The sequence below is a fragment of the Photorhabdus heterorhabditis genome, assembly GCF_001280945.1.
Taxonomy (GTDB): Bacteria; Pseudomonadota; Gammaproteobacteria; order Enterobacterales; family Enterobacteriaceae; genus Photorhabdus; species Photorhabdus heterorhabditis.
The window spans coordinates 1-54,323 of sequence record NZ_LJCS01000029.1 but is presented as its reverse complement, the minus strand read 5'-3'; the positions used below and the strand labels follow the sequence as shown (position 1 = coordinate 54,323).

Here is a 54,323-nt window from a genome sequence, read left to right as displayed (position 1 = left end):
AATAGAGGGATGTTAAATAATTATAAAAATAATAACATTCAATAACGCACAATCACCCCACAATTAAATAAAATATTCAATAATTTCAATCAAATAAAGCACAATTGAATATAAAATTATTTACTTTAAAATACATTCGCAATTCTATAGCAACTAAGGAATAAATATATTATCGAGAGTAAAATTGGAATATTTTTATTATTACCTTTAAAAGTATTATTATTCATTAAATGAGAATGACATGTAAATAAAAAACAATAAAAGAACAATCAACATTTCCACATAGTTATTTAATTCATAAATTTATATTTATTATATTCTCTCTTTAAAAAATTTTAACCAGATATATACAATTATTTTCTCTAATATGTATATATCTGTCTTTATAATTTAATCAACCAGCGATAACTGTTGCCGTAAATATGTGCCTGAGCCTAACAATCCAGGTTGTGGATGAGTAATCAAATAAACAGGAATCTGTTGTATTAATGTTTTAAAGCGCCCTTTATCTTCAAACCCATGCAAAAAATCTGACTGCTTAAAGAAATCAAGAAATCGTGGCACTATACCACCAGCGATGTACACACCCCCAAAAGTTCCCAGATTTAACGCCAAATTTCCGCCAAATCTCCCCATGATTTCACAAAATAACGAGAGAGCACGATGGCAATATTGGCAACTTTCATCTAATGCTCGCTGTGTCACTGTTTCTGGTTCCAAATCTTCCGGCTGATTATGGTTCAAAATAGTAATAGCCTGATAGAGATTCACCAGCCCACTACCAGACAAGATTCTTTCGACTGAAACATGGCCTAGCTTGCGACGTAAAACAGCCAATATTGCATCTTGCTCTTCACTATTCGCTGCAAAATCCACATGACCACCCTCACCTGGCAAACTTATCCATTGCTTGTCTACTTTTATCAGATGAGCGACTCCAAGGCCAGTTCCAGCTCCGTAAACAGCAACCGGTTTATCTTCAACTGCTTTTCCCCCACCCAACTGAACTTTGTATTCCTCTGTCAACATGGGAATAGCCATAGAAACGGCAGTAAAGTCATTAATAACATCTAATTTTTCTAGCCCAAGCGTCTGTTTTAGCTCACTAATAGAGAATGCCCATTGGTGATTAGTCATTTCTACCCAATCTCCACTTATCGGGCAAGCAATAGCGATACAAGCACAAGTTACTACTGTATTTTGCTCGGCCAAATAGTGGCTAATAATAGACTCTAATCCAGCGTATTGTCTTGCGCTATATGTTTCAATCTGCTCAATAGCCCCATTTTTCAAATTACAAAGTGCCAATCTGGCATTCGTGCCACCAATATCAGCCACCAGTCCGTAGAGGTTCATTTTTATATCCCAATAATTAACTAGTACAACAATATATGTAAAGCTTATCCCATCTGGAATTATTGGTATATAGATAGTTTGAGCGCGAATAACGCGCATAATCAAGGCATGCACGTAGTATATGAAGTTAGTTTGTTCCAACTCGAACATATGATCTACTGATTAAAAATCAACCGTTCTACCAACTGAGCTAACGGCCCATTTAAGATGGTATTTCGATTGAAATGCGCTTTTTTGAAGGTGGGTCGTGCAGGATGACTCGGGCTACGCCCTCGCCTTTCAGGCCAGCGCGAATGCGCTGTTGTCTCGCTTCGCTCGGCTCAAACCTGCGACCAATTGATTAAAAGTCAACTGCTCTACCGACTACGCTAATGACCTATTCAGGAAATTTGTTTTTGAATGAAACTTTAAGATGGTGGGTCGTGCAGGATTCGAACCTGCGACCAATTGATTAAAAGTCAACTGCTCTACCGACTGAGCTAACGACCCATCTAAGATGGTATTTCGATTGAAATGCGCTTTTTTGAATGGTGGGTCGTGCAGGATTCGAACCTGCGACCAATTGATTAAAAGTCAACTGCTCTACCGACTGAGCTAACGACCCATGCCAAAAATATGCAATATTGCTGGAACAATCTAATGAAGTGGTGGGCGATACCAGATTCGAACTGATGACCCCCTCCTTGTAAGGGAGATGCTCTACCAACTGAGCTAATCGCCCACTTCAAAGGACTATCACTGCATTTTATATCACTAAATTTATGATTGGTGGGCGATACCAGATTCGAACTGATGACCCCCTCCTTGTAAGGGAGATGCTCTACCAACTGAGCTAATCGCCCAATCATAAAATCATTTCTATCACAACGAGATGGTGGGCGATACCAGATTCGAACTGATGACCCCCTCCTTGTAAGGGAGATGCTCTACCAACTGAGCTAATCGCCCCGTCGTGATGGAGTCGCATTATAGGGATAGTTCAGGATGAGTCAACGCTTTTTCTAGGTAAAAATATCGTTCGTCTCAAAATTAAACAAATGTGAGATAATTATCATCACTTAGAGTCCAGTTTAAGCAGATATGCTGACTTTTCTCAACAACATCCCGCCAACAGCATTGAGGAATTAAAGTGCAGTGATAAAATAACTCCCCATTTTGTTACTTTAAATTACCAATAACGTTCATTGAAAAGTGAAACGTAGTTAAGGCAATCCTCAATGCGTAAAATTAAAACCCGTTTTGCACCAAGCCCAACTGGCTATCTCCATGTTGGTGGTGCACGTACCGCACTTTATTCCTGGTTATACAGCCGCCATAATGAGGGCGAATTTGTCTTACGTATCGAAGATACTGACCTTGAACGCTCAACTCAGGAAGCCATTGATGCCATTATGGATGGTATGAACTGGTTAAATCTGAATTGGGATGAAGGCCCTTTTTATCAGACAAAGCGTTTTGATCGTTATAACCAAGTCATTGATCAAATGCTAGAACAAGGAACGGCTTATCACTGCTACTGTTCTAAAGATCGTCTGGATGAATTACGTGAAACTCAGATGACCAATGGCGAGAAGCCTCGCTATGACGGTCGTTGTCGTGATAGTCAATGTCAGCATAACCCAGATCAACCCCATGTTGTTCGTTTCCGCAATCCACAGGAAGGCTCGGTTATTTTTAACGATAGTATCCGTGGTCCAATTGAATTCAGTAATCAGGAACTTGATGATCTGATTATCCGCCGTACCGATGGCTCACCAACTTATAATTTCTGTGTTGTTATTGATGATTGGGATATGGAAATTACCCATGTAATTCGCGGGGAAGACCATATCAATAATACCCCACGCCAAATTAATATTCTGAAAGCTCTGGATGCACCAGTTCCAGAATACGCGCATGTTTCGATGATCCTGGGGGATGATGGTAAAAAACTGTCCAAACGCCATGGCGCGGTGAGTGTTATGCAATACCGCGATGATGGCTATCTACCAGAAGCACTGCTGAATTATCTGGTTCGTCTAGGTTGGTCGCACGGTGATCAAGAGATTTTTAGTCTCGAAGAGATGACTGAATTTTTTAGCCTTGATGCTATCAATAAATCTGCTAGTGCATTCAATACAGAAAAACTGCAATGGCTGAACCATCATTATATTAATACTCTACCCCCAGAGGAAGTTGCTGTTCATCTGGCGTGGCATATTGAGCAGCAAGGCATTGATACCCGTAATGGCCCACAGTTGATTGATCTGATTAAATTATTAGGTGAACGCTGTAAAACTCTGAAAGAAATAGCTGAATCCTGCCGCTACTTTTATGAAGATTTTGCTGAGTTTGATGCAGATGCAGCGAAGAAACATTTGCGTCCAGTTGCCCGTCAACCTCTTGAAGTTGTTCACTCGAAGCTGGCTTCAATGACTGACTGGACAGCAGAAAATGTTCATCACGCCATTCAATCTACAGCTGATGAACTGGAAGTTGGTATGGGTAAAGTCGGTATGCCGCTGCGCGTGGCTGCCACTGGTGCCGGACAGTCTCCAGGTCTAGATGTGACTATTCATGCTATCGGACAAACTCGTACTCTGTCTCGTATTAATCAGGCTCTGGAGTTCATTGCTCAGCGTGAAACCCAACAGTAATTAATGCGACAAAGGCATCACTGGCTCTATGGTGATGCCTTCTGCTTTTAAAAAAGGTTTTCGTTTAGTTTGCTCACATTATTCACTCTCTAATCCGCCTTCCATATCACGGCAACCCATTGCTTAACCTTTATTTTGTCGATTTATCACAAAACTGATGGCTTTTTCAACGTTTGTTTTGAGAATGATAAGTTAGTCGTTGACAGTATTTGCTGGGTTTCATATTATGCGCCCCGTTCCATTAATTTTGATTGGGGCTATAGCTCAGCTGGGAGAGCGCTTGCATGGCATGCAAGAGGTCAGCGGTTCGATCCCGCTTAGCTCCACCAAATACTTTCACCAAAGTAAAGTATTTGGTACTAAAATTAGGAAAAGTTACAAGCGTGGGGCTATAGCTCAGCTGGGAGAGCGCTTGCATGGCATGCAAGAGGTCAGCGGTTCGATCCCGCTTAGCTCCACCAAAATTATCAGGCCCTGAAAGCTATGCTTTCAGGGCCTTTTGCTTATCACTGTTTATCACCTTCATATTAATAAACCCTTACTTTGGCTGGTTATTCTTCAACGGTTTTACCAGCGAATCTAACCCTTCTATTTTTATTGCCAAAGTCATCTCCATCAGTACACCTAATTTGCCTTGTGGAAATTCACCCTTACGGGAGAACCACAATAAGTATTCTTCTGGTAAATCAATGAGTACCCGACCTTTATATTTACCAAATGGCATAACGGTATTAGCAATCTCTATCAGGTTTTCTTTTTCCATAACTTGCATATATATCAATTAAAAAAGGTAGTATCAGTTTACGGAGTAAAGAAGAAATATGCGAAAGGAAATAAAGAAAAGCTGCATCATCCATGACGCAATATCCCACGATCAAACTTTACATTTTTACAGCACCAAACCTGCAATAGCTGCGGATAGAAAACTAACAAGAGTTGAACCAAACAGTAATTTCAGACCAAAGCGAGAAACTACGTTACCCTGTTTTTCATCCAAGCCCTTAATCGCACCTGCAACAATCCCAATTGACGAGAAGTTAGCAAAAGAAACCAAAAATACCGATAAAATACCCAGTGAACGCGGAGAAAGTTCTGTAGCAACTGACTGCAAGCTATGCATCGCAACAAATTCGTTAGAAACCAGTTTGGTTGCCATGATACTGCCAACCTTCAGCGCTTCATCCGCAGGGATACCAATCACCCAAGCGAATGGATAAAACACATAACCCAATGTTTCCTGGAAGTCCTTATCAAAAATCATGCTAAACAGCGCGTTAATAGCGGCAATCAGAGCAATGAAACCAATCAACATCGCAGCAACAATCAGTGCCACTTTAAAACCAGCCAAAATATATTCACCTAGCATTTCAAAGAAACTTTGACCTTCATGAAGATTGCTCATTTGAATATCTTCTTCACTGTCAACATCATACGGGTTAATTAGTGACAGAATGATAAAAGTACTGAACATATTAAGCACCAGTGCCGCCACAACATATTTAGGCTCCAGAATTGTCATGTAAGCACCAACTATCGACATAGAAACCGTTGACATCGCAGTCGCGGCCATTGTGTACATTCGGCGCTCAGACATTTTGCCCAGCACATCTTTATAGGCAATAAAATTTTCAGATTGACCAAGTACCAAAGAACTAACCGCATTGAATGATTCCAACTTACCCATGCCGTTAACTTTAGACAACAGAGTACCAATAACCCGGATGACGATTGGTAATACATTGATATGCTGTAAAATCCCAATCAGGGCGGAGATAAAGATAATCGGACACAATACATTCAGAAAGAAAAATGCCAGTTTTGCATCCATCATGCCGCCAAAAATAAATTCAGTTCCTTCACCCGCAAATTTCAGCAATTGCTCAAACAAGCCAGCAAATCCCATGACAAATTCCTGACCAACACCAGAATTCAGGAAAAACCACGCCAGAGCAAGCTCAATAACAAGCAGCTGAATAATATAGCGAGGACGAATCCCTTTACGGTTACTACTCGCCAGAATAGCAAGGCCACCAATAACAACCAGAGCTAAAAGGAAATGCAGGATCTGAGACATATCATACTCCAAACATGAGAAAACTAGTTTATACCTGTTATCTTTCAAGTTGCCTCTTTGTTGGCTGCACTCACTCACCCCGGTCACAGAGTTATCTATGCTCCCGGGGATTCGCTCCCTGGCCGTCGCGATCCATCTTGAAATCTATTGGGTATATAAATACATTCTATGTAATCATAGTTAACAAAATGGGATAAATATCACACTATGTTGAAATAATTTTTGTCCTAAATCTATATTTAGTAGGATTGATCACATTTTTAGCTGAATCGTATAAATCAGATTTAAAAATACCTCATTGCACATTACGGATTATTGAAAAAATCCCTCAATAATCCGCATGCAAACAAAAAATTATTCACCCAATAAACGGATCATTTCTTCTTCATCAATAACCGAAATATTTAGCTCATGAGCTTTAGCCAATTTTGAGCCAGCAGCTTCACCAGCGATCACCAAATCTGTCTTCTTAGAAACACTGCCGGTAACTTTTGCCCCAAGCGCAATAAGCTTATCTTTGGCTTCATCTCTGGATAACTGATGCAATGAACCAGTGAGCACAATTGTTTTACCCGCAAAGGGGCTGTCAATCTTCTCGGCCTTTGTCACGACAACGGGTTCCCAGTTAATTCCTATATTATCAATCAGCTCATCAATAACTTTTTGATTATGAGGTTCACTGAAGAAGTTAACCACATGTTTCGCCACCACTTCACCAACATCTTGAACTTCTTTCAGTGCTGCTTCATCAGCTGCACGTAATTTATCCAACTCGCCAAAGTGCACGGCCAAATTAGCGGCTGTCGTCTCCCCAACTTCACGGATACCCAAGGCATAAAGGAAACGGGCAAATGTGGTTCTTTTCGCTTTTTCCAGAGCTTCTACCACATTCTGAGCAGATTTCGGCCCCATACGATCAAGCCCGGTTAATTTACCCGCCGTAAGCCTGAAAAGATCTGCGGGGGTTTCGACATATTCCTTATCCACCAGTTGATCGATAATCTTCTCTCCCATACCGTCAACATCCATCGCCCGCCGGGAAACAAAGTGTCTAAGCGCTTCTTTACGCTGAGCACCACATACCAATCCCCCCGTACAACGTGCTACCGCTTCCCCTTCAATCTTCTCAATATCTGCTCCACATACTGGACAATGTTCAGGGAACATCACTTCATCACTGTCTTGCGGCCTTCTGTCCTCCACAACACCTACAACCTGTGGAATAACATCACCAGCACGACGAATAATAACAGTATCACCAATACGCAAACCTAAACGTTCAATCTCATCCGCATTATGCAATGTCGCATTACTCACCGTCACACCAGAAACCTGCACAGGTTCCAAACGCGCTACCGGTGTAATCGCACCAGTACGACCAACTTGAAACTCAATATCGCGAACAATCGTCATCTGTTCCTGAGCAGGGAATTTGAATGCCGTCGCCCAACGTGGCGCACGAGCGACAAAACCTAATGTTTCCTGTAACTCCAGCGAATTCACTTTGACAACAACACCATCGATATCAAATCCTAATGTTGAACGCTGATTCTCAATATCATGATAAAAATCAATAACCTGCTGACTGTTAGTGCAAATCTTAACTTTATTGCTGACTGGCAATCCCCATTTCTTAAACTGTATCAATCGTTCATAGTGACTAGCCGGTAACTCTCCCCCTTCCAGAACACCAACACCATAACAGAAAAAAGACAATGGACGTTTAGCGGTAATACGGGGATCAAGCTGACGCAGGGAGCCAGCTGCCGCATTACGCGGGTTAGCAAATACTTTTGCACCTGTGCGACGAGCCTCTTCATTCAGTTTCTCAAACCCTTTTTGTGGTATAAAAACCTCACCACGGACTTCAATACGGGCAGGAATATTTTCTCCAGTCAGGCGCAGCGGAATCGCGTTGATAGTCCGTACATTCGATGTAATGTTTTCCCCTGTTGTCCCATCACCACGAGTTGCCGCCTGTACCAGTTCACCATTTTCATATAACAGGCTAACTGCCAAACCATCCAGTTTCAGCTCACAGCAAACGACCAAATCCTGATCATCTTTCAGGCGGTCACGTACCCGCTTATCAAATGCCAGATAACTCTCTTCATCAAACACATTATCCAATGACAGCATAGGGATTTTATGGCGAACTTGTTCAAAAGCAGTCAAAGGAGCAGCCCCAACCCGCTGAGTTGGTGAATCAGATGTAATCAGTTCAGGGTATTGTTCCTCAAGAATTTTTAGTTCCTGCATTAACCGATCATACTCTGCATCCGGGATCTCTGGCGCATCCATAACGTGATACAGATATTCATGATGACGCAATGTTTTTCTGAGATGTTCTATTTGTTGAGCAGTTGATTTCATAACTTATAGCCAGCGATAAAAAGCCCCCGACTGGCGGAGGCTTGAATGTTCGATAAGTTGATTATACCTGAGCATCGAGTGTGCTGCGAATACGAGCCTTATATAATTCGATTTTTTGCGGTGTTAACATTTTGCGTTCATCATCAAGCACCACTCCTCCAACATCAGAAGCGATACGCTGAGCGGCCTGCAACATTAGCTTAAAATTCTGATTCGATTCTCCATAAGAGGGTACCATCATAAACATAGAAACCCCTGGAGTAGTAAAATCAACCATCGATTCAGGATTAAATGAACCTGGCTTTACCATATTAGCAAGACTGAATAACACCGGGCCGCTACCTGATGGATTTAGGTGACGGTGAAAAATCTGCATTTCTCCAAACTGGAAACCAGATTGCAGAATGCCTTGCAGCAGTAATTCACCATTCAATACCTGGCCCTGGTGTGCTGCCACATGAAGAACCAAAACAATTTCTTTCGCTTTGGCTCGCTCCTCTTCTGCAACAGTTTTCTCTTTTGCCCCTTCCTGCGATTTTTCTTCCGCCACAGGTGCATTTTTCTCAAACTCTTCCAGCTCTTCGGATTCAAATAATCCAAGCTGCGGTTCCTGCTCTTCTGGTACTGCTTTTCTGGCTGTCGCCTCAGGCTGACGACCAGCAAGCAACGGATCATTGTTCTCTTCAGGAATTGCAACATCAATTGACTGACGGCGCTCAATCACCGACTCAGCTTTATGCTCCTGATGGGGCTTCACCTGCTTATGGGCGTAAGACTTTTGCTGATTGTCGAACACTTCATCTTCACTGTCATCGACGAAACTATTCTGACGATCACGTTTATAACGTTTCACTGGGCGATCACGAAAAAGCGAAGAACGCTCTTTACGGCTGGTCCACAACCCATGTAACAGCAAAGCTATGATTGCTATCGCACCAACAATGATTAATATCAGACGCAAATCCTGCATCATTGCTATCTCTGTTGTTTAAATTAATATGCCACCACGGCAGAACATTTTCTGTATTAACTCTATTTGTCAAATAACACAAGTGCAAGCTTATACACACTTTTCTTCTCAGAAACATGCCTGACAAGCACTTTTTGTTCTTTTTTTGTACAGAACGAGGCTAGTCAGTCGAAAATCCTGCCTATATGATAGCGTTTCAATCATATAGAAGAGAATAGGAAGTATGCTTAATTTGACAAAACCGCCCAAAAATTTGAGCGGCTTTCAATATTTGATGCAAGGTTGCAGATTAATTACTCGACAGGGCATTAAAAGATTCGTTCTATTGCCTTTGCTGGCAAATATTTTGTTACTTGGTGGTTCATTTTGGTGGCTCTACCAGAAACTGGGAAGCTGGGGCGACTGGATATTGAGCAAAGTACCAGATTGGATGCAATGGCTGAGTTATATTTTATGGCCGCTGGCAGTGATTTCTATTCTGCTAATTTTTACTTATTTCTTCAGCACAATAGCAAATTTTATAGCTGCGCCATTTAATGGCTTGCTAGCGGAGAAACTGGAAGCGGATTTAACAGGAATCCCGGCACCAGATACCGGAGTTATAGAACTGGTGAAAGATGTTCCGCGTATCCTAAAACGGGAATTAGTAAAACTGCTCTATTATATTCCACGCGCTCTGCTATTGCTGCTTCTTTATTTCATTCCTGTTATTGGACAAACTGTCGCACCTGTTATCTGGTTTATTTTCAGTGCCTGGATGTTGTCGATTCAATATTGTGATTATCCATTCGATAACCATAAAGTCAGTTTTCCAACAATGCGTCATGCCCTTCGTCAAAATAAAATAGATAATCTGCAATTTGGCGCCACAGTGAGTATGTTAACAATGATCCCTATTGTCAACTTAGTGATTATGCCTATCGCAGTATGCGCTGCCACCGCAATGTGGGTAGATCGCTACCGTGATAAGCATGCAATTCATATTATGCAAAAATATTAATTCAAAGTTATTCTTTTAGACGATAAGAATATATTTAATCTATATTTCCATAAATTGATTGTTGACGTATTATTGACCGGATATCACTAAAGGGAGTTGAAAAACGAGTATGAGTAAAATTTATGAAGATAATTCTTTAACTATTGGTCGTACCCCGTTAGTTCGCTTAAAACACTTTGGTAATGGACGCATTCTGGCAAAAGTGGAATCCCGTAATCCCAGTTTTAGTGTGAAATGTCGCATCGGTTCTAACATGATTTGGGATGCTGAAAAGCGCGGTATTCTGCAACCAGGAAAAGAGCTGGTAGAACCAACGAGTGGCAATACAGGCATAGCACTTGCTTACGTTGCTGCAGCCCGCGGCTACAAATTAACTCTGACTATGCCTGAAACCATGAGTATCGAGCGGCGTAAGCTACTGAAAGCACTGGGAGCAAATCTGGTGCTGACTGAAGGCGTTAAAGGCATGAAAGGTGCCATTGAGAAAGCTAATGAAATTCAGGCCAGTGATCCTGATCGCTATATCATTCTGCAACAGTTCAGCAATCCAGCAAACCCAGAAATCCACGAAAAAACCACAGGGCCAGAAATCTGGGAAGATACAGATGGTGAAGTTGATGTATTCGTTGCTGGTGTAGGTACTGGTGGTACACTAACAGGCGTCACCCGTTATCTCAAAAATACCAAAGGCAAAAATATCACTGCGGTTGCAGTAGAACCCGAAGACTCTCCAGTAATCAGTCAGACTTTAGCCGGTGAAGAAATAAAACCGGGTCCACATAAGATTCAAGGTATTGGCGCTGGTTTTATTCCTGATAACCTTGATCTCAAACTCGTTGATCGGGTTTTCAAAATCAGTAATGAAGAAGCTATCAAAACTGCCCGTGAAATCACGATGAAAGAAGGCATTCTCGCGGGTATTTCCTCTGGTGCAACTGTTGCAGCTGCGGTGAAACTTTCCCAAGAACCAGACTTTAAAGATAAAAATATCGTTGTCATTCTGGCTTCATCAGGTGAACGTTATCTGAGCAGCGTGCTGTTTGCTGACTTATCCGATGAATAAAAGTATCTGAGTAAATTACTTAGTTTTATTGATAAAAAAGCACCTAAATGGTGCTTTTTCTGTGTAGTAGATCAAATTTTTACACTTTGCCAGATGATTTATTACAATGGGTTTAGTATTTAACCAATAATAATTATTTCGATGCTCGAAATTAATTAACAGAAGTAGTAGTTTCGGTTAAGGAGTTCTACGATCTATACCCTATAGATTTCAAGATGCATCGCGACGGCAAGGGAGTGAATCCCCAGGAGCATAGATAACTATGTGACCGGGGTGAGCGAGTGCAGCCAACAAAGAGGCAACTTGAAAGATGATGAGTATATCTTTACTTCAAACTATCAATCAGAAGCATCGGAAGAAACAATTTTTTAATAATGAATACTCAGGTTAAGATTTATCCACTATACATAGTCTTAGCTTAACAGCAGAAATCTAAGTTAATTGAGGAAACGTTATGTTCCAGCAAGAAGTCACTATTACCGCGCCAAATGGCCTACACACCCGCCCGGCTGCACAGTTCGTTAAAGAAGCAAAAAGTTTCGCCTCCGACATTACGCTAACTTCCAGCGGCAAAACTGCCAGTGCGAAAAGCCTGTTTAAACTGCAAACTTTAGGACTGACTCAAGGCACCGTTGTGACCATCTCTGCTGAAGGTGAGGATGAGCAAAAAGCAATCGAACACTTGGTTAAATTAATGGCAGAACTGGAATAACACCCTGTTAGCCACAAAGCCAGCCAAGATTCAGACGTTATGAATAAACCGATATTCACTTAGCCGTTCTCCATCCCCGGATAAACATTTATCTGGGGATGTCAGTTTAAATGCATATCCTAAAACAGCAAACCATTTGCAGGCTGGCTCTTTAAAAAATAATTATTAGTAGTTAGGTAACATTATGATTTCAGGCATCTTAGTATCACCAGGCATCGCTTTCGGTAAGGCTCTATTACTGAAAGAAGACCCCATCATCATTAATCAGAAAAAAATCAACCAAGAACAAGTCGAGCAGGAAATCTCCCATTTCAAGCAGGGTCGTGAAAAAGCCTCATCTCAATTAGAAATAATCAAGAATATAGCAGCAAAAAACCTCGGAGAAGAAAAAGCAGAAATCTTCGAAGGACACATTATGCTGCTGGAAGATGAAGAACTTGAACAAGAAATTATTTCGTTAATCAAAAATGATCTCAAAGCTGCGGATGCTGCGGTTTATTCCGTTATTGAAACTCAGGCCCATGCTCTTGAGGAATTGGATGATGAATACCTGAAAGAACGCGCCACAGACGTGCGTGATATCGGTAAACGCTTACTGAAAAACATTCTAGGTATGCCTATTGTCGATCTTGGTTCAATTTCAGAAGAAGTGGTTCTGGTTGCCAGCGACCTGACCCCCTCTGAAACTGCACAACTCAATCTGGAAAAAGTGCTTGGTTTCATTACTGATTTCGGTGGCCGCACTTCCCACACATCAATCATGGCTCGTTCCCTTGAGCTTCCAGCAATTGTGGGTACGACTAACTCGACAATAGAAATCCAGAATGGTGATTACCTAATCTTGGATGCGGTAAATAACCATATTTATGTCAACCCATCCGATACAGAAATTGAGCAGCTAAAAAAAACCAAAAACGAATATCTGGCAGAAAAAACTGAACTTGCGAAACTGAAAGATCTGCCAGCAATTACACTTGATGGCCATCAAGTTGAAGTCTGCGCCAATATCGGAACTGTTCGGGATGTTGCTGGCGCTGAACGCAACGGTGCCGAAGGTGTCGGTTTATACCGCACAGAATTTTTGTTTATGGATCGTGATTCATTGCCAACAGAGGAAGAACAATTCCTGGCTTATAAAGCTGTTGCTGAGGCAATGGGCAGCCAGGCGGTTATTATACGCACGATGGATATCGGCGGTGATAAAGATCTGCCCTATATGAATCTACCGAAAGAGGAGAATCCATTCCTCGGTTGGCGTGCAATTCGCATTTGCCTTGATCGAAAAGAGATCTTACATTCTCAGTTACGTGCTATTTTACGTGCATCTGCTTTCGGTAAATTACGTATTATGTTTCCAATGATTATTTCTGTAGAAGAAGTACGGGAGCTGAAAGCAGAACTTGAATTACTGAAAGGTCAATTACGTGAAGAAGGCAAAAAATTCGATGAAGCAATTGAAGTGGGTGTGATGGTTGAAACACCAGCTTCCGCGGTTATTGCTCGTCACCTGGCAAAAGAAGTTGACTTTTTCAGTATTGGGACAAACGATTTAACTCAGTATACTCTCGCTGTAGACCGTGGTAACGAGTTGATTTCTCATCTTTATAACCCAATGCTACCAGCAGTATTGAGCCTGATTAAGCAAACCATCGACGCTTCACACGCTGAAGGTAAATGGACGGGGATGTGTGGCGAGCTTGCGGGTGATGAACGTGCTACACTGTTGTTATTAGGTATGGGGCTAGATGAGTTTAGTATGAGTGCGATTTCTATTCCCGGCATCAAAAAAATTATTCGTAATACTCGTTACGAAGATGCAAAGGCACTGGCTGATCAAGCCCTTTCTCAGCCAACTGCCAAGGAATTGATGGAGTTAGTTGATACTTTCATCAAAGAAAAAACACTTTGCTAACAATATCGGTTAAAACGCGGTCCAGTATAAACAATTAGGAGAAGATTCATGGGTCTGTTTGATAAACTGAAATCTCTGGTTTCAGATGATAAAAAAAACAGCGGCACTATTGAAATAATCGCGCCTTTGTCTGGTGAGATTGTCAATATTGAAGATGTTCCAGATGTTGTTTTCGCCGAGAAAATTGTCGGTGACGGTATCGCTATAAAACCTGCTGGCAATAAGATAGTTGCACCTGTTGATGGGACTATTGGCAAAATCTTTGAAACCAACCATGCGTTTTCTATCGAATCGGACAGCGGTATTGAGCTATTTGTCCACTTTGGTATTGATACGGTTGAGCTTAAAGGTGAAGGCTTTAAGCGCATTGCTGAAGAAGGTCAACGTGTGCAGAAGGGAGATTTAGTTTTGGAGTTTGACCTTAAACTCCTCGAAGAAAGAGCGAAATCAACTCTGACACCTGTTGTTATTTCCAACATGGATGAAATTAAAGAGTTATCCAAACTGAGTGGCTCTGTCACTGTTGGCGAAACGCCCATTATGCGGATTAAAAAGTAACAATACTTTCATTTAATATCGAAATACCATTTTCATCTTAAAAAAAACAGCCGACAATTGCGGCTGTTTTTTCATCCCATTATTTAACTTATACCCAATAGATTTCAAGATGGATCGCGACGGCAAGGGAGCGAATCCCCGGGAGCAGAGATAACTATGTCATAGAGAACTCTGTGACCGGGGTGAGTGAGTGCCGCCAACAAAGAGGTAACTTGAAAGATAACAGGTATATCTAGCCTTCCAATTCAATCATCCGGTAATGTGGGCATCGTTTACCTTTATTGAGACTGTGACTTTTGCCTTTACTTGTTCCGAGTTTTTGATATCTGCCAGCATAACAACATTCGGGCTGCCTGCTGTGTTCCTCTTTTCAGCCTATGAAATAAACTCAGAACGATACTGACAGATATTTTAATCAGATTAATTAAATACTCCGGTAGAAAGATATCTGTCACCACGATCACAGATAATTGCAACAATTACAGCGTCCGGGTTTTGAACTGCCACTTTTAATGCGCCAGCAACAGCACCACCAGAACTAACCCCACAAAAAATCCCTTCTTTCCGGGCTAATAAGCGCATGGTGTCTTCAGCTTCCTTCTGAGTAATATCCAGTACCTTATCCACCAGCTCCTTTTGAAAAATACCCGGCAGATAGGCTGGCGACCAACGACGAATACCTGGGATATGACTATTTTCAGCTGGCTGTAATCCAATAACTTGAACACTATCAGACTGGCTTTTCAAATAGCGACTAACACCGGTAATTGTCCCCGTTGTTCCCATACTGGAAACAAAATGTGTAATACGCCCTTTTGTTTGTTGCCAAATTTCGGGTCCTGTAGTGGTAAAATGTGCCAATGGATTATCCGGGTTATTGAATTGATCAAGAACCTTGCCTTCACCATTACGCTCCATTTGTTGCGCTAAATCACGTGCACCTTCCATACCCACTTCTTTACTCACCAAAATAAGTTCTGCACCATAAGCACGCATAGAAGCCTGACGTTCAAGACTCATATTGTCAGGCATCAATAATTTAAGCTGATAACCTTTTACCGCAGCGATCATTGCCAACGCGATACCTGTATTTCCACTAGTTGCTTCAATTAATACGTCACCAGGAGAAATTTCACCTCGTAATTCAGCCTGCTGAATCATTGACAGCGCTGCCCTATCTTTTATTGAACCAGCTGGGTTATTTCCTTCAAGTTTTATCCATATTTCCACACCCAACTGATCAGTCATTCGTTGTAATTTTACCAGTGGGGTATTACCTATAAAGTGTTCCAAGCTTGCCACAGCTATTACCTAATTTTTATTTAATAGAAAAGCGAAATAACCATATTCAGAAATATATCACAAGACTTTAAATAAAAAATGCTCATCTCTTGGCGGTAAAGAGACGAGCAAATGGTACCAACCAAAATTTAAATTATTATCAAGCGGTCTGGGCTAAACTAAGGGCTTGCAGTTGTTTATCACCAGCATATAACCGGGCTTCAGTACCACCAATAAAATAACGGCTCCCTCTTGTCGGTACTGAAGTTTCATCAAACCAAACAATAGCAACCGACTCCTGATGCCACCCTAAAGGCTGAACAGAGAGCTGCCAAAAATGTCCACGAGGACTGACCTCCGTTACCTGTACTGGCAGTGGGCTAGATGGTGTAGGCTGCGGATTCATCATGACTTCCCACGGGCGCAGGAAGACATCAACACTCCCCTGATGGATTGGTGTTACATTGAGGGGCAAGTGCTGCCCGCCAATCAAAAGCTGAGAACCTTTAATCTCACCACAAAAATGGTTAACCTCACCCAAAAATTCCATGACAAAACGACTTGCCGGATAACGCCATACCTCTTGTGGCGTGCCGACTTGTTCAATATTACCCTGGCTCATGACGACAATCCGATCAGCCACTTCCATAGCTTCTTCCTGATCATGAGTTACAAAAACGCTGGTAAATTTCAATTCTTCATGAAGCCGACGCAACCACCGACGTAACTCCATTCTTACCTGAGCATCCAGTGCACCAAATGGCTCATCCAGTAACAAAATTTGGGGTTCAACAGCCAGTGCCCTCGCCAGTGCTACCCGTTGTTTTTGCCCACCAGAAAGCTGTGACGGATAACGTTCAGCGAGATGAGTCAGTTGCACCATCTCCAACAGTTCCATCACCTTACGGCGAATAGAAGCCGTATCCGGGCGCTTACGTCGTGGAAGTACTGTCAACCCGAAGGCAACGTTATCAAATACGGTCATATGCCGAAACAACGCATAATGCTGAAATACAAATCCAACCTGCCGGTCTTTGGCATGCATGCGACTAACATCCTGCCCATGGAAACTCAGCTTTCCCGAAGTCTGTTGTTCCAGACCAGCAATAATCCTCAACAAGGTTGTTTTACCGGAGCCTGACGGACCAAGCAGAGCGACCATTTCTCCGGAAAAAATATTCAGAGTGATATCGCTCAGAACCTGAGTCCGACCAAAATATTTACTGATGTTGTTAATTTCAATACTCATATTCGCTCCTACCTTAACTATGCTGGCGATTTAACCGCCATTGCAAAGCACTCTTAACAACCAATGTGATAATTGCCATCAACGCCAGCAACGCCGCCGCAGTAAATGCCCCTACGGTATTGTAATCTTGATGCAATAATTCAACCTGCAACGGCAATGTGTAAGTTTCACCACGAATAGCACCAGATACCACTGAAACAGCACCAAATTCACCAATCGCCCGGGCATTGGTCAAAACCACACCATATAACAACGCCCAACGGATATTTGGTAACGTCACCCGCCAAAACATTTTCCAACCAGATGCCCCCAGTAATATCGCGGCTTCATCTTCCTGGCTCCCTTGACTAAGCATCATTGGCACCAGTTCTCGAACAACAAACGGGCAAGTAACAAATACTGTTACCAACACCATTCCCAGCCAGGAAAACATCAATTGGATATCATAGGATTCCAGTACATTCCCTGCCCAACCATTCGAACCATAAAATAATAGGTAGAGCAAACCCGCGACTACTGGAGAAACAGCAAATGGGATATCAATTAACGTCAGCAAACATTGCCGCCCAGGAAACTGAAAACGCGTTACCAACCAAGCGATCATCACGCCAAAAATCAGGTTTACCGGAACTGTGATCAATGCAATCAATACCGTTAACCAAATGGCATGCAACATATCAGGATCTAAAAGATTCTGAGTGACTACGCCAATTCCTTTAGAAAAGGCGGTCATAAAAATCCACACAATTGGTATCACCAACAGTAAGACTGAAAACAGTACTCCTGTTGCGATAAGTGCCCATTTCCCCCAATTTACAGGAGTCCGTTGCGTTATATAAAATTCAGATAAATCAGCCATTAATGCCCCCCAATCCGCTTACCAAAGCGGCTTTGTAAGGTATTAATGCTAAATAGTAATATCAAGGATACAGCCAATATAACTGATGCAATGGCACTGGCAGCTGGATAATCAAATTCCTGCAATCGGATGAAAATCATCAACGATACCACTTCTGTCTGCCATGCGATGTTACCTGCAATAAAGATCACTGCACCAAATTCCCCCAAACTGCGGGTAAAAGAGAGTGCTGCTCCCGCAATTAAAGCTGGAGATAATTCCGGTAATACTACACGCCAAAAAGTCTGCCAACGGCTCGCACCCAACGTCTGAGCTGCTTCTTCATACTCTGGCCCCAACTCTTCAAGTACTGGTTGAATTGTTCGCACCACAAATGGCAAGCTTGTAAACGCCATCGCTACTGCAATACCCAGCCAAGTATTCACCACCTTCACATCAAAATGCCCAAGCAATGAACCATACCAACCGGTAGCAGAGAACAGGGTTGCTAGTGTCAAACCGGCTACCGCAGTAGGTAACGCAAAAGGGAGATCCATCAAACCATCCAGTAAGCTACGACCGGGGAAACGATAGCGAGTGAGTATCCATGCCATCAGCATACCAAATACCGCATTAAACAAACTGGCAACCGCCGCTGCTAATAATGTGACTTTATAAGCCGCCACTACTTGGGGATTAGCAATAACCTGCCAATACTGTTCCCAAGTCATACTGGAAAGCTGCACAACCAATGCACTCAAGGGCAATAATAAGATCAGACAGGTATAGAACAAACTGCTACCTAAACTCAGCCCGAAACCAGGTAATACCCGTTTACTGGAAACTGTAAACATTACTTATGCCCTTCCGCTAGCAATTGATCCAGCGTAGCGCCAGTATTAAAGTGAATTTTCATTACCTGTGACCAACCACCAAACTGATCTTCCAGCCGGAATAATTTGGTTTCTGGAAAACGAGCTTTCTGCTGCTCCATCACTTCCTTATCATTGACACGATAATTAAAGCTAGCAATGATCTGCTGCGCTTGCGGACTATAAAGGTAATGCAGATAAGCTTTAGCCGCTTTCTCAGTGCCGTTTTTCACAATATTCTTATCAACCCAAGCCACAGGGAATTCCGCCAGAATATCTACCGGCGGGACAATCACTTCATATTTGTTATCACCATACTGTTTGCGGATGTTATTCACTTCAGATTCGAAACTTATCAACACATCACCCAAACCACGCTCAATAAATGAAGTCGTTGCACCACGGCCTCCTATATCAAATACCGAGACATTTTTCAGGAAACGTTTCATCCACTCACGAGTCTTCTCCTGATCGCCGCAATTTTTCTGTTGCATTGCCCCCCAGGCAGCTAGATAGGAGTAACGTCCATTGCCGGAAGTTTTAGGATTTGGGAAGACTAATTTGACATCCTTACGTACTAAATCATCCCAGTTATGAATATTTTTGGGATTACCTTTACGCACCAAAAACGCCATCGTGGAATAGTAAGGTGAACTGCTATTTGGCAAACGGCTTTGCCAGTCAGCCGGGATCAAATTGCCACGATCATGCAAAATTTGTACATCTGTCACTTGATTGTAAGTGACCACATCAGCCCGCAGCCCCTGAAGAATTGCCAGTGCTTGTTTGGAAGAACCTGCGTGGGATTGTTTAATTAGTAATTTGTCTTGTGGATGCAGTTCATTCCACTGTTTTTCAAATTCAGGATTAAGTGCAGAAAATAGCTCACGCGCAACGTCATAAGAGCTGTTTAACAGCGCTACAGCAAAGGCATTACTGCTGCCCAATAAAGTTACTGCTACCAGTCCGTTTAGTATTTTATTTTTTATTGAATGCTTCTTCATTGCTCACCTTAGTACCTACCTCAATAGGGGTTATTGGTGCAGGAAAACAAAATAGCCTAATGAATAGGTTCTCAACCTGTGATTTCACTAAAAACACGCCAGTAACTAATGTATCCAGTTTATTTATAACAGGGTAGATAACTATTGCCGTTTAATATACCGAATTGCAATTAGAAAGTATGAAACGCAATAAGCTGACAAAGCAGTAAGTTTTTTAAATGAAAAATGCGGGCCTGCTATAGCACCGCATATGAGGAAAGAGCGATACTTCAATCAACAATGGCTTTTTATCGCTTCCAGACAATACGTTCCACTTTCCAATTTTTCAGCACATCATCAGAAGGAATCAAACCTTCAGGGCCATTCCAGTTGCCTGTAAACAAATAACTGACGTTTTTGCTCTGCGGAGATACGCAGATGATCGCTCTCTTTTCTGATTCACTAACCGTATTTCGACAAGCACCAAATGCTTTGTTATAAATCGCCGAGAACGGAGTACCAATCTTTGTTCCCCAGACGGTTTTAACATCTTTATCTAGCACTTCAATACGACTCACTTTTCCATCTGTCTGACCAAACAGCTCTATTTTCAGTTGATCTCCATCCAGTGCTTGAAATACTGTCACCAACTGACCATTCTTAGCCTCCATACCACCACGTAAATGGTACTTCTCATGCAACCCTTTATCTATCTCGTCCTTACTGATTGCTGTCAGACCATTTATTTCCCCAACTCCCTGATCTGAAATTTGTAGTGAGTGACCAAACCAACTAAAAGGCGATAAACCTGACCATGAAAAACTAGATGACCCCGCACAACCAGCTAGTAATAGCGAACTACCCATTATGACAAAACGTAATCCTGATAAAATGTTAGCTAAAGAAAACTCCTGCATAACTGACTCCTTTTGATTAGATACAGCGATGGCTACTGAGACATCACACCTGATTGTTAGTTTCAGAGAGCACAAAAAGTTTGCACACATTAATGACAATAAGTGAATATTATCTTGATTAAATATCACTTCGCGGTATTCTGCTTTCCCGATAAAAAACCATTTTTATTACAAGGTCAATATGATGAAAAAAACATTTTTAACCACCGCCTTAATTGCTCTATTCAGTGCGCCATTAATGGCTCAAACCACATATATGCAATCTGGTGGCTTTTCCGGCCCAGATGCTACACAGCCTCAAACTCAGACAGCCCCACAAGAAGGTGGTTTTGTCGATAACAATGTAAAAATTTCGACCACTGAGCAAGTTAAAAATATGTGGGATGACAGTTGGGTCGTGCTGGAAGGAAATATCGAATCCCGCATCCGTGGTGATCACTTCATATTCCGTGATAGTGCAGGAGTCATTGAAGTCGAAATTGATCATAAATATTGGAATGGTCAAACAATAACACCTCAGGATAAAGTCCGCCTCGAAGGCGAGGTCGATAAAGAGTGGAGTTCCACGACAGTTGATGTGAAGAAACTGATCAAATTGCACTAATGATTTGTGGCTGAATGGCACTCATTCAGCCGCATGACTCAACTTAATATTCCTGATCAATAATCAGACACTTGCTGAAAACAACACTCTCCTGATGACAATCTTCATATTCCAACTTTTCACACATATAGAGAGTGGCATCATTATCCTCGGGAACAATGAAAATTATTTTTGGGCAACCACGGGCTATCAGTTTCTTTTCCAACCGGGAAATCAATGCATTTGCAATTCCCCGCCCACGAAACTCAGGATGAACCCCCAGATAATAAGCCGAACCCCGGTGACCATCATACCCCCCCATAATAGTCCCAACCACTTCACCAGCCACTTCCGCGACTAAAAACAGGTCAGGATCATGAGTCAACTTACGCTCAATATCCATTTCAGGATCAACACCAGGATTAAGCAAATCGCAGCGTTCCCATAAGGTGATCACTGCTTCAAAATCATCTTGTCGAAATACCCGAATTTCCATCCCTAACCAACCTGTTCTTATTGAAATAACAATTTTCTCATTATCTCCGCTTTAATCCCGGAATCAATACGAAAATGCGTTCTCTATCACCAATAGGTATAATATGGTAATCATCCCATTACAATGAGAAAAGGGTAGTGAACATACCAAACGTTAATCAAATTAAATCTTTCTTCCTTTCATTACAGGATAAAATTTGCCAGCAACTGGAACAAGCAGATGGTACAGCGAAATTTACAGAACAAAGCTGGCAACGGGAAGAAGGTGGAGGAGGCCGTAGTCGAATCATGAGAGAAGGTACTGTATTCGAACAAGCAGGCGCTAATTTTTCCCACGTATCAGGAACCATGCTTCCTTTATCAGCAACAGCCCATCGCCCCGAATTAGCTGGTCGTAGTTATCAAGCAATGGGGGTCTCAGTGGTTATTCATCCTTTAAATCCATATATACCAACCAGCCATGCCAACATCCGGTTTTTTATTGCAGAAAAAGAAGGTGAATCTCCAGTATGGTGGTTCGGAGGCGGTTTTGATTTAACACCTTATTATGGTTTTGAGGAAGATGCTATTCACTGGCATACTACCGCCAGAAATATATGCCAGCTATATGGCGAAGATATTTACTCAAAATATAAAAAATGGTGTGATGATTATTTCTATATTAAACATCGTAATGAAGCTCGTGGGATTGGCGGCTTATTTTATGATGACTTAAATACCCCTAACTTTGAATATTGTTTTAACTTTACTCAAGATATAGGTAAGGGCTTTCTTGATGCTTATCTACCTATTGTGGAAAAAAGGAAAACTCTATTATGGGGTGAGCGTGAACGACAATTTCAACTATATCGCCGTGGTCGCTATGTAGAATTTAACTTAGTTTGGGATAGAGGAACTTTATTCGGACTACAAAGCGGTGGACGGACAGAGTCTATTTTAATGTCCATGCCACCCTTAGTACGCTGGGAATATGATTATCACCCTGAACCAGGATCTGCGGAAGCTTCTTTGTATATTGACTTTCTTCCAGTAAAAAGCTGGATATGATTTTTATTATGTTAGGAATATTACACTCAATTATTCCTAACTATTTATGTTTTTAATATAGCCAATACAAAAATCCCCTATACAACAAATACAACATCTTGTTAACAACCCCTTAACATAAAAGAAGCATGTTGGCCCTGATGACTATCTGCTGGAAACGTGTTTAATATGAAACCGTACTTAAAGAGTACCTCTTATTAAAAATCTAATAATTTATTCCAGGAGATATTTTATGCAAATACAAAACAATAACTACAAGGGTTTAATACCACCGTACATTCTTCAAAATATTTATAATAATGACAATGAAAAAAATAAAGTATTAATGACATTAAATCATACTAAGAGTTTAATGTTGGAAAGTGTTATTAAAACACCATCTTCTACCAATGAAGTTACCAGCTCGACTTTACATCGTTCTATTTACGATGCAGAAAATAAACGCAGGTTACCAGGAACTTTAGTACGAGATGAAGGAGATCCAGATAACGGTGATAAATCAGTTGATAACGCATATAAATATTTAGAAGCAACTTACAATTTCTATAAAGAAGTTCTTAATCGCAATTCATTAGATGACAAAGGAATGAAGTTGATTGCCACTGTGCATTATGGAGAAGAATATATGAATGCATTCTGGGGCAATGGACAAATGGTGTTTGGTGATGGTGACGGCAAGCTTTTCAATGACTTCACCACATCTATTGACGTAATCGGCCATGAATTATCTCATGGTGTTATCGAAAAAACAGCCGACTTGGTTTATTTCTTCCAGTCCGGCTCATTGAATGAATCAATAGCAGATGTCTTCGGCTCATTGGTGAAACAATATTATCTGAAACAAAAAGCTGATGAAGCAAATTGGGTTGTAGGGGAGGGTTTACTGGGCAAAGACGTTAAAGGTGTAGGGATTCGTTCATTGAAAGAACCCGGCAAAGCATATGATGATCCTATCCTTGGTAAAGATCCACAACCGGGCCATATGGATAATTATAAAGAAATGCCGATTTATAATGATAATGGTGGTGTTCATATTAACTCAGGTATTCCTAATAAAGCCTTCTATAATCTGGCAATAAAATTAGGTGGATATGCCTGGGAGAAAGCAGGAAAGATATGGTACAACACATTGTTGGATAAAAATCTTTCACGTGATGCTAACTTCTCATCCTTTGCTAAATTAACAATTAAACATGCTCGCGAGTTATTTGATGAGGATGTTGAAAAAGCAACTATTGAGAGCTGGAAAGAAGTAGGTGTTAAAGTAGAAGATAAAGTAGAAGATAAAGTTTAATCTATCAACATATCGCTGGTTTAATACCAGCGATATTTTATTATTTGTAATACCTGACCTAATAAAAAAGATATCTAATGAAAGATGTTAAAATTGTTAACGCCGAATTTCACGCTATACTGTAGAGATGTGAAAAATAACCGTGCAAAACTGGTATATCATGAATAATAAAACCTTCGAATTCACAGCTGCCAAACTCACAACTGATAGTAAAATCACGATTTCCCTGCAAGGAGGATTTGCGGTTACACCCGGTCTTAGCCAAGATAAAACAGTGAATTTAAAATCATTGTCTCCGCACCAAAAGCAATTATTTCTTCAAGCCATAGAACAAGATTTTTCTAATGCTATGCCATCATCACCTAATCCTGACCAACATTATTATCTGCTCCATATCGTCACTGGAAATGAAGAGCACTACCTGACCCTTCCAGAGTCAGATGCACCAGAAATAATTACTCAGATATGGGATGCTCATAAAAAGGGTGGTTAATACCACCCCTCCATTTTAGAATTAACGCTTTTTTAAGTGAGTCATCAAACGTTTACGTTTACGCATCTGGTTTGGTGTTAAAGTATTGCGTTTGTCTGCATACGGGTTTGCTCCTTCTTTAAACTGAATCCGAATTGGTGTCCCCATCACTTTCAGCGACCGGCGGAAATAGTTCATCAGATAACGCTTATAAGAATCAGACAAACCAGTGACCTGATTACCGTGGATCACAACGATTGGTGGATTATAACCACCAGCATGTGCGTATTTCATTTTTACCCGGCGACCACGGATCATTGGCGGCTGATGATCTTCTTCAGCCATACGCATAATGCGGGTTAATAATGAGGTACTTACACGGCGAGTCGCGCAGTCATAAGCCTCAAGAATCGAGTCAAACAAATTCCCCACACCACTACCATGCAAAGCAGAAATAAAATGTACTCTGGCGAAATCAACAAAACCAAGACGATAATCAAGCATCTCTTTCACTTGCTCTTTATCTTCCTGTGACATGCCATCCCATTTATTGACCGCAATCACTAACGAGCGCCCGCTGTTAAGTATAAAACCCAGCAACGACAAATCCTGATCAGAAATGCCTTCACGGGCATCAATCACCAGTAACACAACGTTTGCATCCTCAATCGCCTTAAGCGTTTTGATTACTGAGAATTTCTCAACTATTTCAGTAACCTTACCCCGCTTACGCACACCGGCGGTATCAATCAAGACATATTCGCGACCATCACGTTCCATTGGAATATAAATGCTGTCACGGGTGGTACCCGGCATGTCATAAACCACAACCCTCTCTTCACCTAAGATACGGTTAGTCAACGTAGATTTCCCTACGTTTGGCCTGCCGACAATTGCTAATTTCAATGGCAGAGTTGATGGATCAAAATCATCTTCCTCTTCTTCTACCATCTCAGACTCATTCTGTTCCTGTTCAGCCCAATATGCTGCGTTCGCTTCTTCTTCGGTCAGCTCAACCTCTTCTTCCCCATCCTTACCGGAGAAAGGTAGCAATACCCGTTCGATAAGCTGGGTTACACCACGGCCATGAGAAGCAGCAATGGAATATATATCACCTAATCCGAGTGAATAAAATTCAGCAATGGATGTATCGATATCAATCCCATCGGTTTTATTTGCAACCAAGAAAGTCGCTTTTTCACGGCTACGCAGATGTTTTGCTATAGCGTGGTCTGCTGGCATTAATCCAGCACGGGCATCTACCATAAACAGAACAATATCGGCTTCTTCAATCGCCATCAAAGATTGTGCTGCCATATGTGTTTCAACACCATCTTCGGTGCCATCGATACCGCCAGTATCAATGATGATAAATTCCTGCCCTTCGACCTCCGCTCGACCATATTTACGGTCGCGGGTCAGACCTGGAAAATCCGCTACCAGCGCATCTCTTGTACGGGTTAAACGGTTAAATAATGTGGACTTACCCACATTTGGGCGCCCTACCAGAGCGACGACAGGTATCATTTGTTGATGCCTCATGACTTAAATTTGAAATCAGTATTTTGCTGCTTATGGTTTTAGTCGCAACAAAACACTAAAAAGACGAAACGGCTCCTGGTCTTTTCAGGAGCCGTGGAACGATAACAACTCTTTATGCTACTTCAGATAAATAGATAGTAAAAAATACTCAACGGGTAAACAGATAAACTGTACCGTCTTTCGCCTGTACCATCAGTTTATCGCTGGCAACAACCGGACGACTCATTAAGCCAGAACTATCAACTTTATGCTGAGCAACAAACTTGCCGTCATCCATATTCAACCAATGAAGATAACCTTCACTGTCACCAACAACCAAATAACCATTATACATTTCAGGCGCAGTCAGATTACGGTGCTGTAATTTTGTCTGAGTCCACAGAGTCACACCATCACTTTGACGCAGGCTCATAACACGATCGTTTTGATCAACAATGTAAATATTATCACCAGAAACAACCATCTCGTTCACTGAACCCAAATCGCGTTTCCAGAGAAGCTGACCTGAGCGCATATCAAGCGCCACCAGATTACCATTATATGCTATTGCATATATCACACCCTCAGAAATAACCGGTGTCATATCAACATCATTAAGACGACCGATTTCCGTAGAACTGGTTACCTGGGAGATACGTTGTTGCCAAATCAGTTGCCCCTGAGAAATCAGTACTGCATTGACACGGCCATTATCACCACCTACGATCGCCGCACCATAAGCCACAGCTGGGGCCGACTCACCACGCAATGACAACGATGGCGTGTCCATATTAACGGACCACCGAATTTTACCATCCGACTCACCCAATGCTTGCAACATACCATTGCTGGTATGAATCAATACCAAGCCATCACTCACAACCGGACGCGACAACGCTTCACCAGCAACTTCAGATTCCCAGACAACCTGACCATCCGCCGTATTTAGCGCAATCACTTTCGCACGTTCAGTACCTACATATAAATGATCCCCGGAAACCGTCAGACCACCAGAAAGCAACGCAGGTATACGGGAAGAGAGCAAACCCGCTTTTTCAGCCAGATTTACCGACCATATCTCTTTGCCGCTATCAATTTCCAGCGCCTTAACGATGCCATTACGATCAGCAACATAGACAACAGAGCCCTGCCAGGTTGGTGTCAAATGAGAGTAATAACGACCAACACCATCACCTACAGATTTATCCCAGATAACGCTTGGGTTAAATTGATTTTCAACCTGTGGTAACGGTGACATAGTTACCGTATCCTGCTCACTTGAACAACCAGCTAACAGAACGGAAGTAACCAGACCAACCAAGAGTGTTTTACGCAGTTGCATTGAAAAAAATCCCCTTAGCTGGATAAGTTATTCAATTTAAGATTTAACATCGATTTGATCGCCTGAGGTGAATCTGATCCCAAACCTTTGGTATAGGCTGCACGAGCACCAGCAAGATCACCTTTTTTCAATAGTGCATCACCACGGATATCTTCTGCTACTGCAACCCAACCAGAACCTTTCACTAGCTCCAGTGTTTTCAGTGCAACATCCGCTTTACCTTCTGCCAATTGAACTCTGGCTAAACGAATATTAACCAGAGCCTGCAAATCTTCATTTTTTGTCTGCTTTACCGCTGTAGACAAAAACTGCTCCGCTTTAGCTAACTCATTCTTTTCAACAGCAAGTTTAGCCAGTTGCATATGAGCCATCACGCCATAACTGTTATTCGCTTCACTGGCAAATTTCTCAGCAGCAGCATGACTCTCTTTTACACCGGAAATTAAGCCCCGATTTACTTGCTCAAAAGCTTCCGCACTTGCTTGTAACTGATTTGTTTGATGAGATTGCCAATAACGCCAGCCAATCAGCGCGCCAGCACCCAGGACCAGCCCGAAAAGCATCGCCTTACCATTATTGGCAAAAAAGCGGCGGATCACATCAACTTGTTCATTTTCATTGGTATAGACTTCCACAAAGTCTCTCCTTAGCCTAACAGTTCAGCCAAACGAGCAGCAATTTCGCCTTGCGGCAACGTTTGTTGTTCGCCGGTCCGTAGATCTTTAATGGCTACCTGACCAGAACGTACTTCATCCTCACCAAGGATCAACGCAATTTTAGCGCCGTGTTTATCTGCACGCCCTAGTTGCTTCTTAAAGTTACCTCCGCCATGATTCGTCATCAGGCGTAATTGCGGCAACATATCACGTACCTGTTCAGCCAAAATCAATGCTGCTTGCTGACTGCCTTCGCCGAAAGAAGCCAGATAAACATCTGCAACTGACAGCTCAGCCACAAATGTCGGGTTAGTTTCCTGCACCAACAGAATCAGACGCTCCATTCCCATAGCAAAACCTACTGCCGGAGTCGAACGGCCACCCAGTTGCTCAACCAACCCATCGTATCGGCCACCAGCACAGACAGTCCCCTGAGCACCAAGCGCGGTTGTGACCCATTCAAATACTGTACGGTTATAATAATCCAGACCGCGAACTAAACGCTGATTAATTCGGTATTTGATACCAACTGCATCAAGAAGTGCACACAGGCTGTTAAAATGTTCCTTTGATTCGGCATCAAGATAATTAAACAGTTCCGGCGCATCATTAAGAAGTTGCTGAATTTCAGAATTTTTTGAATCCAAAACACGCAATGGATTGCTGTACATACGACGCTTGCAATCTTCATCCAGCTTATCTTTATGCTGCTCAAGGAAAGCAACCAGCGCTTCGCGGTAGCTGGCGCGCGCTTCCAACGAACCAATAGAGTTCAGTTCAAGCGTTACATGCTCAGAAATACCAAGCTCACGCCACCAGCGGGCAGTCATTAAAATAAGTTCGGCATCAATATCAGGCCCCTGAAGACCAAATACTTCAGCACCTAATTGATAAAATTGACGATAACGGCCTTTTTGTGGGCGCTCATAACGAAACATTGGCCCGATATACCATACGCGCTGTTCCTGATTGTACAGCAGACCATGTTCAATACCCGCACGCACACAGCCTGCGGTATTTTCAGGACGCAGGGTCAAACTTTCACCATTGCGATCATCAAAGGTGTACATTTCCTTTTCAACCACATCAGTCACTTCCCCGATAGCACGTTTAAATAACGGGGTCTGCTCTACAATCGGTGTACGGATTTCACTATAACCATAGCCCGCAAGCACTCGTTTCAAAGTGCTTTCAATACGCTGCCAGATAGCAGTATCTGCTGGCAAGTAGTCATTCATACCACGGATAGCTTGGATATTTTTTGCCACGTTTTATCTCTGTTAATAATTCAAAAATGATGTTGATTATAAAAGCGAATACTGACGAGGTTCAATTGGCAAACCAAACAGCACTAGCCCACGATAACTATGCGCTAGTGTCAGGTTTATTATTTATCTAATTGACTTATGTCTATACGCTTATTTTCATCCAGCATTGATGCCTTAGCACGGATCTTAGCCTCAAGCTGATCGATCATATCAGCATTATTGAGGCGCTCTTTCTGCCGAACCCCATCTTCATAAAAACCGCTTTTCGTCTTAGCACCGGTAACGCCCAAAGTGGAAACTTCCGCCTCACCCGGCCCATTAACTACACAACCAATGATTGAAACATCCATCGGTGTCAATAGATCTTCCAGCCGTTGTTCCAAAGCATTAACTGTACCGATAACATCAAATTCCTGACGAGAACAGGTTGGACAGGCAATAAAATTAATACCACGGGAACGAATACGCAGTGCTTTCAGAATGTCAAAACCGACTTTGACTTCCTCTACCGGATCGGCGGCTAGCGAAATACGTAGGGTATCACCGATACCTTCTGACAGAAGGATTCCCAAACCAATGGCTGATTTTACAGAACCCGCACGAGCGCCACCCGCTTCTGTAATACCAAGATGTAATGGCTGATCGATCTTCTGAGCCAGCAAACGGTAAGCCCCAACCGCCAGAAATACATCAGACGCTTTTACGCTGATTTTGAACTGGTCAAAATTAAGTTTTTCAAGAATATCCACATGACGCATAGCCGATTCCACCAAGGCTTCTGGTGTTGGCTCACCATATTTTTCCTGAATATCCTTTTCCAATGATCCGCCATTCACACCAATACGGATTGGGATACTTTTATCACGGGCAGAAGCCACAACCTCACGGATACGTGCCTCATTACCAATATTACCCGGATTAATACGCAGACAATCAACACCATACTCAGCAACTTTAAGTGCAATACGGTAATCAAAATGAATATCCGCAACCAAAGGAACATTAACTTGCTGCTTAATCAGTTTAAATGCTTCTGCTGCGTCCATCGTTGGTACTGATACCCGGACAATATCAACCCCAACACGTTTCAGCGACTTTATCTGTTTAACCGTTGCTTCCACATCTGTAGTGCGTGTGTTTGTCATTGACTGCACCGCAATGGGTGCATCATCCCCGACTGGCACATTCCCTACATAAATACGCGTAGATTTGCGTCTTTTTATCGGCGATTCATTATGCATACTGGTGTTTCTCCCATACTTCCATGTGCTTACTCATGAAATAACAACTAATGCTGTACTATCAAGGCATTTACCGTGTTTCTGGTACTTTAAAACGCGCAATACGACCAGCTTTAATAAAGCTGCTTAAATCGACAGCCTGCCCCTGGAACTGCACATCCACTGCCGTCGGAGCACCAATAGTTAACTTATAAGGTAATGAACCAGAAAGACTCAGACTATCTCCCTTCCTTTTAGTTCCGCTAAACAGCGTCTTCCCATTAGCATCAACAACCTGTAACCAACAGGATGCCTTGAAATTCATCACCAATTTATCACTACCAGCTACTACCGTTGTTCTATTTTCCACAACATCAGATAGCTGAGCTGTACTCTGATTAGTCGGATTAGTTGGTAATGGGACAGTCTGTGGCTGAGTTTCTGGTGTTTCCACTGCCTGCTTTTGAGTTGATATTACAGGCTGGGTCGCTTTCCCACTATGATTATTCGCTTGCGCTACATTTTCCGTTGGGACAACTGGTGTAGGCGGCTCACCAGCCTGCAACTGTGTTGCCTGCTCGTGATTTCCCGTCGATAAATCCACAGAGTTAGTATCTTGCTGAACAATCTGAGCCGCAGATTGATCAACCATCGAAATCAATTCCTTCTGTTGAGCGGTGTAGTTCTGCCACCACCAGGCTCCAGTCAAACTGATCACCACCAAAATAATTAGCCACGTAATCCGCATTAACCAACTATCGCGCTTTTTACGTTTCTTACCCAATGAAAAACTCTGCATTGGTGAAACTTTTGCTGTTTTTGCTGGAGTATGCTTATCCAAAATTGCCAGAATTTCTGCCTCTGGAATGTGTACCAATTTAGCATAAGAACGAACATAACCACGCAAAAAAGTCGGCGCCATATTAGCGGGTATATTGTCCTCTTCAATATCGCGGATAGTAGAAAGTTTCAAACATAGGCGATCAGCCACAGTCTGCTGAGTTAACCCGTGTTGTTCACGAGCCTGACGCAGGAGGTAACCTGCTGTTAAATGAGCTTGTTCTGGAGTTGTTTCAGTATTCATTAGCAAGAAGATGCAGCACTGTTCAGGTTGTGGAAAACTTCGCGCCGGCTTCTCTTGCGATAATTTTTACATTATGCAACAGCCTGCGCGGCGAAATAGATTTGCTATTTTACTAGCGGCAAATCATTGATAACAAATACGCCTGTCAGCATTGCTCCCGGCAAACAACATTTTGGCTTCTTCATGCTGCCCCTGTTCACAGAGAAAAGCGCTGTAATGATGCAATACCGTATCATTTCCTGGCGCATACTGCATTGCTATTTTATAACGCTGACGAGCAGCTTCCGGCTGGCCGGAATATTGCTCATATAATGCCATACCCAATTGAGCCTGATAATGGTCAGGCTTTGCCCGTAATACTTTATCAAAGTGATATCTGGCAGCCGGCAAATTGCCTTCAGCCAGATAAGCCATTCCCAGTTGAATCCGAGTTTCTGTTGCCACTATTCGCTGTTTATTTCCGTTTGCTGGTTGACTGGAACAACCTGCCAATAATGCGGCAGCAACAATCATTCCCGATAACGTCCTTATCATAACTATCCTCATTGATTAAGGATTCGCAATTATAGCAATAATTTCAGTTACTGTAGTTACTGTATTACAGGACATGCCTGAATTCAGACCGTTCTTACCTGAATAGGTTCACCTGACTGACGTTTTTTCAATGTACGTTTTGTACGATCAATAACATCACCGGCAAGCTGGCCACATGCAGCATCAATATCATCTCCACGGGTCTTACGAACAATGGTTGTGAAACCATACCCCATAAGCACCTTGGCAAAACGGTCGATACGGCTGTTAGAACTGCGACCATATGGCGCACCTGGAAATGGGTTCCATGGGATCAAGTTGATTTTACTCGGTGTATCTTTTAAGCATGCAGCCAATTGGTGTGCCTGCTCCACGCTGTCATTAATCTGATCCAACATGACATATTCCACTGTCACACGCCCTTGGTTGGCATTAGATTTAGTCAAATAACGGCGTACACCGGCAAGGAACTGCTCAATATTATATTTACGGTTGATCGGGACGATATCATCACGAATATCATCTGTCGGCGCATGCAGGGAAATGGCCAAAGCAACATCAATCATATCGCCAAGTTTATCTAACGCAGGCACCACTCCTGATGTCGATAGCGTCACGCGGCGTTTGGACAGACCAAAACCAAAATCATCCATCATGATTTCCATGGCAGGCACTACGTTATTCAGGTTAAGCAGAGGTTCACCCATTCCCATCATAACGACGTTAGTAATCGGACGACGACCACTAGATTTCAGTGAGCCAATAATTTTTGCGGCACGCCAAACCTGCCCAATAATTTCAGAAACCCGCAAATTACGGTTAAACCCTTGCTGAGCAGTTGAGCAAAACTTACACTCCAGTGCACATCCTACCTGAGAAGAGACACACAACGTTGCCCGATCATCTTCTGGGATATAAACCGTTTCAACTTGTTGATCACCAACACTGATAGCCCATTTAATTGTACCATCGGCTGAACGTTGCTCTTCTGCAACTTCAGGCGCACGAATCTCAGCAACCTGCTGCAATTTTGCTCGCAGAGTTTTGTTAATATCCGTCATCTGCTCAAAATCGTCATAGCAGTAGTGATATATCCACTTCATCACTTGATCGGCACGGAAGGGTTTTTCCCCCATATCAACGAAAAACTGACGCATTTGCTTGCGGTCCAGATCAAGTAAGTTAATTTTACCGCTTTTATTTTCTGGAGTTTCAGACACGACAGAAGCAGCAACTTGTGCCACAGTATTTGGTTGGGACATTTCTTACATTGCCTCGTTGTTACACTTTCGGCTCTGCGCTGATGAATTCAACGCGAAGTTTCAATTCGGGTACCACTATCAATTTAGTATAGTGACAAATAATAAACGCCCCGTTGAATTAACAACGGGGCGCGGCATTGTACAAACTTTAATGCAATGATGCTACGGCTAACTGTAAATCAGTTAGCGTGGGCAAATTTCATTTTCAGTGAAGAAATACGCGATTTCACGGTTGGCAGATTCAACAGCATCAGAACCGTGCACCGCATTTTCAGTAAAGCTGTCTGCATAATCAGCGCGCAGAGTACCGGCCAATGCATTATCAGGATTGGTTGCACCCATCAAGTCACGGTGACGCTGTACTGCATTCTCGCCTTCCAATACCTGAACCACAATTGGACCCGAAGTCATGAATTCCACCAGACCATCAAAGAAAGGGCGGCCTTTGTGCTCTGCATAGAAACCTTCAGCCTGTTCACGGGTCAGGTGAAGCATTTTGGCGGCAATGATTTTAAACCCAGCGCTTTCAAAACGGGCATAAATGGACCCGATAGCATTTTTCTTCACAGCATTAGGTTTAATAATAGAAAAAGTACGTTCAACCGTCATGGATAACCTCTTGGCTCTTCTTTCAGCAACAGATAATTTTAATTTTTTATTCCCGATAAAAGTTGATCGGGTAATATTCATTCCCGCAACCCTAGCAGGGATAAAAAGAGGCGTTGATTATAGGGGCACGAAAGACGGTTGCCTACAGAAAACATAACAATTTATTAAATTTTCCTTAGCGAAAATTACCATTTTTTCGTACAAATCACACTTTTAACTGAATCGTTTACTTCAAGATAAAATTCACAGAATCTATCTGCCCTCCCAAATCCAAAACACTAAGCTGATATTTTCCCGGTTGGGTCAATGTCTGCACCAGCGCCTGATTATTTTCTGTGGTCATAATTTGTTCTCCATTTAGGAACCACCATTGCTGACCACTTCCCCCCTGAGTCGTAATACGTAAATCAAGGCTGTCAATACCGGGAAGCCGTTTCAATACATCACCGTTATGAATACCAACAATTAACAAGGGCGCCTGATCTAATTTCAGCGGTGGGCATTGCGGATTAATGGGTGGCAAACGTTGCGCTCGACGCTCCTCCTCAGGCAACCATGACTCGAGAGTAATCGGCCATAAAGCGATATTTTTAGGCTCAGCGTTAAAACAATCAGGAGCGACACGCAACCCTTTTTTATCCACCCATACCTGTTCATTAATGCCCGAAATACCTTCCTGCCCCACAGCAGGCAATGTAGGAGGAACCGTATGATCAAGTATCCAACTCAAACGGCGTTGACGGCAATTACTGTCTCCCTGAGGCAGACTCTGCCCACCTGGCCAACAAATTATTGCCTGACTAACACTTGCCGGGCGTGGATCAGAAGGAATCCATTTAGCGCCATTATGCATATTCGCCAACAACAAGTTATTGATCTGAGTCATTATCGGAATCGCAGTGGCATAACCGAATTGCCCCACAACCGGCGTTCCGTCCGGCCTACCAACCCAAACACCTATGGTATAACGGGCATTTAAACCAATAGCCCAAGCGTCGCGGTAGCCATAGCTGGTACCGGTTTTCCAGGCCAGTGGCACTTGCGCCGGTAATACATCATCAGGTTGTGGACGCCCTTCTCCGGCCATCATCCGCCTGACTATCCATGCTGCCCCCGGAGAAAAAAGTTGTCTGTCACGCAATTTCTGCTGCGGTGTGAATCTCAGAGGAGAAACTTTTCCCTGACGGGCAAACGCGGTGTAAGCCGCCACCAATTGATCCATCCGGGTTGCCGTTCCACCAAGAATCAATGACAAATTGGGTTCGCTACCGGGAGGAAAACGTAAAACGGTTCCCACATTACGCATATTAGCGGTAAACCGTTTAGCACCATATGCTTCAAGTAGTTGTACTGCGGGTAAATTCAACGAGCGGACCAATGCCTCACTGGCACTGACCGGGCCATTAAAACCACTGTCAAAATTTCCCGGACGGTAATAATCAAAGCGGCGAGGCACATCCTGTAAAAGTGACTCCCCATGAATCAGCCCATCATCCAACGCCATGGCATACAAAAATGGTTTCAGCGTTGATCCTGGCGAACGCCATGAACTTATCATATCAACATGACCAAAACGGCTGTCATCCCGGAAATCAAGAGAACCAATATAAGCTTTTACCGCCATATCAGTGTGATCGACCACTAATACCCCGACTGAAGTTTTATCCGATAACTGATACTTCCAATTTACCGCCATATCCTCAAGCTGGCGTTGTAATCCCACATCAATCGTTGTTTTGATGATTTCCTGACGACGACCTTTAGCCATTCGTCTGGCAAGAAGCGGCGCAAGCTGTGGCACCTGCCGAGGCGCTAACCACAATGTTTCTTGCCGAATATCCGCCACTTTCTCTTCCGGCCAGATTTTATACTCTGCCAATCGTTGCAAAACCTTATTACGGGCAGACTGTGCTCGTTCAGGATAACGATCTGGCCTTAAACGGCTGGGTGCCTGTGGCAAAACAGCCAATAAAGCGGCTTCTCCTGAAGAAAGCTCAGATGGCGGTTTTCCCAGATAAGCCCAACTCGCCGCTCCAATTCCTTGCAACGTACCACCAAACGGGGCACGATTCAGATACATTTCAAGAATGTCATCTTTAGAGTAGTGCCACTCAAGCTGTAATGTACGCCCGATTTGTTTCAACTTCCCGCTCAAGGTACGTGAATGCGGATCAATCAACCGGGCAACCTGCATTGACAACGTACTCCCGCCCGACAAAATTTTACCTGCTCGTATATCTTGCCAAGCCGCCCTGACAAGAGAAATCGGGTTAATTCCTGGATGTTGATAGAACCAGCGATCTTCATAAGTCAGTAGTGCCTGAATATATTCCGGTGACACTTGATTCAGTGTTACCGGGTAGCGCCAAACCCCTTCATCATCGGCAAAACGCCAAAGCGGAGTACCATCCTCACTCACGACAATCCGTGCCATTTTGGCTTCACGCAATGGCAAAGGCCAAACTTTATCTGCTAGCCATAGACTCGCCGGGATCAGGAACAACGACAGCACAATCAACCAAATGAGGCGATATGTTTTTTTCATCGATTTGGAATACCTGATAAGAAATCAGCCCTTACGCTTAGGCGTAAGGGCTAGGTTTAGCGGACAACTTCCAATTTTTCAGGGGTAGATCCCACCGCTCGCCAGTAAGGGACATACATAGATTCAACCTGAGGTGCCGGAATCGTGTAGACACCCGGTGTCACCGCACGAGCCAAATACAGCAACGTCACCGGCTGATAGGGATCAACTGCGACCGCTGCCACATACCGATCATCACGATATTCAGTATGACGAATAGTCACCTGCTGCATATCACCAATCAATTCCTGGAGATTAGTAGCACTATCGCTCAAACTGGCACTGCTATTAGCCAGGTTCTGGTTTTCCACTTCTAAACCGGCAGGCAGCAAATCAACAACCAAAGCATCCGGTACTGATTTATCTGAGTTGACCACCAGCTTCACCACTACCATTTCACCACTTCTCAGACGATCAATAGAAACCGGATTACCATTTAGATCTAGATAACTACGCTGGATGTTCAATACATTAGAGTAGGGTTTCGGTGAATATTGTGGATAACCGACGACATTCAAACGAGAATAGAGCGTACTGTTACCACGATTGCTGATATTAACTCCTTGCAGGATCTGCTCTGCATTCATCACCTGATTCCATGATCTGCTGCTGCTCAACGGCGGCACTTGCTGATTAACTACCGCTGCCCATGGTTGTTCCGAAGCATTTATAAAGAAACGCCCTGCCAGATAGAGTGAATTACTCTCCTGAGTTGAAAAATAGTTACGGGATGGCAACTCATCAGACAGCTCCAGCAATTTTTCATCACGATCTTTTGGCAATATATTATTTTCAGTCAACAGCGCGACAATCAGGGCGTTGTCACGGATAGCACTACCGTAATCCCCCAATCCGAACTCATCATGACGATTTTTATTGATTCCCAAGCGAACCGCTTCATCTGCTCTGGTGTTATCACCCATCAGTTTCAGTGCAACTCCCAATTGTACTAATGACAAGCCATTTCCTGCCTGAGAACGGCGTTCATAAACTTGTCTTAGGGCACCTAACGGCGCTTTCTGCTGACTGGCAAGCACCAAACCAGCATAAGCCTGAGCTGAGAACCGCATTGCTTCCTGATTCTGACTGTAGCGATAGTTAATGACATTCTTATCCTGTAAATAACGCAACAGACGGTTATTGGCAGAATTTAGTGCATCATTCGGTACGCTATAGCCTCTCTGACTTGCACGGAACAGAAAATCGGTAGCATAAGCCGTTAACCAATATTCTTCATCTCCGGCCCTATCCCACAAGGCAAATCCACCGTCGTGGCGCTGCATACTTAACAAGTGGATAATCCCCTCATCAATACTCGTCCGACGTTTGCTGTCACTTTCCGTTTTGATACCCAATTTTTTCAATTCTGCTTCATTTGAATAAAGCGATGGATAAAGTCCACTAATAGTCTGCTCAAGACAACCATACGGATAGGCGTACAGTTCTCGGATATAACGCGAAATCTGTAACGGCGGACGGCTGGTTAGTAACAACTGACCTTCGAGCGTTTCTGGCGCTAAACCCGATATTGCATCTAACGGTAACTGCCAATTTTCTCCCTGATGGATAACATCAGCAAACAGCATGGTTTCCGCCGGTTGTGCCGGACGCACTCCAATCTTCCAGCTATTTTTATACTGTTTCAGATTTTCACCCGGTAAATTAAGGCCATCGACTGTCAGGAAAATTTCCCCCTGACCAAAACCACGATCCGCTGTAACAGGAATTTCAACTGTCATACGTTTACCTTTTTCCAAGGTTATTTCCTTGTTGGCAGCACCTTCTAATTTGATCAGACCATCAGTCGTAAAGTTTAAAGTCAGATCTTGCGTCTGTTCAGTCAAATTAGTGAGATCCAGCGATAGCAATGAATGATCACCACCAGCCATAAAGCGCGGTAATGCCATCTGTGTAATCACCGGTGCAACAATGGTAATTTTGCTTTCACCATGACCGAACTCGTTCTCACTCCACGCCTGAGCCATCAGCCTCAATTCACCATTGAAATCAGGAATTGGCAGAACAATCTCCCCTTCTCCTTTTTCATTCAACGCTACGGGCTGTGCCTGTTCAGCAATAATATTGACTTCAGTCAGTGGTTTTCTACCTCCGCGATCAAGCGCATTCTCATCACCATCACCGCCAAAACGCAGATTCGCCAACCGACCATCACCTTCAATCAACTGACCATACACATCATATTGATCGACGCTGTAACGTTTACGACCCAAAAAGACCTGGTAGGGGTCCGGGGTTTTAAAGTTCGTGACATTCAACACCCCGGTATCGACAGCAGAAAGCAACACATTAACCTGTTTAGGCAATGGTTGCCCTGGCTGTGGTGTTGCTTTAACTTTAACGGTCAAATCCTGATTCGGACGCATTTTTTCTGGGGCGGATAGCGTCAAATCCAGTCTACGATTTTCATCAGCCAACGGCAGGTGCAACACGCCAATGGCCCGTTTCGGTGTCGCCTGACGAGATTTATCACCCGGACGTACAACCACGGCAGTCAGATAAAGGTCATGACGACGCCACTCTTTATTGATCGGCACTTCCACATCCAGACCTTGCTCCGGCACATTAATTTCCTGCCACCAGAGCGGCCCTTCACTGGATTCCACCAACAAATAACCTTTGCCCGCCTGTGGTGCAACCATATGCAATTTTACTTTCTCGCCCACCTGATAAGCCGGTTTATCCAGAGACAATTTCACCTGATCAGGACGAACAGCTCCTGTGCCTCCTGTATTGTCCTGCCATGAATAACCGGCCCAGAAATTAACGCTGGTCACTAATTGATTTTCTGGATTAACCACTTCAATACGGTACGAACCCCAATCAACCGGGAAGCTGACTTTTGCCGTACCATCCTGAGCAATCTGGATATGCTCGTCTGCCATCACCAGATCTTTCTGATCATAACCTGATTGCCAACCTTCACCATCCGACCAACGCCAATAATAATCACGACGTTCATAAACCAGACGGGCGGTCAGATCTTTCGCCACATATTTTTTACCATTGGCGTCCGCATAGACCAGCTCAAATTCAGCTAATGAATTTTCATCCACGTTATAACGGCTTTGGTCGCGACCAGTACGATAGTCATAAACCTGTTTCCGACCAAACAATGGACGAATACCAACCAGTTTTTCGGCTGGCCACACAGTTTGCTCAACACGACGTGTAACCGGGCGACCACCAGACTCAAGCAGGCTTGCCTGTACAATCACTTTTACCGGTGATGTGACTGAACTCCAATTTTCCGCCTTAACATCCAGTGCAGTTCCACCATCACTATCCAGAATGAGATCAAACTCATCTAATGTACGACTGAGATTTTCTTCATTGATAGCACCAAATTCATAGCCAGGTAGTTTTGCTACCGCATCACGGTCTGGACGCAGAAATAATTGCCCTTGCAAGCGATTATTCGCCGCAGGTGCACCGTACAAGTAACGGCCTTTAATGGCAAAATCCACATTGTGATTTTTCATCACCGGCTGCAATTCACTGCTAATTTCCAGCGCCATACGCTCTGGCATAAAATCTTCTACATTAAACTTATAGTAACGAAACTTGTTATCACCCAAATCAAAACGTAACGACCAGAGACCGGTATCCGCTGATTGAGGAATAGCGTAGTGATACTGATACAACCCATTTTCAGGTTGCCAGACAAAACTCTGGACTACCTGACCATCCGTTTTCAACACATCAACTTTGACCGGCTGGCTTTTAATTGCACGACCATCACCATCACGCAACAGACCATTCACAATCAAAGTTTCACCGGGGCGATAAAGATCACGAGGCCCAAAGACAAAAAACTGTTTGCTGTACCCTTGTGGACCTGCGATATCAAATTCAGACAGATCCAGCGCGGGTGACACCAAATCGATCATACTGGTTTGCCCATCACGAGTGGCAAGCAGTAATTTAGCTTTTGCACTTTTCTCCAGACTTGCGTGTCCATCACCATCTGTCATTGTCTTTGACAATAACTGCCCTTTATCATCCAACAAGCGTACTTCCACGCCTTTCAAGCTACTGCCTTGCTCCAGAGATTGGGTAAACACATCCATCTGATCCAGATAACTATGCACAGAAACCCCAACGTCGCTTAACGTGAACATGGTTGCCGGATTGGTATCGGTGTATTTACCCGCCTGTTGCATCACCGCCATATAAACACCATCTTGCTGCAATGCTTTAATGTTATTTAATGGCAATAGCAATTTTTCGCGGGTATTTAACGTTGGATTGAGATCGAAACGACCGGTATAAACCAATTCCGCATCTTTAAGAATGTCTTCAGATTCCCAGTCATTTAGGTTATTGCGATATTGCCACTGGGCAATAAAAGAAGGCAGCGCTGTCTCTTTGATCCTGAAAAAATTAACATCAACGTGATTAACATTGAGTGCCAACACAGGTAAACCTTCTGCGACTTTACTTGGCAACAGAGATCCCTTACTGGCAAAACCGACAGAGGGAGAAATCGTCTCTGTTGTCAGAGTTTTCTCATAATCCGCTTCAAGCTGACGCTCATTAATACCTTTAACCCCTTTATCTACGACCAATTGCAACTGACGGGATGGAGGCAAATGACGCAGACGGAGTTCCATCATGTTATCTGACAGTTCCCAAGCACCATCAAGTTTGCCTTCTTTTACATCGACCAAATGGACATTCTGGGCAAAATTTTGATTTGGATCTAACGGAACAGAAAATGTCACCACCATTGCGCTGGCACCATCAAGTTGAAGCTCAGAAGCATCTAAAATTGTCACCTCTTTACCCGCGTAGCGTTTTGCCAACTCAGCCAATGATGCCGCATCTTTCTGTTTTACTAATTTTGGTGGAACATTTGATTGCAGAGATGTTTTTTCGCTTTGAATTTCTGTGGATTGTGATTGAGCGGTTTTATTATTATCAGAACTGTCAGACTGGTCACAACCAGAAAGCACCAGCAAAGAAGCCAAAATCACCGCAAAATAACGCCTTTTTCTTTCTGGCCGATGCCAGAATTGACCTTGATTCATGACCGTAACCCCTATCTTATCCCAACCAATCAGTAATAGGATTTAATGAATAACTTTACAAATCAATACATTAATTTAACGCAAACAGATTAAGTAATATTGCACTATTTGAATAGTGACAATATACAAACATTAAGTTCATATAATAACTCTTTTTTAACGAATTAAATATCATAGAATGCAATAAATATATTTGAATTTATAGCTTTAATCTATGATTAAGAACTCTATATATTTCATAAATGAATAAAATTTTTAATTCCTTAATTTGGCGTAAATAACATTTATTAAGCTATACCCTTCATCTTTCAAGCTGCTGCTTTGTTGGCTACGTTCACTTACCCCAGTCACATAGTTATCTATGCTCCTGGGGATGCGTTCACTTGCCGCCGCACTGCAACTTGAAATCTATTGGGTATATATTTCTTTATAAATCACGAAAAATAAGAGAATATTAAACAATATATTAACGGGAGTTAAATAAGCAAATAAGCAAATAAGCAAATAAGCAAATAAGCAAATAAGCAAATAAGCAAATAAGCAAATAAGCAAATAAGCAAATAAGCAAATTATAGTTAATAATAACCAAACTTAATAGAATTAATAAGATATAATTCAATATAGAAAACATTAATATTAAGAATAATATACAGGTACATCATGCCACTTTATTACCAAAAGTGGCAATGATTACTTGTACAAAATTTTTGTTTTTTAAGTCTTTTTTTAGAAAATGCCGACAAAGCCCTCTATGAGAAAAAATGCAATAATAAATGTCAATAAAGTCAGTAATGGAAATATTCACCAATCGTTATTTATAGGCTAAATGGTTTAAGTAAGACAAGGACTCCAATTCTTAACATCGGGAAAAATTGAGTAGTAACCCAATAAAAATCTGCATGAAAATTTACGTTCTGAATAAATCTCATCACCATTACCCTACCAGTAACACTTGTCCTGTTTTCAACCCCTTAGCATTTGGCAGCCAAAGCCTTCCCCAACTACCCGTACAATGACACCCATAGACTTCTTTGATATTTTCTTTTATGAAGAACTCTCTAATCTTCAATAATTCGGTCGGTAATGCTCTCCTCAAATGGAATCCACCTATTACTGCGAATACTTTATCCACACCTGTAATTATTTTAGCGTGGTTAATTATTTCACAAATACCAGAATGACCACACCCAACAATAATAACAAGCCCGTGATCACTTTTCCAAATTAAAGCACTATCATCAAATATATAGTCATTGGCCCAAGAACTTTTTTTTACTAAACCATAGGATTTTCGATGATTATTTGTTATTTCTCCTGAAAAAACAAATCGTTCACTTATCTTCATATGCGATTTTGTCAAACGAAAAAAAACTTTCTTCTTGATTCTTTTATTAATTTTACCCGACATTTTTTTAAACTTTAAAACACTGTTTTTGAACTTAACCCCATAATATCTCTCATTTAATGCATCAGGATGACATATTAATTTAGCATTATGAGGGAAATAATTAACACCACCGATATGGTCAGAATGTCCATGAGAGATAACAATCTTAGATATATCATCAATAGATATTCCCATCCTGTTTGCATTCTCGATATAGCTGTCATCCGGGCCGGTATCAAAAATTATCTTCTCTTCACCGTCCTCAAGTAAAAGGCTTAAACCAGGCTTAGCTATCAAATATGAATCAGATGTTTTATTTTCCAGGAGTACAGTTATTTTTAATGACATGGTATATCCATTAATTTTGTTGAAGTCATACTTCTATTAAACGATACGGGTAACAATAGCATTGATGTACATCAATAAAACAATGAAAAGCGTTTATATCGTCACATTCTTATAAGCAGATCACAAATTATCACTTATTTTCTGTCAGTTAATTTTTCAACATAAAATGACTATCTCTCTATTATATTTATCGCCTTGCAATATTAACACATAATTATTATCCCTTGTTGCACAACATATATTTACCAACAAAGATAAATATATTATCTCACATGAAAATTCAACAGGATATTATTGTAATTAATAAAATAGACTCTCAAATACAATATTAATCCATTTAATTTAAGCTCATAACTGTATAGTTTTATACCCTTCATCTTTCAAGCTGCTGCTTTGTTGGCTGCGTTCATTTACCCCAGTCACAGAGTTCTCTATGCTCCCGGGGATGCGTTCTCTTGCCGTCGCAATGCATCTTGAAATCTATTGGGTATATGTAAGTTATTAATGAAATAAATCAATTAATATTGAACCATAATTCAATCATTATTTCAGAAATAAAACAATATATTATCCCTATTTAAAAAAATAACATTAAATTCAATTGAAATATTAACCCTATAAATATTCAAATCTATTTTAAATAAAACTCAATAAGAATTAGAAAATAAGCATCCGATAGTATCAAAATCGTGGCGAAGTCACGGGGGAAACCTGTCCGTTCTTTTATTGCTACCCCGCCCAACCTCGCCACGATCGAATTGATTATGTATTCGTTACCGGAATATTCCCTCGTAACCAACTGCCTAGTTTACGCTGGTAAAATGGTTGCGTATGCTGAATCAAATAATGGCTAATACCACACTCTTTTTCATCAACCAAGCAAAAATCAATAGGTTCTTCTTCGGAAGTGTATTCACAGGCAATACTACCGGCCTCTTGAATTAACTGTTCAACTTCATCCGACGTACCATTCATTTCCAGTCCAATTAATAAATTGGGCTTTTCATCCACATTTTTATCATGAGCCTGAATGATAAAAGCACGGCGGACAGGTTTACGCTGGCTAAATAAACTGACCAGAGCGTCAATGAGCTGTGAAGGATACTCTTCCGGCTGGCTGAGTGTTATCGCGCTGCCACTTGGAACATTAACCTCAACCGAAACCAACTCACTTAATGAACTCATAAAAATCTCCAATCAATTTTTATACAAAATAGAATTATTTCGCTTTTGCCAACAACAGATTTGCAATCGAACGAACACCATAACCCGTTGCACCAGCAGACCAATGTTCTACAGCAGATTTACGGTAAGTTGCCGAGCAATCAATGTGAATCCAACCTTTTTGGTATTCTTCCACAAAGTGAGAGAGGAAAGCCGCCGCTGTGCTGGCACCAGCCGTATGTGATGGTGCCGCAACATTATTCAGATCAGCAAAATTTGATGGCAGTTGGCTACGATGGAATTCAGCCAATGGCAGGCGCCAGAACAATTCATTTTCAGATTCAGAAGCAGCTAGCAGATCCGCCGCCAGTTTATCATCAAAGCTGAATATAGAGTGATAGTCATTACCCACAGCCGCTTTCGCTGCACCTGTCAGGGTTGCCGCATCAATAATTAATTTAGCTTTCTCTTTGCTGGCATCAATCAAACCATCAGCCAGAACCAGACGACCTTCCGCATCGGTGTTCATCACTTCAACAGATTTTCCATTGCGGTAACGGATAATATCACCCAATTTAAAGGCATTACCACTGACCATATTATCCGCAATACAGAGGAACAGTTTAACACGCTGTTTCAGACCTCGATTGATCGCCAGAGCCAATGCTCCCGCCAGTGTTGCCGCTCCGCCCATATCTGCTTTCATGGAATCCATAAAAGAAGATTGTTTTAAGCTGTAGCCGCCGGTATCAAATGTAATGCCTTTACCAACCAGACAAGCGAATACGGGCGCTTGCGAGTTGTCAGTTGGGTTGTAATCCAATGCCAGCAGAATCGGATCGCGGGAAGAACCACGACCAACGGTATGAATACCTGCATAACCCTGTTCACGTAAATCTTCGCCTTTAGTAATGCGATAACTTACCGCATCACCAGCAATACCACACATTAGGTCAATAGCACGTTTCGCCAATTGTTCCGGCCCAAGCTCTTCAGCTGACATATTGATGGTGTCACGTACCCAATCAATAATTTTAATTCTGTTTTCCAATTCTTGTTTTTCAGCCGCAGGCAATTGAGGCCATTCAATAGAACGTTTACCTTTTGGCGCACGAAATCCTTGCCAGAAAGCCCAACTTTTCTCTAAATCCCAACCTTCGCCAACCAAAGCCACATGACGAATTCCCTGTCCGTCAATTTTACGTCCGGCACGTTGAACAGCGCCTAATTTACCTTTACCAACCAGATGAATGGTCACCCCTTGATCACTGGAACTAATCAACGCTTTTTCACCCCAGCAAACTGCTGCTGGTTCATAAGACAGTGTTATTGGCATGATTTGTTTAGTCATTTTTTTCACCTCTTATTATTACCGCTTGATGGCAGTGAGGAGCTTATTCAAGCTTCTACCTACATAATTATTCGCCTGCCAGATATTAACCCTATAAAAAAACTGGCCAAAGCCAGTTTTTCATTGAAGTTCAGCCTACCTCAAAACCATAGGAATAAATAACAAATTAATGCTATTTTGTTATTCAAATTCATCCAACCAGACCAAAAGAATAGCTTCCAGAATCTTTTCATTAGATTTCTCGGGAGCGTCATCAAAATCATCTAATTCACAAATCCACTGATGCATATCAGTAAAGCGAACTGTTTCTGGGTCTAGATCAGGAAACTTGTCATACAGCGCTTCCGCAATTTCACGACTGTCAGACCATTTCAGGCTCATTTATATATTTCTCCTGCCAATCAGTGCTCACGAGCATGGTTAATAGTGTATTTTGGAATTTCTATTACCAAATCTTCATCAGAGACTCTGGCCTGACAACTCAGACGACTTTCCGGCTCCAGCCCCCAGGCTTTATCCAACATGTCATCTTCCAGTTCAGAGCTCTCTTCCAGTGAATCGAAGCCTTCACGAACGATACAGTGGCAAGTTGTGCAAGCACAGGATTTTTCACAAGCATGTTCAATTTCAATCCCATTGCGCAATGCAACATCCAGAATGGATTCCCCTTCTCTAGCTTCCAGCACTGCACCATCAGGGCAAAGATCGTTATGAGGTAAAAATACAATTTTCGGCATAATTAAATCTCATCCACAGAATGGCCCGCCAATGCACGACGAATAGATGTATCCATCCGACGCGCAGCGAATTCCTGCGTTTGCTTGTCCAGTTGTTTAATTGCGTTCTCTATAATTTGAGGATCACTCCCCTGAACGCTTTTTATAAGTATTTCTACAGCGGCATCAATCGCCGCCTGCTCTTGTTCATTCAGTAAATCAGCATCTTTTTCTAACGCACGGGTGACACTTTCCAGTACCCGCGCCGCTTCTACTTTTTGTTCTGCCAGTTTGCGCGCATTGATATCCTCCTGAACATTTGTCATAGAATCTTTTATCATGCGAGCTATTTCTTCATCAGATAAACCATAGGAAGGTTTCACCTGAATAGCGGCTTCCACACCAGTCGATTTTTCCAATGCGCTGACGCTCAGCAAGCCATCAGCATCTACCTGGAAAGTCACCCGGATATGGGCACCACCAGCCGGTAATGGCGGAATACCACGCAGTGTAAAACGGGCCAGTGAACGGCAATCATTCACCAATTCTCTTTCCCCTTGCACCACATGAATACTCATTGCACTCTGACCGTCTTTGAAGGTCGTGAATTCCTGTGCTCTTGCTACGGGAATGGTTGTATTGCGGGGGATAACTTTTTCAACCAAGCCACCCATGGTTTCTAGCCCCAGTGAAAGCGGAATCACATCCAATAACAGCATGTCGCTGTCTGGTTTGTTGCCTACCAAAATATCCGCCTGAATCGAAGCACCGATAGCCACAACTTTATCAGGATCAATTGAAGTCAATGGTTCACGACCAAAAAACTTCCCAACCATGTGACGAACCAGTGGTACACGGGTTGAACCACCCACCATCACCACTTGTAACACTTCATCCGCAGAGACTTCTGCATCTTTCAACGCCCGGCGACTTGCCAGCAAAGTACGTTTTATTAACGGTGTAATCAGTGCTTCAAATTCGGAACGGGTGATTTTCCCCTGCCAGTCGGCAATATTTATTGCTGCAACATCGGTATCACTTAAGGCAATTTTTACCTGAGTGGCAATATCCAATAGCTGACGTTGTAGACTGTGGTCATCCCGACTGCTGATACCTGCCTGTTCACGAATCCAGTCAACGAGCATCAAATCGAAATCATCTCCCCCAAGCGCAGTGTCACCACCGGTTGCCAGCACTTCAAATACACCACGGCTCAATCGGAGAATAGAAACGTCAAATGTACCGCCACCTAAATCATAAACAGCAATCACACCTTCCTGACCAGAATCCAGTCCATAAGCAATTGCAGCGGCAGTCGGTTCGTTAAGCAAGCGCAGAACATGTAATCCAGCTAAACGAGCCGCGTCTTTTGTGCCCTGACGCTGTGCATCATCAAAATAGGCAGGAACAGTGATCACAACGCCATCAAGCTTACCATCCAGTGTTTCTTCTGCACGCTGTGCCAACAATTTAAGAATTTCAGAAGAAACCTGAATAGGATCGACCAAACCTATTGCCGTATTGATTAATGGCAACCCATTCTCACTCGCCTGAAATTGATAAGGAAGATTAGGATAACGTTGTTGAATATCAATCAGAGAGCGTCCCATCATGCGCTTCACAGAACTGATGGTATTAACGGGATCACGTGCAGCCTGTTGACGAGCCAACCAACCAATTTCAGTACCCTTTTCATGATAGTGAACAACCGAAGGAAGCAGGTAACGATCTTCACTATCCATCAGGGTTTCCGCTTGCCCACTACGAACGGTGGCAACTAATGAATGCGTTGTACCTAAATCAATACCGGCAGCCAAACGACGTTGATGTGGTACAGCAGATAAACCCGGCTCGCTGATTTGTAATAAAGCCATATACGCGTTCCTTAAAAGTCGTCCAGTAAACGTTCTTCTAGTTGTTCAACTTGCTGTTGCAATTTATCCAGAAAACGCAATTTACGAACAGTATCGGCTGCCTGTTCCCACTGCTGTTCATTCAATTGTTGCTCCATTTGCTGACTACGGGTTTTAATCATCCCGTTCAGACGGGCAGCAAAATCTGCCAATGCCATTTCTGCATCGGCTTTATTTTCAATGAATTCTAACTCTTCCCGCAACATAAGCTGTTCCATCAGGAAAGCATTGTCATTCATGGTGTGTTGCTCGTTGGCTAAATCAAAACCATGTAAGGAGAGTATATATTCAGCACGTTTCAATGGGTGTTTAAGCGTTTGATAGCCATCATTGATAGTCGCTGCCTGCTGCAACGCCAGCGCTTTTTCGCGCTCCGGCTGACTAGCAAAGCGATCAGGGTGAAACTGACGCTGCAATTCCTGATAACAGTTTGTCAGTTGTTCACGGTCAATAGCATAACGAGCCGGCAGCCCGAATAGAGTGAAATAGTCCATAATCTAAACTTATTCTCTGGATTTAGCCGAAAAACGGAATTAAACGTTAAAACTTTCTCCACAACCACATTCGCTGGAAATATTCGGGTTGTTGAATTTAAAGCCTTCGTTAAGGCCCTCTTTAACAAAATCCAGTTCTGTACCGTTGAGATAGACCATGCTCTTGCCATCTACGATAACTTTGACACCCTTATCTTCAAACACGGTGTCGTCTTCGTTAATCACATCAGCAAATTCAAGCAGATATGCCATACCTGAGCAGCCTGATGTTCTGACGCCAAGGCGTAAACCAACACCTTTTCCACGGTTACTTAGGAATGACGAAACGCGTTGTGCAGCACTTTCTGTAAGGGAAATTGACATACAACAACCTCACTTTTCAAAACCAGCAAAGGCGGATACTGGATGATATACCTGTTATCTTTCAAGTTGCCTCTTTGTTGGCAGCACTCTCTCACCCCGGTCACAGAGTTATCTATACCCTTCATCTTTCAAGCTGCTGCTTTGTTGGCTGCGTTCACTTGCCGCCGCACTGCAACTTGAAATCTATTGGGTATATGCTCCCGGGGATTCGCTCCCTTGCGGTCGCGATCCATCTTGAAATCTATTGGGTATATAAACAGCCAGTATCCACCAAATTCATATTCTATTTTCTTATTCTCAAGGGCAATTATTTGCCCTGGCGTTTACTTTTGTAATCCGCAATAGCTGCTTTAATTGCATCTTCTGCCAGAATAGAACAGTGAATTTTCACTGGTGGCAGTTCTAATTCATCTGCAATTTCAGTATTTTTAATCGCTTCTGCCTGCTCCAGAGATTTGCCCTTCATCCATTCAGTAACTAAAGAGCTGGAAGCAATTGCAGAACCGCAACCATAGGTTTTGAAACGCGCATCTTCAATAATGCCTTCATTATTGACTTTGATTTGCAGTTTCATGACATCACCACACGCCGGTGCACCGACCATGCCGCTACCAACCATTGGATCTTCATTATCAAAAGAACCAACGTTGCGTGGGTTTTCATAGTGATCAATTACTTTTTCGCTGTAAGCCATAGTTGTTACTCCCAAAGCCGTTTAATTAGTGATGAGACCATTCGATACTGTTAAGATCTACACCTTGTTTAAACATTTCCCACAGTGGAGAAAGTTCACGTAAGCGGCCAATAGATTTGTGAATCAGTTCAATGGCGTAGTCTATCTCCTCTTCCGTGGTAAAGCGCCCTAAAGAGAAACGGATAGAACTGTGTGCCAGTTCGTCATTCATACCCAACGCACGCAATACGTAGGAGGGTTCCAAACTTGCGGAAGTACATGCAGAACCCGAAGAAACCGCCAGATCCTTTAATGACATCATCAGTGATTCGCCTTCAACATAGTTGAAGCTGACATTCAGAATGTGTGGCGCGCCGTGTTCCAAGTCGCCGTTGAGGAAAACTTCTTCGATATCTTTAATACCATTCCACAGGCGTAAACGCAGACCGCGCAGACGCTGAGATTCGCTTTCCATCTCTTGTTTAGCAATGCGATACGCTTCACCCATACCGACAATTTGGTGAACAGGTAAAGTGCCGGAACGCATACCACGTTCATGACCGCCACCATGTTGCTGAGCTTCAATACGAATGCGTGGTTTACGGCGAACGTACAGCGCACCAATCCCCATCGGCCCATAAATTTTATGCGCGGAGAAAGACATCAGATCAACTTTCAGTTTAGTCAGGTCGATAGTCAGCTTACCTACGCTCTGAGTGGCATCAACATGAAAAATGATACTGCGACTGCGACACATTTCGCCAATAGCAGCGATATCCTGTACCACACCAATTTCATTGTTAACGTGCATGATAGAGATCAAAATAGTGTCATCACGCACTGCGGCTTCCAGATCTTTTAAATCAATCAGCCCATTGCTTTGAGGTGCCAGATAAGTGACTTCAAATCCTTCACGCTCTAGCTGACGGCAAGTATCCAAAACCGCTTTATGTTCAGTTTTGCTGGTGATGATGTGCTTGCCTTTTTTCTGATAAAAATTAGCCGCACCTTTAATAGCAAGATTGTCTGATTCAGTTGCGCCGGAAGTGAAAACAATTTCACGCGGATCAGCACCCACTAAATCAGCAATCTGATTACGGGCAATATCAACCGCTTCTTCAGCCTGCCAGCCAAAACGGTGAGAACGGGAAGCCGGGTTACCAAATACCCCGTCCATGGTCAGATATTGCATCATTTTTTCAGCAACACGCGGATCAACCGGTGTCGTTGCTGAGTAGTCTAAATAAATGGGTAATTTCATTGCTTACATGCTCCCTACTTCTAATACTTCAATTCATCACAAGTTCTGCTTATGCGCGCAGATTGACATTAATTGTTTCTTGTGCTCTGCCATTAGGCGTACGGCGTTTATCGTTATCTTGACGATCAGCAACATCTAACACTTCTTGATTATTAACTAATTCTTTTAAACTAATACTACTCAGGAAACTGGTAATACGATCACTTAAATCGCGCCATAAAGCATGTGTCAAACAGCGATCACCGCCTTGACACCCTTCTTTACCCTGGCAACGGGTAGCATCTACCGATTCATCAACAGCGAAAATAACTTCGGCAACGACAATTTTATCGGCATCTCTGCCCAGCAAATAACCGCCACCCGGACCACGGACGCTTGAAACCAGACCATTTTTACGCAAGCGAGAAAATAATTGTTCAAGGTAGGAGAGGGAAATACCCTGACGCTCAGAAATGTCGGCCAAGGGCACCGGACCTTCTTGTGAGTGTAACGCCACATCAAGCATGGCAGTTACTGCATAACGCCCTTTAGATGTCAATCTCATAAATGAATTACCCCGTGGTGAAATATGAATGAAATTGTGTCATTCCTGAGTATTTTAGTCAACTATTTAACCTAGTAATTTACTCAACTATTTCTTCGCCCATTTTTCAACCGAGGTCAGTATGCCACGCAGAATATTCAGTTCCTGCATCTCTGGACGAGCACGGGTAAAAAGCCGTCTTAATTTATTCATTATTTGGCCTGGATGTGCTTTCCTGATGAAACCAGAATCATGTAATACCTGTTCAAGGTGATGATAAAAACGCTCCATATCATCAACTAATGGATATTCAGTCTCATTTGTTTCCTGCTCAACTTTATCCTGACGCGCGAGATAGGCCATACGGATTTCATAACTCACAAGCTGAACCGCCATTGCCAGATTTAATGAACTGTATTCTGAGTTAGTCGGGATATTCAGATGATAATGACACTTCTGCAATTCTTCATTAGTTAGCCCTACACGCTCACGCCCAAAGACAATAGCAACAGGTGCATGTTCTGCTTCTTGAACACTCCGTTCACCACATTCACGAGGTTCGACCATCGGCCATGAAAGGGTTCTTGAACGAGCACTGGTGCCAATTACCAGTTCGCAACCAGCCAAAGCTTTATCCAAACTATCAACAATAGTCGCATTACCAATAACGTCGCTGGCACCCGCAGAAAGGGCAATCGCATGAGAATCTGGCTGAACCAAGGGATTAACCAAATAAAGATTGGTTAATCCCATTGTTTTCATTGCCCGGGCAGTTGAACCCATATTCCCAGTGTGGGAAGTTTCAACCAAGATAATGCGGATATTTTCTAACATGACAACTTCTGGACTAGTTATAAGAATCAAATATCTTAACACAGTATTAGTCATTTTTCCGAACTACTGCTATACTGCGCGCCGATTAATTATCCGTTCTTTAACATCCTAGTGGAAGATACCCCATGCATCCGATGCTGACCATCGCCATACGCGCTGCGCGTAAGGCCGGCAACCTGATTGCCAAGAATTATGAAACTCCTGACGCGGTTGAAGCGAGTCAAAAAGGTAATAACGACTTTGTGACCAACATTGACAAAGCCGCAGAAGCGCTGATTATCGACGTTATCCGCAAATCTTATCCTAAACACACGATTATTACGGAAGAAAGTGGCGAACTAGCAGGCGAAGATGATGATATTCAATGGGTAATCGATCCACTGGATGGCACCACTAACTTTATCAAACGTCTCCCCCATTTCGCTGTTTCTATTGCAGTTCGCATTAAAGGCCGTACCGAAGTTGCCGTTGTTTATGATCCAATGCGTAATGAGCTTTTCACCTCAACCCGTGGTCAAGGTGCACAGTTGAATGGTTACCGTCTGCGTGGCACCAATGCCCGCGATCTGGATGGCACTATTCTGGCAACAGGTTTTCCATTTAAAGCAAAACAGCATTCCACTGTTTTCATTAATACTCTTGGCAAATTATTTGTGCGTTGCGCTGACTTCCGCCGTACAGGTTCAGCAGCGCTGGATCTGGCTTATGTTGCGGCTGGCCGGGTTGATGGTTACTTTGAAATTGGCCTAAAGCCGTGGGATTTTATGGGCGGTGAACTATTAGTTCGTGAATCTGGCGGTATCATTACTGATTTCGTTGGCGGCCATAATTACATTCATTCCGGTAATCTTGTTGCGGGTAATCCACGCGTTGTTAAAGATATTCTGGCCGAAATGCGTGATGAATTATCAGAAGCATTGAAACGTTAATTCAAAGCCAATATTTAAAGCAGGAATTGCAGGCGATATCCTTTGAGCCTGCAATTCTATCTTTTACCTCGAAAGGATGCTCTCACCGGCATAATATAAAGATGCATAGGTAGCTATACATCACCAAATCCTCTTTCTCGCCTTTATAAACAACCAAGCCAGCCACGTGAAAAGACAGATCCTCTGCCACTTGAACAAGTATTTGCGGTTCGCTCTGATAGTCAACCTAGTAGCCTTCTTTTCCGCTGCTTAACCACCGGAATCCCTGCGAACTGAATTAACACAGATGTCCCACCAAATCACCTTCCCTGCCAATCACATGAATCAATGTTTTGCCCAGTTCCCGTGCTTCAATCTGGTTGATACTAGCCGATGCATCCAGATGAGTTTACCGGACAGCCGGGTATCACTCAGAGCCGAGTGATACCTAGTACTACAGCCGTAGATATTGTGTAATAATGCGCCAAGTTCTCATGCCAACATAGCGAAAGATTCGATGCAAACACCGTTGACCCTGTGGACACAGGAACTGGATACATTACACGCCCGTTTAG

45 protein-coding genes, 9 tRNA genes and 1 pseudogene are annotated in these 54,323 nt (G+C 42.7%); 13 read left to right on the top strand and 42 right to left on the bottom strand.

What is annotated here, in order from left to right; translation table 11 throughout:
• Window positions 1-390 precede the first annotated feature (390 nt).
• The 8 genes from glk to AM629_RS11615 all read right to left on the bottom strand — a co-directional run bounded on the left by glk (window position 391) and on the right by AM629_RS11615 (window position 2,304).
• Window positions 391-1,356 (bottom strand): glucokinase, encoded by a 966-nt coding sequence (gene glk / locus AM629_RS11645; RefSeq protein ID WP_054479107.1) that lies wholly within the window; start codon window positions 1,354-1,356, stop codon window positions 391-393.
• A 111-nt stretch (window positions 1,357-1,467) separates the two neighbouring features.
• Window positions 1,468-1,553, bottom strand: a tRNA-Lys gene (locus tag AM629_RS23430).
• A 44-nt stretch (window positions 1,554-1,597) separates the two neighbouring features.
• Window positions 1,598-1,733: transfer RNA gene (locus AM629_RS23425), tRNA-Lys, on the bottom strand.
• A gap of 36 nt (window positions 1,734-1,769) precedes the next feature.
• A tRNA-Lys gene (locus AM629_RS11635) sits at window positions 1,770-1,845 on the bottom strand.
• Between the two features lie 39 nt (window positions 1,846-1,884).
• Window positions 1,885-1,960, bottom strand: a tRNA-Lys gene (locus tag AM629_RS11630).
• 41 nt (window positions 1,961-2,001) lie between these two features.
• Window positions 2,002-2,077 (bottom strand) — tRNA-Val (locus AM629_RS11625).
• Between the two features lie 45 nt (window positions 2,078-2,122).
• Window positions 2,123-2,198: transfer RNA gene (locus AM629_RS11620), tRNA-Val, on the bottom strand.
• A gap of 30 nt (window positions 2,199-2,228) precedes the next feature.
• A tRNA-Val gene (locus AM629_RS11615) sits at window positions 2,229-2,304 on the bottom strand.
• A gap of 269 nt (window positions 2,305-2,573) precedes the next feature.
• Here AM629_RS11615 and gltX point away from each other — a divergent pair.
• From gltX to AM629_RS11600, 3 genes are all read left to right on the top strand, one after another.
• A complete protein-coding gene (gene gltX, locus AM629_RS11610) occupies window positions 2,574-3,992 on the top strand; it encodes a glutamate--tRNA ligase (RefSeq protein ID WP_054479105.1) in 1,419 nt (472 codons plus the stop codon).
• A gap of 253 nt (window positions 3,993-4,245) precedes the next feature.
• Window positions 4,246-4,321: transfer RNA gene (locus tag AM629_RS11605), tRNA-Ala, on the top strand.
• A 56-nt stretch (window positions 4,322-4,377) separates the two neighbouring features.
• Window positions 4,378-4,453: transfer RNA gene (locus AM629_RS11600), tRNA-Ala, on the top strand.
• A gap of 77 nt (window positions 4,454-4,530) precedes the next feature.
• Here the strand turns inward: AM629_RS11600 and AM629_RS11595 are convergent.
• The 4 genes from AM629_RS11595 to zipA all read right to left on the bottom strand — a co-directional run bounded on the left by AM629_RS11595 (window position 4,531) and on the right by zipA (window position 9,412).
• Window positions 4,531-4,755 (bottom strand): DUF3820 family protein, encoded by a 225-nt coding sequence (locus AM629_RS11595; RefSeq protein ID WP_054479110.1) that lies wholly within the window; start codon window positions 4,753-4,755, stop codon window positions 4,531-4,533.
• 126 nt (window positions 4,756-4,881) lie between these two features.
• A complete protein-coding gene (locus AM629_RS11590; protein ID WP_054479103.1) occupies window positions 4,882-6,066 on the bottom strand; it encodes a NupC/NupG family nucleoside CNT transporter in 1,185 nt (394 codons plus the stop codon).
• A gap of 354 nt (window positions 6,067-6,420) precedes the next feature.
• The gene (gene ligA / locus AM629_RS11585; protein ID WP_054479101.1) at window positions 6,421-8,439 is read right to left on the bottom strand and encodes an NAD-dependent DNA ligase LigA; all 2,019 of its coding nucleotides are present in this window, start codon (window positions 8,437-8,439) and stop codon (window positions 6,421-6,423) included.
• Window positions 8,440-8,500: 61 nt separating this feature from the next.
• Window positions 8,501-9,412 carry a cell division protein ZipA gene (zipA, locus tag AM629_RS11580; RefSeq protein WP_054479099.1) on the bottom strand — a complete coding sequence of 304 codons (912 nt, stop codon included), beginning with the start codon at window positions 9,410-9,412 and terminating at the stop codon, window positions 8,501-8,503.
• Between the two features lie 220 nt (window positions 9,413-9,632).
• Between zipA and cysZ the strand changes: the two genes are divergently transcribed.
• From cysZ to crr, 5 genes are all read left to right on the top strand, one after another.
• A complete protein-coding gene (gene cysZ, locus AM629_RS11575; RefSeq protein WP_054479097.1) occupies window positions 9,633-10,409 on the top strand; it encodes a sulfate transporter CysZ in 777 nt (258 codons plus the stop codon).
• A gap of 109 nt (window positions 10,410-10,518) precedes the next feature.
• Window positions 10,519-11,472 carry a cysteine synthase A gene (cysK, locus tag AM629_RS11570; protein WP_054479095.1) on the top strand — a complete coding sequence of 318 codons (954 nt, stop codon included), beginning with the start codon at window positions 10,519-10,521 and terminating at the stop codon, window positions 11,470-11,472.
• A gap of 454 nt (window positions 11,473-11,926) precedes the next feature.
• Window positions 11,927-12,184: a phosphocarrier protein Hpr gene (gene ptsH, locus AM629_RS11565; RefSeq protein ID WP_054479093.1), complete on the top strand. Its 258-nt coding sequence runs from the start codon at window positions 11,927-11,929 to the stop codon at window positions 12,182-12,184.
• Window positions 12,185-12,368: 184 nt separating this feature from the next.
• Window positions 12,369-14,096 carry a phosphoenolpyruvate-protein phosphotransferase PtsI gene (gene ptsI, locus AM629_RS11560; protein WP_054479091.1) on the top strand — a complete coding sequence of 576 codons (1,728 nt, stop codon included), beginning with the start codon at window positions 12,369-12,371 and terminating at the stop codon, window positions 14,094-14,096.
• A 48-nt stretch (window positions 14,097-14,144) separates the two neighbouring features.
• Window positions 14,145-14,654 (top strand): PTS glucose transporter subunit IIA, encoded by a 510-nt coding sequence (crr, locus tag AM629_RS11555; RefSeq protein WP_015833547.1) that lies wholly within the window; start codon window positions 14,145-14,147, stop codon window positions 14,652-14,654.
• 420 nt (window positions 14,655-15,074) lie between these two features.
• Here crr and cysM read toward each other — a convergent pair whose 3' ends face one another.
• The 6 genes from cysM to AM629_RS11525 form a co-directional block, all read right to left on the bottom strand.
• Window positions 15,075-15,956, bottom strand: coding sequence for a cysteine synthase CysM (gene cysM, locus AM629_RS11550; RefSeq protein WP_054479089.1), 882 nt, complete (start codon window positions 15,954-15,956; stop codon window positions 15,075-15,077).
• Window positions 15,957-16,095: 139 nt separating this feature from the next.
• Complete coding sequence (cysA, locus tag AM629_RS11545; RefSeq protein WP_054479088.1) at window positions 16,096-17,184, bottom strand: sulfate/thiosulfate ABC transporter ATP-binding protein CysA; 1,089 nt, start codon at window positions 17,182-17,184, stop codon at window positions 16,096-16,098.
• 13 nt (window positions 17,185-17,197) lie between these two features.
• Window positions 17,198-18,043 carry a sulfate/thiosulfate ABC transporter permease CysW gene (gene cysW / locus AM629_RS11540; protein WP_054479087.1) on the bottom strand — a complete coding sequence of 282 codons (846 nt, stop codon included), beginning with the start codon at window positions 18,041-18,043 and terminating at the stop codon, window positions 17,198-17,200.
• Window positions 18,043-18,876: a sulfate/thiosulfate ABC transporter permease CysT gene (gene cysT, locus AM629_RS11535; RefSeq protein ID WP_054479085.1), complete on the bottom strand. Its 834-nt coding sequence runs from the start codon at window positions 18,874-18,876 to the stop codon at window positions 18,043-18,045. Before cysT ends, cysW begins: the two co-directional genes overlap by 1 nt.
• Entirely contained in the window at window positions 18,876-19,898 is a 1,023-nt protein-coding gene (locus AM629_RS11530) for a sulfate ABC transporter substrate-binding protein (protein ID WP_054479083.1), read from the bottom strand. The genes cysT and AM629_RS11530 overlap by 1 nt, the downstream gene beginning before the upstream one ends.
• A gap of 287 nt (window positions 19,899-20,185) precedes the next feature.
• Window positions 20,186-20,794: an RpoE-regulated lipoprotein gene (locus AM629_RS11525; protein WP_054479082.1), complete on the bottom strand. Its 609-nt coding sequence runs from the start codon at window positions 20,792-20,794 to the stop codon at window positions 20,186-20,188.
• Between the two features lie 184 nt (window positions 20,795-20,978).
• On the opposite strand from AM629_RS11525, the gene AM629_RS11520 reads away from it, so the two are divergent.
• Window positions 20,979-21,398, top strand: a complete 420-nt coding sequence (locus AM629_RS11520) for a YgiW/YdeI family stress tolerance OB fold protein (protein ID WP_054479081.1) — start codon at window positions 20,979-20,981, stop codon at window positions 21,396-21,398.
• Between the two features lie 43 nt (window positions 21,399-21,441).
• Here the strand turns inward: AM629_RS11520 and AM629_RS11515 are convergent, their stop codons facing one another.
• On the bottom strand, window positions 21,442-21,873 hold the full coding sequence (locus tag AM629_RS11515) for a GNAT family acetyltransferase (RefSeq protein WP_054479079.1): 432 nt from the start codon (window positions 21,871-21,873) through the stop codon (window positions 21,442-21,444).
• 137 nt (window positions 21,874-22,010) lie between these two features.
• Here AM629_RS11515 and hemF point away from each other — a divergent pair, with 137 nt between their 5' ends.
• The 3 genes from hemF (at window position 22,011) to AM629_RS11500 (ending at window position 24,706) form a co-directional block, all read left to right on the top strand.
• A complete protein-coding gene (hemF, locus tag AM629_RS11510) occupies window positions 22,011-22,919 on the top strand; it encodes an oxygen-dependent coproporphyrinogen oxidase (protein ID WP_054479077.1) in 909 nt (302 codons plus the stop codon).
• Window positions 22,920-23,151: 232 nt separating this feature from the next.
• Window positions 23,152-24,213, top strand: a complete 1,062-nt coding sequence (gene prtS, locus AM629_RS11505) for a metalloprotease PrtS (RefSeq protein ID WP_054479075.1) — start codon at window positions 23,152-23,154, stop codon at window positions 24,211-24,213.
• 160 nt (window positions 24,214-24,373) lie between these two features.
• A complete protein-coding gene (locus AM629_RS11500) occupies window positions 24,374-24,706 on the top strand; it encodes a protealysin inhibitor emfourin (RefSeq protein ID WP_054479073.1) in 333 nt (110 codons plus the stop codon).
• 21 nt (window positions 24,707-24,727) lie between these two features.
• Here the strand turns inward: AM629_RS11500 and der are convergent, their stop codons facing one another.
• From der to trmJ, 23 genes and pseudogenes are all read right to left on the bottom strand, one after another.
• Window positions 24,728-26,212: a ribosome biogenesis GTPase Der gene (gene der / locus AM629_RS11495; RefSeq protein WP_054479071.1), complete on the bottom strand. Its 1,485-nt coding sequence runs from the start codon at window positions 26,210-26,212 to the stop codon at window positions 24,728-24,730.
• Window positions 26,213-26,375: 163 nt separating this feature from the next.
• Complete coding sequence (bamB, locus tag AM629_RS11490; RefSeq protein WP_054479070.1) at window positions 26,376-27,548, bottom strand: outer membrane protein assembly factor BamB; 1,173 nt, start codon at window positions 27,546-27,548, stop codon at window positions 26,376-26,378.
• Window positions 27,549-27,562: 14 nt separating this feature from the next.
• Window positions 27,563-28,183 (bottom strand): YfgM family protein, encoded by a 621-nt coding sequence (locus AM629_RS11485; RefSeq protein ID WP_054479068.1) that lies wholly within the window; start codon window positions 28,181-28,183, stop codon window positions 27,563-27,565.
• 11 nt (window positions 28,184-28,194) lie between these two features.
• On the bottom strand, window positions 28,195-29,472 hold the full coding sequence (gene hisS, locus AM629_RS11480; protein ID WP_054479066.1) for a histidine--tRNA ligase: 1,278 nt from the start codon (window positions 29,470-29,472) through the stop codon (window positions 28,195-28,197).
• A gap of 119 nt (window positions 29,473-29,591) precedes the next feature.
• On the bottom strand, window positions 29,592-30,713 hold the full coding sequence (gene ispG / locus AM629_RS11475) for a flavodoxin-dependent (E)-4-hydroxy-3-methylbut-2-enyl-diphosphate synthase (RefSeq protein WP_054479064.1): 1,122 nt from the start codon (window positions 30,711-30,713) through the stop codon (window positions 29,592-29,594).
• Window positions 30,714-30,783: 70 nt separating this feature from the next.
• Window positions 30,784-31,776 (bottom strand): cytoskeleton protein RodZ, encoded by a 993-nt coding sequence (rodZ, locus tag AM629_RS11470; protein ID WP_054479062.1) that lies wholly within the window; start codon window positions 31,774-31,776, stop codon window positions 30,784-30,786.
• Between the two features lie 123 nt (window positions 31,777-31,899).
• Window positions 31,900-32,310: a tetratricopeptide repeat protein gene (locus AM629_RS11465; protein WP_054479060.1), complete on the bottom strand. Its 411-nt coding sequence runs from the start codon at window positions 32,308-32,310 to the stop codon at window positions 31,900-31,902.
• Window positions 32,311-32,393: 83 nt separating this feature from the next.
• Window positions 32,394-33,572 (bottom strand): dual-specificity RNA methyltransferase RlmN, encoded by a 1,179-nt coding sequence (gene rlmN / locus AM629_RS11460; RefSeq protein WP_054479058.1) that lies wholly within the window; start codon window positions 33,570-33,572, stop codon window positions 32,394-32,396.
• A 183-nt stretch (window positions 33,573-33,755) separates the two neighbouring features.
• A complete protein-coding gene (gene ndk, locus AM629_RS11455; RefSeq protein ID WP_054479108.1) occupies window positions 33,756-34,181 on the bottom strand; it encodes a nucleoside-diphosphate kinase in 426 nt (141 codons plus the stop codon).
• Window positions 34,182-34,407: 226 nt separating this feature from the next.
• A complete protein-coding gene (pbpC, locus tag AM629_RS11450) occupies window positions 34,408-36,726 on the bottom strand; it encodes a peptidoglycan glycosyltransferase PbpC (protein WP_054479055.1) in 2,319 nt (772 codons plus the stop codon).
• Between the two features lie 56 nt (window positions 36,727-36,782).
• Complete coding sequence (locus AM629_RS11445) at window positions 36,783-41,813, bottom strand: alpha-2-macroglobulin family protein (protein ID WP_054479053.1); 5,031 nt, start codon at window positions 41,811-41,813, stop codon at window positions 36,783-36,785.
• A 934-nt stretch (window positions 41,814-42,747) separates the two neighbouring features.
• Complete coding sequence (locus AM629_RS11440) at window positions 42,748-43,548, bottom strand: MBL fold metallo-hydrolase (RefSeq protein WP_054479050.1); 801 nt, start codon at window positions 43,546-43,548, stop codon at window positions 42,748-42,750.
• A gap of 762 nt (window positions 43,549-44,310) precedes the next feature.
• Window positions 44,311-44,703, bottom strand: a pseudogene (locus AM629_RS11435) (enhanced serine sensitivity protein SseB C-terminal domain-containing protein); the annotation flags it as partial.
• Window positions 44,704-44,767: 64 nt separating this feature from the next.
• Window positions 44,768-46,063, bottom strand: coding sequence for an aminopeptidase PepB (gene pepB / locus AM629_RS11430; RefSeq protein WP_054479048.1), 1,296 nt, complete (start codon window positions 46,061-46,063; stop codon window positions 44,768-44,770).
• A gap of 180 nt (window positions 46,064-46,243) precedes the next feature.
• The gene (iscX, locus tag AM629_RS11425; RefSeq protein ID WP_054479046.1) at window positions 46,244-46,444 is read right to left on the bottom strand and encodes a Fe-S cluster assembly protein IscX; all 201 of its coding nucleotides are present in this window, start codon (window positions 46,442-46,444) and stop codon (window positions 46,244-46,246) included.
• Between the two features lie 20 nt (window positions 46,445-46,464).
• Entirely contained in the window at window positions 46,465-46,800 is a 336-nt protein-coding gene (gene fdx, locus AM629_RS11420) for an ISC system 2Fe-2S type ferredoxin (protein WP_015833512.1), read from the bottom strand.
• 2 nt (window positions 46,801-46,802) lie between these two features.
• Window positions 46,803-48,653: a Fe-S protein assembly chaperone HscA gene (hscA, locus tag AM629_RS11415; protein ID WP_054479044.1), complete on the bottom strand. Its 1,851-nt coding sequence runs from the start codon at window positions 48,651-48,653 to the stop codon at window positions 46,803-46,805.
• A gap of 11 nt (window positions 48,654-48,664) precedes the next feature.
• Window positions 48,665-49,186: a co-chaperone HscB gene (hscB, locus tag AM629_RS11410; RefSeq protein ID WP_054479042.1), complete on the bottom strand. Its 522-nt coding sequence runs from the start codon at window positions 49,184-49,186 to the stop codon at window positions 48,665-48,667.
• A gap of 39 nt (window positions 49,187-49,225) precedes the next feature.
• Window positions 49,226-49,549, bottom strand: coding sequence for an iron-sulfur cluster assembly protein IscA (iscA, locus tag AM629_RS11405; RefSeq protein WP_054479041.1), 324 nt, complete (start codon window positions 49,547-49,549; stop codon window positions 49,226-49,228).
• 307 nt (window positions 49,550-49,856) lie between these two features.
• Window positions 49,857-50,243 (bottom strand): Fe-S cluster assembly scaffold IscU, encoded by a 387-nt coding sequence (gene iscU, locus AM629_RS11400; RefSeq protein ID WP_054479039.1) that lies wholly within the window; start codon window positions 50,241-50,243, stop codon window positions 49,857-49,859.
• A gap of 25 nt (window positions 50,244-50,268) precedes the next feature.
• Complete coding sequence (locus AM629_RS11395; RefSeq protein ID WP_054479037.1) at window positions 50,269-51,483, bottom strand: IscS subfamily cysteine desulfurase; 1,215 nt, start codon at window positions 51,481-51,483, stop codon at window positions 50,269-50,271.
• A 49-nt stretch (window positions 51,484-51,532) separates the two neighbouring features.
• Window positions 51,533-52,027, bottom strand: coding sequence for a Fe-S cluster assembly transcriptional regulator IscR (gene iscR / locus AM629_RS11390; protein WP_054479035.1), 495 nt, complete (start codon window positions 52,025-52,027; stop codon window positions 51,533-51,535).
• A gap of 87 nt (window positions 52,028-52,114) precedes the next feature.
• Window positions 52,115-52,840: a tRNA (cytosine(32)/uridine(32)-2'-O)-methyltransferase TrmJ gene (gene trmJ, locus AM629_RS11385; protein WP_054479033.1), complete on the bottom strand. Its 726-nt coding sequence runs from the start codon at window positions 52,838-52,840 to the stop codon at window positions 52,115-52,117.
• 125 nt (window positions 52,841-52,965) lie between these two features.
• On the opposite strand from trmJ, the gene suhB reads away from it, so the two are divergent.
• Window positions 52,966-53,769, top strand: coding sequence for an inositol-1-monophosphatase (gene suhB / locus AM629_RS11380; RefSeq protein ID WP_054479031.1), 804 nt, complete (start codon window positions 52,966-52,968; stop codon window positions 53,767-53,769).
• Window positions 53,770-54,323 lie beyond the last annotated feature (554 nt).

What these genes read in the sequence shown, in the direction of transcription:
- glk (WP_054479107.1), bottom strand. Translation starts at nt 1,356, where the DNA reads ATGAACCTCTACGGACTGGTGGCTGATATTGGTGGCACGAATGCCAGA.
- gltX (WP_054479105.1), top strand. Translation starts at nt 2,574, where the DNA reads ATGCGTAAAATTAAAACCCGTTTTGCACCAAGCCCAACTGGCTATCTC.
- AM629_RS11595 (WP_054479110.1), bottom strand. Translation starts at nt 4,755, where the DNA reads ATGGAAAAAGAAAACCTGATAGAGATTGCTAATACCGTTATGCCATTT.
- AM629_RS11590 (WP_054479103.1), bottom strand. Translation starts at nt 6,066, where the DNA reads ATGTCTCAGATCCTGCATTTCCTTTTAGCTCTGGTTGTTATTGGTGGC.
- ligA (WP_054479101.1), bottom strand. Translation starts at nt 8,439, where the DNA reads ATGAAATCAACTGCTCAACAAATAGAACATCTCAGAAAAACATTGCGT.
- zipA (WP_054479099.1), bottom strand. Translation starts at nt 9,412, where the DNA reads ATGATGCAGGATTTGCGTCTGATATTAATCATTGTTGGTGCGATAGCA.
- cysZ (WP_054479097.1), top strand. Translation starts at nt 9,633, where the DNA reads ATGCTTAATTTGACAAAACCGCCCAAAAATTTGAGCGGCTTTCAATAT.
- cysK (WP_054479095.1), top strand. Translation starts at nt 10,519, where the DNA reads ATGAGTAAAATTTATGAAGATAATTCTTTAACTATTGGTCGTACCCCG.
- ptsH (WP_054479093.1), top strand. Translation starts at nt 11,927, where the DNA reads ATGTTCCAGCAAGAAGTCACTATTACCGCGCCAAATGGCCTACACACC.
- ptsI (WP_054479091.1), top strand. Translation starts at nt 12,369, where the DNA reads ATGATTTCAGGCATCTTAGTATCACCAGGCATCGCTTTCGGTAAGGCT.
- crr (WP_015833547.1), top strand. Translation starts at nt 14,145, where the DNA reads ATGGGTCTGTTTGATAAACTGAAATCTCTGGTTTCAGATGATAAAAAA.
- cysA (WP_054479088.1), bottom strand. Translation starts at nt 17,184, where the DNA reads ATGAGTATTGAAATTAACAACATCAGTAAATATTTTGGTCGGACTCAG.
- cysW (WP_054479087.1), bottom strand. Translation starts at nt 18,043, where the DNA reads ATGGCTGATTTATCTGAATTTTATATAACGCAACGGACTCCTGTAAAT.
- cysT (WP_054479085.1), bottom strand. Translation starts at nt 18,876, where the DNA reads ATGTTTACAGTTTCCAGTAAACGGGTATTACCTGGTTTCGGGCTGAGT.
- AM629_RS11530 (WP_054479083.1), bottom strand. Translation starts at nt 19,898, where the DNA reads ATGAAGAAGCATTCAATAAAAAATAAAATACTAAACGGACTGGTAGCA.
- AM629_RS11525 (WP_054479082.1), bottom strand. Translation starts at nt 20,794, where the DNA reads ATGCAGGAGTTTTCTTTAGCTAACATTTTATCAGGATTACGTTTTGTC.
- AM629_RS11520 (WP_054479081.1), top strand. Translation starts at nt 20,979, where the DNA reads ATGAAAAAAACATTTTTAACCACCGCCTTAATTGCTCTATTCAGTGCG.
- AM629_RS11515 (WP_054479079.1), bottom strand. Translation starts at nt 21,873, where the DNA reads ATGGAAATTCGGGTATTTCGACAAGATGATTTTGAAGCAGTGATCACC.
- prtS (WP_054479075.1), top strand. Translation starts at nt 23,152, where the DNA reads ATGCAAATACAAAACAATAACTACAAGGGTTTAATACCACCGTACATT.
- AM629_RS11500 (WP_054479073.1), top strand. Translation starts at nt 24,374, where the DNA reads ATGAATAATAAAACCTTCGAATTCACAGCTGCCAAACTCACAACTGAT.
- der (WP_054479071.1), bottom strand. Translation starts at nt 26,212, where the DNA reads ATGATACCTGTCGTCGCTCTGGTAGGGCGCCCAAATGTGGGTAAGTCC.
- bamB (WP_054479070.1), bottom strand. Translation starts at nt 27,548, where the DNA reads ATGCAACTGCGTAAAACACTCTTGGTTGGTCTGGTTACTTCCGTTCTG.
- ispG (WP_054479064.1), bottom strand. Translation starts at nt 30,713, where the DNA reads ATGCATAATGAATCGCCGATAAAAAGACGCAAATCTACGCGTATTTAT.
- rodZ (WP_054479062.1), bottom strand. Translation starts at nt 31,776, where the DNA reads ATGAATACTGAAACAACTCCAGAACAAGCTCATTTAACAGCAGGTTAC.
- AM629_RS11465 (WP_054479060.1), bottom strand. Translation starts at nt 32,310, where the DNA reads ATGATAAGGACGTTATCGGGAATGATTGTTGCTGCCGCATTATTGGCA.
- rlmN (WP_054479058.1), bottom strand. Translation starts at nt 33,572, where the DNA reads ATGTCCCAACCAAATACTGTGGCACAAGTTGCTGCTTCTGTCGTGTCT.
- ndk (WP_054479108.1), bottom strand. Translation starts at nt 34,181, where the DNA reads ATGACGGTTGAACGTACTTTTTCTATTATTAAACCTAATGCTGTGAAG.
- pbpC (WP_054479055.1), bottom strand. Translation starts at nt 36,726, where the DNA reads ATGAAAAAAACATATCGCCTCATTTGGTTGATTGTGCTGTCGTTGTTC.
- AM629_RS11445 (WP_054479053.1), bottom strand. Translation starts at nt 41,813, where the DNA reads ATGAATCAAGGTCAATTCTGGCATCGGCCAGAAAGAAAAAGGCGTTAT.
- AM629_RS11440 (WP_054479050.1), bottom strand. Translation starts at nt 43,548, where the DNA reads ATGTCATTAAAAATAACTGTACTCCTGGAAAATAAAACATCTGATTCA.
- pepB (WP_054479048.1), bottom strand. Translation starts at nt 46,063, where the DNA reads ATGACTAAACAAATCATGCCAATAACACTGTCTTATGAACCAGCAGCA.
- iscX (WP_054479046.1), bottom strand. Translation starts at nt 46,444, where the DNA reads ATGAGCCTGAAATGGTCTGACAGTCGTGAAATTGCGGAAGCGCTGTAT.
- fdx (WP_015833512.1), bottom strand. Translation starts at nt 46,800, where the DNA reads ATGCCGAAAATTGTATTTTTACCTCATAACGATCTTTGCCCTGATGGT.
- hscA (WP_054479044.1), bottom strand. Translation starts at nt 48,653, where the DNA reads ATGGCTTTATTACAAATCAGCGAGCCGGGTTTATCTGCTGTACCACAT.
- hscB (WP_054479042.1), bottom strand. Translation starts at nt 49,186, where the DNA reads ATGGACTATTTCACTCTATTCGGGCTGCCGGCTCGTTATGCTATTGAC.
- iscA (WP_054479041.1), bottom strand. Translation starts at nt 49,549, where the DNA reads ATGTCAATTTCCCTTACAGAAAGTGCTGCACAACGCGTTTCGTCATTC.
- iscU (WP_054479039.1), bottom strand. Translation starts at nt 50,243, where the DNA reads ATGGCTTACAGCGAAAAAGTAATTGATCACTATGAAAACCCACGCAAC.
- AM629_RS11395 (WP_054479037.1), bottom strand. Translation starts at nt 51,483, where the DNA reads ATGAAATTACCCATTTATTTAGACTACTCAGCAACGACACCGGTTGAT.
- iscR (WP_054479035.1), bottom strand. Translation starts at nt 52,027, where the DNA reads ATGAGATTGACATCTAAAGGGCGTTATGCAGTAACTGCCATGCTTGAT.
- trmJ (WP_054479033.1), bottom strand. Translation starts at nt 52,840, where the DNA reads ATGTTAGAAAATATCCGCATTATCTTGGTTGAAACTTCCCACACTGGG.
- suhB (WP_054479031.1), top strand. Translation starts at nt 52,966, where the DNA reads ATGCATCCGATGCTGACCATCGCCATACGCGCTGCGCGTAAGGCCGGC.